General features: G+C 39.1%; 52 protein-coding genes and 1 pseudogene (1 of these 53 running past the window's edge). 15 read left to right on the top strand and 38 right to left on the bottom strand.

Annotated features, from left to right (window positions below):
- The 4 genes from ACFI4Z_RS16345 to rlmD all read right to left on the bottom strand — a co-directional run.
- A protein-coding gene (locus ACFI4Z_RS16345) for a CTP synthase (protein WP_099297276.1) crosses the window boundary here: on the bottom strand, positions 1 to 9 show its 5' end (the start). Its footprint begins 1,626 nt before the window's first position; only the first 9 of its 1,635 coding nucleotides appear in the window; the start codon lies at positions 7 to 9; the stop codon falls past the left edge of the window.
- A 161-nt stretch (positions 10 to 170) separates the two neighbouring features.
- On the bottom strand, positions 171 to 968 hold the full coding sequence (gene mazG, locus ACFI4Z_RS16340; protein WP_462671502.1) for a nucleoside triphosphate pyrophosphohydrolase: 798 nt from the start codon (positions 966 to 968) through the stop codon (positions 171 to 173).
- An 8-nt stretch (positions 969 to 976) separates the two neighbouring features.
- Positions 977 to 3,133 carry a GTP diphosphokinase gene (gene relA / locus ACFI4Z_RS16335; RefSeq protein ID WP_462671501.1) on the bottom strand — a complete coding sequence of 719 codons (2,157 nt, stop codon included), beginning with the start codon at positions 3,131 to 3,133 and terminating at the stop codon, positions 977 to 979.
- Between the two features lie 8 nt (positions 3,134 to 3,141).
- Complete coding sequence (gene rlmD, locus ACFI4Z_RS16330; RefSeq protein WP_462671500.1) at positions 3,142 to 4,467, bottom strand: 23S rRNA (uracil(1939)-C(5))-methyltransferase RlmD; 1,326 nt, start codon at positions 4,465 to 4,467, stop codon at positions 3,142 to 3,144.
- Between the two features lie 97 nt (positions 4,468 to 4,564).
- On the opposite strand from rlmD, the gene barA reads away from it, so the two are divergent.
- A complete protein-coding gene (barA, locus tag ACFI4Z_RS16325; RefSeq protein ID WP_462671499.1) occupies positions 4,565 to 7,330 on the top strand; it encodes a two-component sensor histidine kinase BarA in 2,766 nt (921 codons plus the stop codon).
- Positions 7,331 to 7,347: 17 nt separating this feature from the next.
- Here the strand turns inward: barA and ACFI4Z_RS16320 are convergent, their stop codons facing one another.
- Positions 7,348 to 8,319, bottom strand: coding sequence for a hypothetical protein (locus tag ACFI4Z_RS16320; RefSeq protein WP_462671498.1), 972 nt, complete (start codon positions 8,317 to 8,319; stop codon positions 7,348 to 7,350).
- A gap of 384 nt (positions 8,320 to 8,703) precedes the next feature.
- On the opposite strand from ACFI4Z_RS16320, the gene ACFI4Z_RS16315 reads away from it, so the two are divergent.
- On the top strand, positions 8,704 to 9,171 hold the full coding sequence (locus tag ACFI4Z_RS16315; protein ID WP_462671497.1) for a YcxB family protein: 468 nt from the start codon (positions 8,704 to 8,706) through the stop codon (positions 9,169 to 9,171).
- 26 nt (positions 9,172 to 9,197) lie between these two features.
- Here the strand turns inward: ACFI4Z_RS16315 and csrA are convergent, their stop codons facing one another.
- The 6 genes from csrA to ACFI4Z_RS16285 all read right to left on the bottom strand — a co-directional run bounded on the left by csrA (position 9,198) and on the right by ACFI4Z_RS16285 (position 15,274).
- The gene (gene csrA / locus ACFI4Z_RS16310) at positions 9,198 to 9,389 is read right to left on the bottom strand and encodes a carbon storage regulator CsrA (RefSeq protein ID WP_099296369.1); all 192 of its coding nucleotides are present in this window, start codon (positions 9,387 to 9,389) and stop codon (positions 9,198 to 9,200) included.
- An 83-nt stretch (positions 9,390 to 9,472) separates the two neighbouring features.
- Complete coding sequence (locus ACFI4Z_RS16305) at positions 9,473 to 10,696, bottom strand: aspartate kinase (RefSeq protein ID WP_462671496.1); 1,224 nt, start codon at positions 10,694 to 10,696, stop codon at positions 9,473 to 9,475.
- A 6-nt stretch (positions 10,697 to 10,702) separates the two neighbouring features.
- A complete protein-coding gene (gene alaS / locus ACFI4Z_RS16300; RefSeq protein WP_462671495.1) occupies positions 10,703 to 13,303 on the bottom strand; it encodes an alanine--tRNA ligase in 2,601 nt (866 codons plus the stop codon).
- A 19-nt stretch (positions 13,304 to 13,322) separates the two neighbouring features.
- The gene (locus ACFI4Z_RS16295) at positions 13,323 to 13,775 is read right to left on the bottom strand and encodes a regulatory protein RecX (protein ID WP_462671494.1); all 453 of its coding nucleotides are present in this window, start codon (positions 13,773 to 13,775) and stop codon (positions 13,323 to 13,325) included.
- Positions 13,776 to 13,783: 8 nt separating this feature from the next.
- On the bottom strand, positions 13,784 to 14,572 hold the full coding sequence (locus tag ACFI4Z_RS16290) for a BPSS1780 family membrane protein (protein ID WP_462671493.1): 789 nt from the start codon (positions 14,570 to 14,572) through the stop codon (positions 13,784 to 13,786).
- Positions 14,573 to 14,650: 78 nt separating this feature from the next.
- Positions 14,651 to 15,274 (bottom strand): GTP cyclohydrolase II, encoded by a 624-nt coding sequence (locus ACFI4Z_RS16285; RefSeq protein ID WP_099296373.1) that lies wholly within the window; start codon positions 15,272 to 15,274, stop codon positions 14,651 to 14,653.
- A gap of 495 nt (positions 15,275 to 15,769) precedes the next feature.
- Here ACFI4Z_RS16285 and ACFI4Z_RS16280 point away from each other — a divergent pair, with 495 nt between their 5' ends.
- Positions 15,770 to 16,849 carry an energy transducer TonB gene (locus tag ACFI4Z_RS16280; RefSeq protein ID WP_462671492.1) on the top strand — a complete coding sequence of 360 codons (1,080 nt, stop codon included), beginning with the start codon at positions 15,770 to 15,772 and terminating at the stop codon, positions 16,847 to 16,849.
- A 60-nt stretch (positions 16,850 to 16,909) separates the two neighbouring features.
- Here ACFI4Z_RS16280 and ACFI4Z_RS16275 read toward each other — a convergent pair whose 3' ends face one another.
- The 5 genes from ACFI4Z_RS16275 to ACFI4Z_RS16255 all read right to left on the bottom strand — a co-directional run bounded on the left by ACFI4Z_RS16275 (position 16,910) and on the right by ACFI4Z_RS16255 (position 18,903).
- Positions 16,910 to 17,338, bottom strand: a complete 429-nt coding sequence (locus ACFI4Z_RS16275) for a low molecular weight protein-tyrosine-phosphatase (protein WP_462671491.1) — start codon at positions 17,336 to 17,338, stop codon at positions 16,910 to 16,912.
- An 11-nt stretch (positions 17,339 to 17,349) separates the two neighbouring features.
- Positions 17,350 to 17,769, bottom strand: a complete 420-nt coding sequence (locus ACFI4Z_RS16270) for a tetratricopeptide repeat protein (RefSeq protein ID WP_462671490.1) — start codon at positions 17,767 to 17,769, stop codon at positions 17,350 to 17,352.
- 50 nt (positions 17,770 to 17,819) lie between these two features.
- Entirely contained in the window at positions 17,820 to 18,035 is a 216-nt protein-coding gene (locus ACFI4Z_RS16265; protein ID WP_462671489.1) for a TIGR02450 family Trp-rich protein, read from the bottom strand.
- A 113-nt stretch (positions 18,036 to 18,148) separates the two neighbouring features.
- Positions 18,149 to 18,484: a zinc ribbon domain-containing protein YjdM gene (locus ACFI4Z_RS16260; RefSeq protein WP_099296378.1), complete on the bottom strand. Its 336-nt coding sequence runs from the start codon at positions 18,482 to 18,484 to the stop codon at positions 18,149 to 18,151.
- 170 nt (positions 18,485 to 18,654) lie between these two features.
- Positions 18,655 to 18,903 carry a hypothetical protein gene (locus tag ACFI4Z_RS16255; protein WP_099296380.1) on the bottom strand — a complete coding sequence of 83 codons (249 nt, stop codon included), beginning with the start codon at positions 18,901 to 18,903 and terminating at the stop codon, positions 18,655 to 18,657.
- A gap of 188 nt (positions 18,904 to 19,091) precedes the next feature.
- On the opposite strand from ACFI4Z_RS16255, the gene ACFI4Z_RS16250 reads away from it, so the two are divergent.
- The 3 genes from ACFI4Z_RS16250 (at position 19,092) to ACFI4Z_RS16240 (ending at position 22,436) form a co-directional block, all read left to right on the top strand.
- Positions 19,092 to 20,240, top strand: coding sequence for a hypothetical protein (locus ACFI4Z_RS16250; protein WP_462671488.1), 1,149 nt, complete (start codon positions 19,092 to 19,094; stop codon positions 20,238 to 20,240).
- A 157-nt stretch (positions 20,241 to 20,397) separates the two neighbouring features.
- Positions 20,398 to 21,297 carry a LysR substrate-binding domain-containing protein gene (locus ACFI4Z_RS16245; protein ID WP_462671487.1) on the top strand — a complete coding sequence of 300 codons (900 nt, stop codon included), beginning with the start codon at positions 20,398 to 20,400 and terminating at the stop codon, positions 21,295 to 21,297.
- A gap of 665 nt (positions 21,298 to 21,962) precedes the next feature.
- Positions 21,963 to 22,436 (top strand): YqhA family protein, encoded by a 474-nt coding sequence (locus tag ACFI4Z_RS16240; protein WP_462671486.1) that lies wholly within the window; start codon positions 21,963 to 21,965, stop codon positions 22,434 to 22,436.
- A 9-nt stretch (positions 22,437 to 22,445) separates the two neighbouring features.
- Here ACFI4Z_RS16240 and ACFI4Z_RS16235 read toward each other — a convergent pair whose 3' ends face one another.
- Together ACFI4Z_RS16235 and ACFI4Z_RS16230 are read right to left on the bottom strand one after the other, a co-directional pair.
- Entirely contained in the window at positions 22,446 to 23,900 is a 1,455-nt protein-coding gene (locus tag ACFI4Z_RS16235; RefSeq protein WP_462671485.1) for a methyl-accepting chemotaxis protein, read from the bottom strand.
- Positions 23,901 to 23,914: 14 nt separating this feature from the next.
- Positions 23,915 to 24,088, bottom strand: a complete 174-nt coding sequence (locus ACFI4Z_RS16230) for a hypothetical protein (RefSeq protein ID WP_462671484.1) — start codon at positions 24,086 to 24,088, stop codon at positions 23,915 to 23,917.
- 347 nt (positions 24,089 to 24,435) lie between these two features.
- Between ACFI4Z_RS16230 and ACFI4Z_RS16225 the strand changes: the two genes are divergently transcribed.
- The 3 genes from ACFI4Z_RS16225 (at position 24,436) to ACFI4Z_RS16215 (ending at position 29,260) form a co-directional block, all read left to right on the top strand.
- Positions 24,436 to 24,975 carry a heme NO-binding domain-containing protein gene (locus ACFI4Z_RS16225; RefSeq protein WP_462671483.1) on the top strand — a complete coding sequence of 180 codons (540 nt, stop codon included), beginning with the start codon at positions 24,436 to 24,438 and terminating at the stop codon, positions 24,973 to 24,975.
- Position 24,976: 1 nt separating this feature from the next.
- Positions 24,977 to 26,698, top strand: coding sequence for a response regulator (locus ACFI4Z_RS16220; RefSeq protein ID WP_462671482.1), 1,722 nt, complete (start codon positions 24,977 to 24,979; stop codon positions 26,696 to 26,698).
- A gap of 378 nt (positions 26,699 to 27,076) precedes the next feature.
- Positions 27,077 to 29,260 (top strand): GAF domain-containing hybrid sensor histidine kinase/response regulator, encoded by a 2,184-nt coding sequence (locus ACFI4Z_RS16215; RefSeq protein WP_462671481.1) that lies wholly within the window; start codon positions 27,077 to 27,079, stop codon positions 29,258 to 29,260.
- A gap of 109 nt (positions 29,261 to 29,369) precedes the next feature.
- On the opposite strand, the gene ACFI4Z_RS16210 is transcribed toward ACFI4Z_RS16215, so the two are convergent.
- From ACFI4Z_RS16210 to ACFI4Z_RS16195, 4 genes are all read right to left on the bottom strand, one after another.
- The gene (locus ACFI4Z_RS16210; RefSeq protein WP_462671480.1) at positions 29,370 to 30,113 is read right to left on the bottom strand and encodes a hypothetical protein; all 744 of its coding nucleotides are present in this window, start codon (positions 30,111 to 30,113) and stop codon (positions 29,370 to 29,372) included.
- Positions 30,114 to 30,674: 561 nt separating this feature from the next.
- Complete coding sequence (locus ACFI4Z_RS16205) at positions 30,675 to 31,169, bottom strand: hypothetical protein (protein WP_462671479.1); 495 nt, start codon at positions 31,167 to 31,169, stop codon at positions 30,675 to 30,677.
- A gap of 201 nt (positions 31,170 to 31,370) precedes the next feature.
- Positions 31,371 to 32,357, bottom strand: coding sequence for a DNA topoisomerase IB (locus ACFI4Z_RS16200; protein WP_462671478.1), 987 nt, complete (start codon positions 32,355 to 32,357; stop codon positions 31,371 to 31,373).
- An 89-nt stretch (positions 32,358 to 32,446) separates the two neighbouring features.
- On the bottom strand, positions 32,447 to 34,513 hold the full coding sequence (locus ACFI4Z_RS16195; RefSeq protein WP_462671477.1) for a catalase: 2,067 nt from the start codon (positions 34,511 to 34,513) through the stop codon (positions 32,447 to 32,449).
- A gap of 521 nt (positions 34,514 to 35,034) precedes the next feature.
- On the opposite strand from ACFI4Z_RS16195, the gene ACFI4Z_RS16190 reads away from it, so the two are divergent.
- Complete coding sequence (locus ACFI4Z_RS16190) at positions 35,035 to 37,626, top strand: cellulose-binding domain-containing protein (RefSeq protein ID WP_462671476.1); 2,592 nt, start codon at positions 35,035 to 35,037, stop codon at positions 37,624 to 37,626.
- 150 nt (positions 37,627 to 37,776) lie between these two features.
- Here the strand turns inward: ACFI4Z_RS16190 and ACFI4Z_RS16185 are convergent, their stop codons facing one another.
- Positions 37,777 to 39,204 carry a serine hydrolase domain-containing protein gene (locus ACFI4Z_RS16185; RefSeq protein ID WP_462671475.1) on the bottom strand — a complete coding sequence of 476 codons (1,428 nt, stop codon included), beginning with the start codon at positions 39,202 to 39,204 and terminating at the stop codon, positions 37,777 to 37,779.
- Positions 39,205 to 39,334: 130 nt separating this feature from the next.
- Between ACFI4Z_RS16185 and ACFI4Z_RS16180 the strand changes: the two genes are divergently transcribed.
- A complete protein-coding gene (locus ACFI4Z_RS16180) occupies positions 39,335 to 41,425 on the top strand; it encodes a winged helix-turn-helix domain-containing protein (RefSeq protein WP_462671520.1) in 2,091 nt (696 codons plus the stop codon).
- Positions 41,426 to 41,438: 13 nt separating this feature from the next.
- Here ACFI4Z_RS16180 and ACFI4Z_RS16175 read toward each other — a convergent pair whose 3' ends face one another.
- From ACFI4Z_RS16175 to ACFI4Z_RS16160, 4 genes are all read right to left on the bottom strand, one after another.
- Positions 41,439 to 41,999, bottom strand: a complete 561-nt coding sequence (locus ACFI4Z_RS16175) for a DUF1206 domain-containing protein (protein ID WP_462671474.1) — start codon at positions 41,997 to 41,999, stop codon at positions 41,439 to 41,441.
- A gap of 59 nt (positions 42,000 to 42,058) precedes the next feature.
- Complete coding sequence (locus ACFI4Z_RS16170; RefSeq protein WP_462671473.1) at positions 42,059 to 42,241, bottom strand: hypothetical protein; 183 nt, start codon at positions 42,239 to 42,241, stop codon at positions 42,059 to 42,061.
- A gap of 333 nt (positions 42,242 to 42,574) precedes the next feature.
- A complete protein-coding gene (locus ACFI4Z_RS16165; protein WP_462671472.1) occupies positions 42,575 to 43,459 on the bottom strand; it encodes a tetratricopeptide repeat protein in 885 nt (294 codons plus the stop codon).
- Positions 43,456 to 44,193 (bottom strand): hypothetical protein, encoded by a 738-nt coding sequence (locus ACFI4Z_RS16160; RefSeq protein WP_462671471.1) that lies wholly within the window; start codon positions 44,191 to 44,193, stop codon positions 43,456 to 43,458. The genes ACFI4Z_RS16165 and ACFI4Z_RS16160 overlap by 4 nt, the downstream gene beginning before the upstream one ends.
- A 207-nt stretch (positions 44,194 to 44,400) precedes the next feature.
- Between ACFI4Z_RS16160 and ACFI4Z_RS16155 the strand changes: the two genes are divergently transcribed.
- Positions 44,401 to 45,570: a MerR family transcriptional regulator gene (locus ACFI4Z_RS16155; protein WP_462671470.1), complete on the top strand. Its 1,170-nt coding sequence runs from the start codon at positions 44,401 to 44,403 to the stop codon at positions 45,568 to 45,570.
- 61 nt (positions 45,571 to 45,631) lie between these two features.
- On the opposite strand, the gene ACFI4Z_RS16150 is transcribed toward ACFI4Z_RS16155, so the two are convergent.
- Together ACFI4Z_RS16150 and ACFI4Z_RS16145 are read right to left on the bottom strand one after the other, a co-directional pair.
- Positions 45,632 to 46,288: a response regulator gene (locus tag ACFI4Z_RS16150; RefSeq protein ID WP_462671469.1), complete on the bottom strand. Its 657-nt coding sequence runs from the start codon at positions 46,286 to 46,288 to the stop codon at positions 45,632 to 45,634.
- Positions 46,285 to 47,424, bottom strand: a complete 1,140-nt coding sequence (locus tag ACFI4Z_RS16145) for a sensor histidine kinase (protein ID WP_462671468.1) — start codon at positions 47,422 to 47,424, stop codon at positions 46,285 to 46,287. Before ACFI4Z_RS16145 ends, ACFI4Z_RS16150 begins: the two co-directional genes overlap by 4 nt.
- Positions 47,425 to 47,708: 284 nt before the next feature.
- On the opposite strand from ACFI4Z_RS16145, the gene ACFI4Z_RS16140 reads away from it, so the two are divergent.
- Positions 47,709 to 48,017: a hypothetical protein gene (locus tag ACFI4Z_RS16140; protein WP_462671467.1), complete on the top strand. Its 309-nt coding sequence runs from the start codon at positions 47,709 to 47,711 to the stop codon at positions 48,015 to 48,017.
- A gap of 7 nt (positions 48,018 to 48,024) precedes the next feature.
- Here the strand turns inward: ACFI4Z_RS16140 and ACFI4Z_RS16135 are convergent, their stop codons facing one another.
- Together ACFI4Z_RS16135 and ACFI4Z_RS16130 are read right to left on the bottom strand one after the other, a co-directional pair.
- Complete coding sequence (locus ACFI4Z_RS16135) at positions 48,025 to 48,609, bottom strand: acyl carrier protein phosphodiesterase (protein ID WP_462671466.1); 585 nt, start codon at positions 48,607 to 48,609, stop codon at positions 48,025 to 48,027.
- Between the two features lie 45 nt (positions 48,610 to 48,654).
- Entirely contained in the window at positions 48,655 to 49,794 is a 1,140-nt protein-coding gene (locus ACFI4Z_RS16130; protein ID WP_462671465.1) for a helix-turn-helix domain-containing protein, read from the bottom strand.
- A 222-nt stretch (positions 49,795 to 50,016) separates the two neighbouring features.
- Between ACFI4Z_RS16130 and ACFI4Z_RS16125 the strand changes: the two genes are divergently transcribed.
- Positions 50,017 to 50,823 (top strand): DUF2306 domain-containing protein, encoded by an 807-nt coding sequence (locus tag ACFI4Z_RS16125; RefSeq protein WP_462671464.1) that lies wholly within the window; start codon positions 50,017 to 50,019, stop codon positions 50,821 to 50,823.
- Positions 50,824 to 50,882: 59 nt separating this feature from the next.
- Here ACFI4Z_RS16125 and ACFI4Z_RS16120 read toward each other — a convergent pair whose 3' ends face one another.
- The 4 genes from ACFI4Z_RS16120 to ACFI4Z_RS16105 form a co-directional block, all read right to left on the bottom strand.
- Entirely contained in the window at positions 50,883 to 51,902 is a 1,020-nt protein-coding gene (locus ACFI4Z_RS16120) for a metal-dependent hydrolase (protein WP_462671463.1), read from the bottom strand.
- Positions 51,903 to 52,041: 139 nt separating this feature from the next.
- Entirely contained in the window at positions 52,042 to 52,734 is a 693-nt protein-coding gene (locus ACFI4Z_RS16115) for a tetratricopeptide repeat protein (RefSeq protein WP_462671462.1), read from the bottom strand.
- A gap of 273 nt (positions 52,735 to 53,007) precedes the next feature.
- Positions 53,008 to 54,243: a kynureninase gene (kynU, locus tag ACFI4Z_RS16110; protein ID WP_462671461.1), complete on the bottom strand. Its 1,236-nt coding sequence runs from the start codon at positions 54,241 to 54,243 to the stop codon at positions 53,008 to 53,010.
- The gene (locus tag ACFI4Z_RS16105; RefSeq protein ID WP_462671460.1) at positions 54,240 to 55,079 is read right to left on the bottom strand and encodes an alpha/beta hydrolase family protein; all 840 of its coding nucleotides are present in this window, start codon (positions 55,077 to 55,079) and stop codon (positions 54,240 to 54,242) included. The genes kynU and ACFI4Z_RS16105 overlap by 4 nt, the downstream gene beginning before the upstream one ends.
- A 405-nt stretch (positions 55,080 to 55,484) precedes the next feature.
- On the opposite strand from ACFI4Z_RS16105, the gene ACFI4Z_RS16100 reads away from it, so the two are divergent.
- Positions 55,485 to 55,904: a hypothetical protein gene (locus tag ACFI4Z_RS16100; protein ID WP_462671459.1), complete on the top strand. Its 420-nt coding sequence runs from the start codon at positions 55,485 to 55,487 to the stop codon at positions 55,902 to 55,904.
- Position 55,905: 1 nt separating this feature from the next.
- Here ACFI4Z_RS16100 and ACFI4Z_RS16095 read toward each other — a convergent pair.
- The 3 genes and pseudogenes from ACFI4Z_RS16095 to ACFI4Z_RS16085 form a co-directional block, all read right to left on the bottom strand.
- A pseudogene (locus ACFI4Z_RS16095) lies at positions 55,906 to 56,229 on the bottom strand (TonB-dependent receptor domain-containing protein); the annotation flags it as partial.
- A gap of 24 nt (positions 56,230 to 56,253) precedes the next feature.
- A complete protein-coding gene (locus ACFI4Z_RS16090) occupies positions 56,254 to 56,421 on the bottom strand; it encodes a hypothetical protein (protein ID WP_462671458.1) in 168 nt (55 codons plus the stop codon).
- 58 nt (positions 56,422 to 56,479) lie between these two features.
- A complete protein-coding gene (locus ACFI4Z_RS16085; RefSeq protein ID WP_462671457.1) occupies positions 56,480 to 57,454 on the bottom strand; it encodes a transposase in 975 nt (324 codons plus the stop codon).
- Positions 57,455 to 57,671: the final 217 nt, after the last annotated feature.

Below are 57,671 nucleotides of genomic sequence, written 5' to 3'. Positions count from 1 at the left end.
TGTACTCATGCGAACCCTAGAATATCAGGAATTAAAAGGAATATAATACCCAAACAAGTGATTTTGGAATATGTTCAAGACGGGGCGAAATTATAGCAAAAGCCTCTCTATCAATCCAGTGAAAGTTAGCAATTCTCTGCACAAAAAACACACTCCAAAACGCTCACTATCTAAGGCTGCTTTTTAATCGCCTCCCACGCAGCATCCATTTCTTCAAGGCTTGCGGTGTCAAGCGACTGTCCTTTAGCCTGTAAATAAGCCTGCACCTTTTGAAATCTTGATGAAAATTTATCATTTGCGCTGCGTAATAACTGTTCAGGATCACGTTTTATATGACGTGCAACATTAACGGTCGCAAATAACAAATCGCCCACCTCTTCAGCAGTATGCTCTGAGTAAGGGTCAACCGCGAGTGCTTCTTTTACTTCATCAACTTCCTCAGCCACTTTATCCAGCGCACCATGATAAGTGGGCCAGTCAAAACCTAGCCCAGCGACACGTTGCTGAATCTTTTTTGCTTTACTTAATGCTGGTAAGTTAACAGGTATATCTTGCCACAGCGAAGTGGTTTCACCCGTGTTTTTATCTTTGCGTTCTTGTGCTTTAATTTGCTGCCACTGCTGCGCAACTTGGGTGTCAGTTAACGCATGCTGATCTGCAAACACATGAGGGTGGCGTCTGATAAGTTTGTTATTTAAAACACTTACAACATCTTCAAAATCAAATAGGGCTTGTTCCTTTGCCAATTGCGCATAGAAAACAACCTGAAAAAGTAAATCGCCTAACTCTGCTTTTAGCTCTGTGTAATCACCACGCTCAATACAATCGGCCACTTCATACGCTTCTTCTAACGTATGCGGCACGATCGAGTTAAAATCTTGCTTTAAGTCCCAAGGACATCCGCTTTGTGGATCGCGCAGCTTAGCCATAATTGCTAATAATTCAGATAATGAGTTTTGCTTTTCCATAAACCCCTCTAGTGGCTTCGCTTTGCTTGGTGAACGCCTTCAATCTGATCCAACTTTGAAAGCAAACGATTGGTACTAGACAAGTCGTGTACCTCAACTTGCATTGTAAATTTAGCCAGTTGCCTGTCTTCGAGTGTTTCCATATTCATGTTCAACACGTTTACTTTTTCATTAGCAAGCACTGAACTAATATCACGAATTAACCCTGCGCGATCTGTGGCTTCAATTTTAATACTTAACGCGTATGAACCATTAATTTCATCTGACCAACTAACTGCTATTACGCGTTCTGGGTGCTTATTTTTTAAATTTGTAAATGAGTCACAATCATCTCGATGTACGGCAATACCCCGGCCTTGTGTGATATAGCCAATAATTTGCTCACCAGGAACTGGGCGACAACATTTAGCTACATGGCTCATTAAACTGCCCACACCATCAACCACAATGCCGTTTTTATCACCGCTCATTTTAGTCGGATTTTTAAAGCGGATAACAGGCTCTTCGTCTGTGCGGTCAGTAATTGAATTGAGTAATTGATTTAATCGTACATCACCGGCACCAATCGCAACTAATAAGTCATCCAGCTCTTTAAAATTATAGCGCGCGATTGCAGGCTCGAGCTCTTTATAGGTAAGCTCTAACTTTTGCAGTGCTGTGTCTATGATCTCTTTACCTGCGCTTAGATTTTTATCACGATCGAGTTGCTTAAACCAATGATGGATCTTTGCGCGCGCTCGTGATGATTTAATATAACCCAATGCGGGGTTTAACCAATCACGACTCGGGTTGGGTTGCTTTTGGGTGAGAATTTCTACTTGATCGCCCGTACTCAATTGATGAGTAAACGGCACAATTTTGCCAAATACTTTAGCACCAATGCAGCGGTGACCTACATTTGAATGAATGTAGTAAGCAAAATCCAGTGGTGTTGCTCCCAGTGGTAAGTCAAAAATATCACCGCGCGGGGTAAAGATATAAACGCGGTCTTCTACCACTTGGTTTTTCAGTTCATCCGCTAGATCACTGCCATCAACCACTTCTTCTTGCCATTGCAGTAGTTTACGTAACCAACTAATTTTTTGCTCATAACCTGAACCACGGCTAGGGAGCGCACCTTCTTTATACATCCAGTGAGCGGCAACACCCAGCTCTGCATCTTGATGCATTGCATGAGTACGAATTTGGATTTCAACGGTTTTTCCCTCCGGGCCAAACACCACCGTATGAATAGACTGATAGCCATTTTGTTTTGGTGTGGCTACGTAATCGTCAAACTCTTTGTTTAGATGCCGCCAATTAGTATGCACAATACCGAGTGCGCCATAGCAATCTTGTAGCTCATCAACCACAATCCGCATGGCACGAATATCAAAAAGTTGATCGAATTCGTAATTTTTTTGCGCCATTTTTTTGTAGATGCTGTAAATGTGTTTTGGTCGACCATAAACCTCGGCTTTAATACCAACTTCAGCAAGCTTTGTTTTTACTTGTTCAACCATATCAGCCATATACGCCTCACGGCCAAGGCGCTTATCGTCTAATTGCTTAGCAATACTTTTATACAAGTCGGGGTGCAGGTAACGAAAAGAAAGGTCTTCTAGCTCCCACTTTAATTGGCCTATCCCCAAACGATTAGCTAGCGGGGCAAAGATATCGGCAGTTTCTTTAGCTGCTATCACACGCTCTTCTTCATTGGCATTTTTTAGCTCGCGTAGATGACATACCTGTTCGGCAAGCTTAATCACTACTGCACGCACATCCTCAACCATGGCTAATAACATGCGGCGAATATTATCGACTTGCACGGTGCCATTGCCTTGGTGAGCTAAGGTACTAATCGTCGCCATTTGCGAAACACCCGTAAGCAACACGCCAACATGACTACCCATTACCTCTGTTACTTTTTCAATGCACACTAAATCGTCTAGAAAATAGGGAGTAATGTAAGCCGTTGCTAACGTTTCAGAGTCCAGATTCATTTCCACCAATATTTCAACCATTTCCATGGCCATCATCTGTTGGTGTTGATCAGGAAGAGCCGCGCATAAAGAGTTGGCTTTGATCAGTAACTCGCGCTTATCTTTGGTTAACGCGAGTAATTCAAGTCGCGTTTTAAAATCTGCTGACTTATCCTGCTGATGTGATTGCCGTGTAGCTACCATGTTGCGCTCTATCTCCTTTGAAATAATGCCATTGTTTCAATATGCCCTGTGTGGGGAAACATATTCATTAGCCCTATTTTTTCAAGTGAAAACCCCGCTTGCGAGATAATTGCACTGTCACGGGCTAAAGTAACAGGGTCGCAAGAGACGTATAAAATCGTTTTAAATTGCTTAAGCGGCAGTTGTTCCAAAATAGCCATAGCACCAGTTCGAGAAGGGTCTAATAATAAAACATCTAATGCTTTACTAAACCAAGGTGCTTGCTCTATTGATTTAGTTAAATCAAAGCAATGAAATTGCGCATTCGCTATTTGGTTAGTTTGCGCATTTTGACGAGCCATTGCAACCGCCGATGACACTCCTTCAACACCAATTACATTTTTTGCACATTTAGCCACCACCAAGGAGAAATTACCAATCCCGCAGAACAGATCAAGTATTTGTTCGTCCCCATTTAAATCAAGCCAGTCAACAGCTTGAGTTAACATAGCTTGGTTAACTTTAGCATTAACTTGAATAAAATTACCTAAGCCAAATTCAAATTTTAAATGCTGTTCAGGTAGTTGATAAAATGGCATTGCTAGATGGTCATGCTCAATTACATCACTTTGGTCTTGAAAAATAATTTGCCACTGCAAGCTCGCACCAAGTTCAATTATTATTTGTTTTAGTGGTTCCTTTATCATTTTAGTATGGCGCAAAATGACAAAATTTTGCTCATCTGCTTGGCATAATTGAATGTGACTAACGCTACGAAGCTCATTATATTTATTCAGTAAGGTGTCAAAGAAGCTGAAGACATCATCATAAACGTGGCTTAGAACGGGGCATTTATTGACACTAATAATTTGTTTAGAGCCCTTTGCTCTATAACCTACACGCATTTTTTTTGCGTTTTTGTCGTACATTACGGCTAAGCGCGCACTACGGCGGTAATGCTTTGGCTCACTTAATAATGGCGGCTGCCATGCCATATTTTCTAGTTTTGCAAACTTAGCGAACAGCTGACTTACTGCAACCTGTTTCTCAACCAGTTGCTGATCCAACCGCAAATGCTGTAATTGACACCCTCCACATTGCTCGTAATGCTCACAAAAAGGGGCAACTCTGGCATCACTTTGATGCTCCACTTTGATTGTTTTTGCTGCGCAGTGGCGAGATTTATCCTCTGTCAATTTTGCCTTTACGACTTCGTTGCTCAAAGCGCCACTAACAAAGCATACTTTATTATTATACTTAGCAATGCCTCGCCCTTGATGGTCCATGCCAGTGATGGTTAATGAAACAGGCTGCCCTGAGAGGGTCTTTTTTTTTACTTGGAAAAACTGTGCCATCGGGCAACACCTTAAATATTGATTGTATCGGCAAGATTGATTACTCGCCTATAAGTATATACTCTTAGTTAACTAATAATGATAACTACATTAACTTATGACTAAACTTGGTTTGCGCGACTCAGTTTTAGCGCTGACATTAATTCCCACAGTTCTAATTGGACTACTACTTGGTGGCTATTTTACAATAAATCGTTACTTTGAGCTTGATAAAATATTATATCAGCAAGGCTCAATGATTTCGGAGCCATTATCGATTGCAATAGAGCAGCCTTTACTAGCAAAAAATAAACAGCAACTTAATCGACTAATTAGTCATGCTCACAATAAACACTCGCCAGCGATAAAAACCATTGCAATTTTTGACGCAAACAAACAACTCATTCTGACCAGCAATTACCACAGCGACTTTGATGAGCAAATAGATGAGTCTCAATTACGAGCTGATAATAAAACGAAACAGCAAGAAAGCGATGGATTCATCCTATTTTACACACCCATTGTCAACCTCTCAACGCCCGAGGCTCGCTGGAGTGATTCAGCGTTTCAAACTACTTTAGGCACAATTGTTGTTCAACTTAATAAAGACCCGGCAATTATCGGACAACAAAGAGCACTGTTAATCAGCGGAATTGTAATTATATTTGCACTATTGCTTGCCGCTATTTTGGCGATTCGTTTAAGTAGGATGTTCATAACACCACTTAATAAGCTAGTTATTGCCAGTGACAGGTTAATCGAAGGCAAACGAGATACTGGCCTAAACACACCAATGATGGGTGAATTTGAGCAACTTCGCCTAGGCTTAAACACCATTTCTGATACCATGGTGGTGCAAAGAGACGAAATGCAAAAGCACATTGACCAAGCCACCAGTGATTTGCGCGAATCGTTAGAAATGTATGAAACACAAAATATTCAACTTAATATTGCGAAAACAGATGCTCAGGACGCTAACCGTGTAAAGTCAGACTTTTTAGCAAAAATGAGCCATGAATTACGCACTCCACTCAATGGTGTTATTGGATTTACACGGCAACTACATAAAACGCCTTTAAATAAACACCAAAAAGACTACCTCGATACTATTGAACTCTCCGCCAATAGTTTGATGACAATCATTAGTGATATTTTAGACTTTTCTAAGCTTGAAGCGGGTGCTATGGAGCTGGAGTCAATCCAATTTCAGTTACGCGACAACATCAATGAAGTACTTACATTACTTGCACCAAGTGCCGACGAGAAACAACTAGAACTTTCCATTTATATAAATTCACAAGTCCCTGACAATATTACTGGCGATCCAACTCGCTTTAAGCAAGTACTTATTAACCTCATAAGCAACGCAATTAAGTTTACTGAAAAAGGTGCCATCAAAATTGATGTTGGCCATCGCCTTTTAGACGAAGAGCGCACTTCAATTCTCGTGTCAGTGACTGATACTGGTGTTGGTATCCCAATGGACAAACAAGATGCACTGTTCACACCATTTGGGCAGGCAGATTCAAGTATTACCCGTAAATTTGGAGGAACAGGACTTGGCCTGATTATTACAAAACACATTGTTGAAGCCATGGGTGGACGTATTACTCTTAACTCAGCACCCGGGCATGGTACGTGTTTCACGTTTAATGGTGTATTTAGCCTTCCTAGCCATAATGTTACAAATGACTTACCAAGTAAATCGCTTGCCAATAAGCGCATATTGTACCTAGAGCCACATGAACACACTCATTATGCAGTCTCATCTTTATTAAAAGATTGGCAAACTCAAGTAACCGGCTGCTTTGATGAAGAAAGCTTTTTCGACGAAATCAAAAAAGATTTTAATTACGATATTTGTATCATTGGCCATGTTGCCGCAGTCGATGAAATGCAGCGTTTAAAAAGCTATATAAAAGCGGCGCGTGAATCCACCGATTACTTATACCTGATGTTAAATACTGTATCGCATAGCATGCGTGAATCTTACATAGGTAGCGGTGCAGATGCGTGTTTAAGTAAACCTCTTAATCATCGCAAACTGTGTGAAGTGCTAGCGGCTCCTTATCGCCTTGATCACCCCGTACACAATATTGAACAAAGTGACGACAAGCTTTTACCATTAAAGGTGCTGGTTGTAGATGATAACGACGCCAATTTAAAGTTAATTTACACATTACTAGAAGAAAAAATAGAGCTCATCGATACAGCTCACAATGGCTCGCAAGCATACAGCCTGAGCAAAAGTCATAAATACGATATAATATTTATGGATATCCAAATGCCGATTATGGATGGCATCACGGCCTGTAAACTTATTCGCGAATCATCTCTTAACGAAGATACGCCAATCATTGCCGTAACGGCACATGCCCTTGCAGGTGAGAAAGAGCAGCTAATAAAAGATGGCTTTAAAGGTTATTTAACCAAACCTATCGATGAAGATATGCTAAAACAGAGCATTAGCGAATATAGCCCTAAATCACCAATTATACGGGATAAAAACCGCCAAGAGCATATTGTGTCAGAGCCTCCCTTCACCAGCAATTCACTTGATTGGACTCTCGCGCTGCAACGAGCCGGAGGAAAGCACGAACTCGCTTTAGAAATGTTAAACATGCTCTTACTTAGTGTTCCAGAAACATTACGCTTACTCGATGAGGCTATTCATAATCAAGACTGTGAGCACGTACTCAGTATTATTCATAAGTTCCATGGCGCATGTTGCTATACAGGTGTTCCAAAGCTTAAGAAGCTTGCTGAAGGACTTGAAACCGCTTTAAAAGGTGATTGTGATTTAAGTTATATTGAACCTGAACTCTTTGAGCTACATGATGAACTTGAAAACTTAATAACTGATGCAGGTATGGCTCAACAATAGAGCCATACCAAAAACGCTTAATGACATATCTGCGTTAATGCTTTTGCTGATTTTAGACTGCTTATTTTCCAAGGCTGTTTTTGTGCAGTTAAATCAATTGAAACCCTTGCGATATCATTAAACAAGTAGTCTCCTGGCGCATTCAATCGAGTTAAGTATTTACTTAACTTCTGCTGGCAAAAAGGCCCTGTGTCACCATGTATTACCAATACGGGCTTGGCAACGGACTGTGCAAACGCAGCAAGTGCTTCTCGGTACACTTTAAATCCATCACACTGTTTCACAACCGTTTTGCTGCAGGCTGGTTGCGCCGTACCATGAGTATAAATATCGGCTTGAAATCCAATAACATATGCTTTCACTAATGGGTCTGCGCGCGACAACCACTCGAGGTTTAATTCATCCCGTTGCTGAGCAGCCTGATTCGCCAACGCTTTATCTGTTTTTAATACTTGCCGACGGCCGTTATGAGTCCCTGCGATATGTAAGGTAATAAATTCAACCCCTGCTATTTGCCAACGTGCATTCTCGACCATGGCCTGCTGTGTTTTATATTTTGCTAACCTACTTGCTTGTTTTAGGTAGTCCAGCGTGTACATAAGGCGTTTAATAAATGCTAAACGTTCAAGTTCATCAAAACGAGGGGTTAAACTATTACGGTCACAGTCAGTCCACTCATTATCGCCTGGGGTATATATAAATGGCTTATTTGTCAGCCCTCTGAGTAGCTTTTTATTACTCATTAGAAGCTCATTTGTACAAGGCTCTGACCCTGCTTTTATATCGCCTAGATGCATCAGAAATGAATGGGGTGTCTGCAGTATTTTTTTGGCTAAAATACCGTTTTTGTTCAGGCTCACCTTATCCACTGAAGTGTAAGGCATATCAGCAATAACTAAAAAATCAGTATCGGTTGCAGAGTTTAGCGGTTCGCTCACCAAGTCTGGGCTGTTAGATAATACCTGCAGTAAAGTTAACATTAGAAACATATTCATTCCAAAAGGCTAAAGCTATGTTTCAGTTAACCACTTTATAAACATAATTAAAAGAAACGGCTTTTTCTATTATACCCAAACCACCTCAAGATGCAGAATTCAGCGTTTCACAGGGGCTTAATATCAAGGCGTTACTTTGCAATAATGGCTATCCCTTTTAAGAAGGAACAACGATGAGAGTAAGTTTCTGTGAAGCGCCCAATGGGTTGGCTTAAAAGCGATTTATACTGCGTTATCGATTTTAACAATAGAACCACTATTATTTGCAATCAATGCCTTGCCTAAATCGCTTTTAATTCCAACTGAAACTCGAATCTTGAGGTGATTCGGGTATAGTCTTGTTAAAATACATTAACAGTTAAAATTTATAGCCTAATTATGCAATTTAATACTAGCTACACACTTGATAAGCCTTACTTTTATGAATGTTTCGATGAGTCACTTCCCTACAGTACACAAGCCAAGCCTAAATATGCCTTTTTAGTACTTTTGATCAGTTTAGGATTTATTTCTATTTATGCCTTAGAGCAACATTATCTTGGTAACTTTATGATTATGGCGGCCGTTGTTGAGTGCATTGCCTTTTACTATCGCAGGCCATGGTGGGTAACACGTCAAATGCTGAGCCGTGCATCAGGTTCAAAAGCCACATTAACAATTGATAAGGATGGTTTTAGTAGCGAAAACCCGCATAAAAGCTATCAAATTACATGGCAGCAAATTGATGATGTTATTTTTACACCTCGTGGTATTTTACTAAAAAATAAAAAAGGCATGCAGTATATATCTAACAGCGTCCTCAGTGATGAAGCTATCGATTACATAAAAAAAAGAGCCGCTAAATAGCGGCTCTTTTATGTTAAATAAATTAATTAAACATTACCCGGACTAGGGTTAGACTTTTCAGCTTGAATACGCATGTAAATTTCTTCACGATGAACTGAAACGTCTTTAGGTGCATTAACACCGATACGTACCTGATTTCCTTTAACACCTAGTACAGTGACAGTTACTTCGTCACCAATCATTAGGGTTTCACCTACTCGACGAGTTAGTATTAGCATTCTCTTGCTCCCATGTTCCAATAAATTAAAAGATTCCGCTTTCGTATCTTAAAGAAAATAAACCTTAAAAGTAAGTAAAAACTCTAAATCGATTCACTTTCTGTCAAAAAAACTTTATGTAATGCACGAACAGCTAGCTCTAAATATTTTTCTGCAATCAAAACTGATATTTTAATCTCAGATGTTGATACAAGTTGCACCGTTATATTCTCTTGAGCTAATGCATCAAAAAATAAACTTGCCACACCTGAATGTGACTTCATACCAACACCAACTGCTGATACTTTAGCAACTGAACTGTTCCCAGTAATATCGGTACTACTAATAATATGGCGGTTATTTCGCAATACTTCAAGCGCTTGTTCAAAATCATTGGTGTGCACCGTAAAAGCATAGTCTACTTTATCAACGTTATGATTAACTTGATTAATCATATCTACTTCAATGCCACTCTCAGCGAAAAGTTTCAAAATGGCCGCCAAGTGATGAGTACCACTTGGTACCCCATCTATACGAACCAAACTCTCGTCACGATTAAAAGCGATACCTGAGACTACGGATTTTTTCATATCGGTTTCTTCAAAGCTGATCAAGGTGCCTTGATCTGGGTTAAAACTGGATAAAACACGAATAGGTAGATTATATTTGCCAGCCGCCTCTACACAACGAATATGCAATACTTTAGCGCCTAAACTTGCCATCTCAAGCATTTCTTCAAAAGTGACATGGCTCATTCGCCGCGCTTTAGGCTCTATTCGAGGATCTGTGGTATAAACACCATCAACATCAGTATAGATTTGGCACTCATCTGCACCAATTGCACCAGCGACTTCCACGGCAGATGTGTCTGTTCCGCCTCTTCCTAAAGTAGTGATATTTCCCTCTATGTCTCGCCCTTGAAAACCAGCAATTATAGCGATGCGGTTATGTTCAAGCTCGTGCTTTAAACGAGTGGCTGCGACATCAGTAATACGCGCTTTACCAAACATATTATCGGTTTGAATATTAACTTGGTCGGCAAGTAAACTCACCGCTGAATGACCCCGTTTTATAATAGCCATAGCAAGCAAAGCGATAGAAACTTGCTCACCTGTAGTGACTAAAACATCAAGTTCACGGCTGCTCGGGCGAGCATCGATTTGTTTTGCAAGATTGATAAGGCGATTAGTCTCTCCAGACATTGCAGAGAGCACCACCACCACTTGATGACCTTGTTGCTTGGTTTTCACAACAAGGTCGGCGACGGCTTCAATACGCTCAATAGAGCCTACCGAAGTGCCACCGAACTTTTGAACTATAAGCGCCACTTAAACTTATGCGCGCTCAGTAAGCCAAGCTGTCACGCTGTCTAAGGCTGTGCTTAAGTTCTCTGGTTGTGAGCCACCAGCTTGCGCCATATCAGGGCGACCGCCACCTTTACCACCCACTTGTGAAGCCATATGGTTTACCAGCTCACCTGCTTTAACTTTACCAGTTAGGTCTTTAGTAACACCCGCAATCAGACTGACTTTAGCACCATCTGCAACACCAAGGGCAATAACACCTGAGCCAATCTTGTTTTTCAGGTCATCAACCATGCCACGTAAGGCTTTAGATTCAGTCCCTTCTACATTGGCAACAAGCAGTTTAACGCCATTAACTTCAACAACAGAATCAAGTAGCGATGCGCCAGCAGCACTGGCTAGTTTATCGTTAAGCTGTGCAATTTGCTTTTCAAGACCTTTCGACTTTTCAAGTAAAGCAGTTACTTTTTCAAGCACTGATGCACTGTCGCCTTTAACAAGCGCAGCTACGTCGTTTAAGTGTTGTTCTTGTTCGCTAACGTAAGCAATCGCGTCAGCACCGGTTACCGCTTCAATACGGCGAACACCCGCAGCTATACCACTCTCTGATACAATTTTAAACAAACCTATGTCACCAGCACGCTTAACGTGAGTACCACCACATAGCTCAATTGAGTAATCGCCAATAGTGACTACGCGTACTTCGTCATCGTATTTTTCACCAAATAGAGCCATTGCGCCTTTTTCTTTAGCGTCATCAATGGCCATAAGCTCAGTATTTAACGCAAAGTTACGGCGTATTTCATCGTTAACTACGCGTTCTATTTCACGAAGCTCATCTTTTGTTACGGCTTCAAAGTGCGAGAAATCAAAACGTAAACGCTCAGGGTCAACTAAAGAGCCTTTTTGCGATACATGATCACCCAACAATTGGCGTAATGCTTCATGCAAAATATGTGTAGCTGTATGGTTCTTTTTAACACGCTCACGACGCGCGTCATCAATAGTGGCTTCTACCTTATCGTTAACACCTACACGGCCAATAACAGTACCGTGATGGGCAAACGCATTACCTAGCTTTGTGGTATTGGTAACAGCAAACTCACCACCTGCTACTTTTAATGTGCCTGTGTCGCCAATCTGGCCGCCTGACTCTGCATAGAACGGTGTACGATCAAGTATAACAATACCCTGTTGACCATCTTCGAGTACTGAAACAGACTCACCTTGGGCAAACATTTCAATCACAGTGCCACTGTATTGAGTCGCATCGTATCCTTTAAAGTCAGTGTGTTTATCAGATTTTAATTGTTGATTATAATCTGCACCAAACTTACCTGCTTGCTGTGCAGTTTTACGCTGCACATCCATGCACTCTTGGAAACCTTGCTCATCAATCGTCATAAAACGTTCGCGGGCAACGTCAGCGGTTAAATCGGCAGGGAAACCATAGGTATCATAAAGTTTGAATACTAATTCACCCGGGATCACATCGCCACTCAAGTTCGCTAAGCTATCTTCTAAAATAGCTAAGCCACGCTCAAGCGTTTTACCAAACTGTTCTTCTTCAATACGTAATACTTTTTCAATAATTTCTTGTTGCTTAGCAAGCTCAGGGTACGCCTGACCCATTTGCTCAATCAGTGCCGCAACAAGCTTATAGAAGAATGCTCCTTGAGCACCTAATTTATTACCATGGCGCACAGCACGACGAATAATACGGCGCAGTACATAACCACGGCCTTCATTTGATGGCATTACACCGTCTGAGATTAAAAATGCACATGAACGAATATGATCAGCTACTACGCGCAGTGACTTATCGTCCATATCTTGCGCATTGGTTACTACCGCTGCTGCTTTGATTAAACCCTGGAATAAATCGATTTCGTAGTTTGAGTGCACACCTTGCAAAATAGCGGCTATACGCTCAAGTCCCATACCGGTATCAACAGACTGCTTTGGTAGTGGCTCCATAGTGCCGTCGCTTTGACGGTTATATTGCATAAATACCAAGTTCCAAATCTCGATGAAACGGTCACCATCTTCTTCAGGTGAACCTGGAGGCCCACCCCAAATTTCTTCACCATGGTCATAAAATATTTCAGAACACGGGCCACACGGACCTGTATCACCCATTGACCAGAAGTTATCAGCAGTATCAATACGAATGATACGCTCGCTTGGTAAGCCAATATCTTTTGACCAGTAATCAAACGCTTCTTCATCTGTGTGATAAATAGTAACAAGCAGCTTTTCTTTTGGAAGCTTCACTATTTCAGTTAAGAACTGCCACGCAAACTTAATCGCATCTTGTTTAAAGTAGTCACCAAAGCTAAAGTTACCTAGCATTTCAAAAAACGTATGGTGACGCGCCGTATAGCCTACATTTTCTAAATCGTTATGCTTACCGCCAGCACGAACACAGCGTTGCGAGCTGGTTGCACGGTTGTAAGGACGGCTTTCTGCGCCTAAAAATACATCTTTAAATTGCACCATACCGGCATTATTAAATAATAACGTCGCATCATTACCCGGGATCAGCGAGCTAGATGGAACAATTTGGTGTTGTTTAGCGGCAAAAAAGTCTAAAAACTGTTGCCTGATCTGTGCGGTAGTCATGTGCTGCATTTGAAAGTCTCACCCATTTTTACTGTGCTTGCATTGCAAAATCTATTTGTTCGTAACTGAACCCTCGATACATCAAATAGCGTGTACGCTTGGCTTTTTCTTTGTAATCGAAATCGTTCTGTGCATTTGAATACTTTTTTAAATACGCTTCCTGCGCTAGTTGAAACCAGTCTATCTCCATTGTTTCAACAATTGTAATGAGCAAGGCTCTATCAATTCCCTTAGCCATGGCTTCGCTTTGTATACGCTTTAGGCCATGCTTTTTAGCAATATGGCGACGCACAAACCCTTCAACATAACGCTGCTCATTTATAAAATTGTGCTCTTCACACCAATCTAATAAAGCCTCGATAAATTCAGGCGTCGCCTCTTTTTGCTGTAATTTCTTTGTTAATTCACGCCGTGAATACTCTTGTCGTGCGAGTAACCAAAGTACGTAATTTTTCAGCTTTTTTTTAAGCGTGTCATCCATCTGCGTCATTAAGCGTCAAAACGCCCGGTATCATTAGACTGCGCAGGCTCTGTTGGTTCGCTTTGCGTTGGTGGTACCACAGGCATAAAAATAGCTTGGTATGATACAAAAAAGCTAATGTAGCAAATTGGCATTAAAACCAACAGCGGTATAAAAGTTAAAAACGCAGATATAACAATAAATACGGCACAAATAGCACCATAAACACTTAATGCAGCAACATTATGGTAGAACACCATTAGCGAGCTTTTTAACACTTCAAGAATACGTTTTTGCTGATTAAAGTAAACCAAGGGTACGGCATAGGCAAACGCAGTAAGGTAGAACGAAATAGCGATTAAAAACAACGCTATATTGGCCATAGAAATACTGTCAATCACTTGCTGTAATGCAACATTAGGGTCAACATTCGGATCGCTCATAATAGCAACCGCTTCTGCAAATAGGCCATTAGCAAGTAATGCCATTAGTACTCCAGCTGCCATTTGATACAGCGCTAAACGCAGGAGTCCAAGGCGGTTACCTTTAGCTGAGAAAGGCTTGAGTATATCCGCCAACATAATTTTGCCGCCTTGCTGTTTGGTCAACACAGCTTGATAAAAGCCCGCGGTTAAAAATGGGGTTGCCAGTGCAGCAATGATTTGTAAGAAAGGCAAAAATAGCGATAACAACCCAACTATGCCGATAAATAAATGCATAAATATAAAAGTAAGCGGCTGGGTTTTAAAAATAAGCCAACCGGCTTTGAACCACTTAACACCAGCATCAGCTTTAAATACTCGTAACTCGATTGACATACATGCTCTTAATTTAAAAACAAAACACGCCGAGTATAACTCGGCGCTGGATGGGATTACAGAGGTGAGGCCGCAAAACTACGGTTTTTTAATCTTCTTTATGTCTAACATGTGCGCGCCATGCTTTATTTTTGTTTCTAAGTAAGACTTATTGCCTGCTACACCCGCTTTGATATGAGCGTGAGTGCCAATAACGGCGTCAACTTCAATACCGGCATCTTTTAAAGCATTTAGCTTTTTCGGGTTATTGGTCATTAATTTAACATGGGCCAATCCCATTGCCTCAAGCATTAAAACAGCATCAGAAAAATCACGTAAATCATCTGCAAAGCCCAAATGATTATTTGCTTCGTATGTGTTCATACCTTGGGACTGCAGTACATAAGCATCAATTTTATTATACAAGCCTATGCCTCGGCCCTCTTGGCGTAAATAAAGTAAAATCCCTCCTTGATTGTGCATCATCTCAATACACTCGTTGAGTTGCTCACCACAATCACACCGCGATGAATGAAACACATCACCGGTTAAACACTCTGAATGCATGCGAATAAGCGGCACTTTTTGCTCACTATCAGCGCGATTAAACACCAAAGCTACATGCTCTTGCCCATCATTTAAGCCGCTGAACGAAATTATTTCTGCGGGGATATCACTGTTTTTTCCAACGTTAAGCTGGACTCTAGCTCTTACTTGCGCCACGACAAATCCAAATATAAAAGTAAATGCGATACATTAAATGTGATATTATCACAAAAAAAGACACGGATGTATGATCACCGCATGAAGTGAAGACTATATTGAGGCTATCACTTACAATTCAAGCATTATACCCAAGCCACCTCAAGATGCGAGTTTCAGTTGGAATTAAAAGCGATTTAGACAAGGCATTGATTGCAAGGAATAGTGGTTCTATTGTTAAAATCAATAACGCAGTATAAATCACTTTTAAACCAACCCGTTGGGCGTTTCACAGGCACTTACTCTCATCGTTGTTCCTTCTTAAAAGGGACTGCCATTGTTGCAAAGTAACGCCTTGATATTAAGCCCCTGTGAAACGCTGAATTCTGCATTTTGAGGTGGTTTGGGTATATACCCAAGTTAAAAGCCGCAGTTAACATTTAATATTACTGTTCTTAAATGACACGTGCGTACCTATTTGGTAGTATTCACTAACACAAAGTAATAAGGATTATTATGAAGGTATCAACTTTAGTGCTGTGTCTCGGTCTAGCTTATAGCAACTATGCAGTGGCAAATGAAACTTTAAACGCTGATTTTAAAACCGCCTACCAAAATTATTTAACAGCCCAGCAAGGAGGCGAAAATGCCTACCTTTTTGCTAAACAAGCCTACACTTTAGGAAAACAGCTATACGGTCCTACATCGGATAATACAGCAAATCTTGCAACTAATTTTGCAAATGCACTTAAAAACAAAAGCAAAGAGTCAAAAGTTGAGCGTTATGATTTGTTTAAAAGTGCTTATAGCATATTAGCCAAAAACCATCCTGAGAATAGTTTAATCTTGGTCGATTCGCTCACAGGTATGGCCAATAGCGCATCAACAGCCTCTCATGCAGTGGATTTGTATGACCAAGTAATCGACCTTGCAAAGCATAACAACCAGTTTAAGTTAGCAGCTGACTTGCAGCTAACTGCAGCCAAAGATTTTGCCTATTCACACTTTGGCAGAAAACATTTAACAGCACGCAAATACTTAAAGCAAGCGGATGAATATTACACACAAAATTTACCTGAAAATTCTGTAGAACGAGTTAAAGCTGATTTTCTAGTTGCCGCTTTTGCACAAGGAAAAAAGCAATATAACAAAGCGATTAAACGTTTAAACCGCATTGTAAACGTATTTGATAATGCGCTGAGCTTTGATCATCAAGCAGAGCTCAGTGCGCATTCTAAGCTCGTTCACCTTTATGAACTAAAAGGTCAAAGTGAAGAAGCTACTAAGCACTGCATCGCGATTGCTAAAATGGTGCCATGGAAAGAAAATCAAGAGCAAACCCCGCTCTATCGAGAAAACCCTGATTATCCTTTGAGTAAAGTTAAACAAGGACGCAGCGGCTATGTGCAAATGGAATTTGATGTAACGCCAACTGGATTTGTAGAAAACATCAGCGTATTAAAATCTGTTGGTGGAGTTGCGTTTGAAAAAGAAGCCTTAAAAGCCATAGAAAAGTGGCGCTATGCACCTAAATTTGAAGACGGTCGTGCTGTACTGGCCAAAACCAAAGTGCAACTTGATTTTAAAATACGTTAAATACCTTATTAATCAAAAATAGCCCTGTTAAGGGCTATTTTATAAAGTATCGAGAATAGCCTAGCTCGCCCCTTCAATTAAATCAAGTACGTGCTCAAAGCCATTTTCTCCCCCGTAATAAGGGTCTGGAATTTCGTCGGTCACTGAATTACCGTAACTTAAAAACAAGGCTAATTTATACTGTAAATGTGATGGGCAAAGCGCGGTTAAATCAGCCAAGTTCGATTTATCTGCCGCCAGTATTAAATCAAAATAGTCAAAGTCGTGAAGACTAACTTTGCGCGACTTCATACCTTTAAAGCTATAACCGCGCTTTAATCCTGCAGCCTGTGAACGCTTATCTGGTGGATTACCTGCGTGGTAGCCAATTGTGCCAGCCGAATCGACCTCTACAGATACCTTACGCTCTGCCACTTTTGCCTTTAAAACGGCTTCTGCAGTGGGTGAGCGACAAATATTACCTAAACACACCACCAACACTTTTTTCATTGCCTCTTCCTTTAGCCTTTTAAATCAGTTAGTAAGCCGTCAATTTCCGCTTTTAGTTCTTTATCTGCAATTTTGTTCGCACTCACCTTAGCTTCTTCAAGCGCTTTAATCGCCTGCGGTTGTTGACCTAATTCAACATGCATAGTTGCTAATGAATAGCCTATTGATGACATGTAATCTTTCGCATTAATAGCTGATGCTTTCGCCAATGCTTTTTCGTATAGCGTAATTGCATCACTAAATTCGTCAGTAAAGTCAGCTAACGTTTCCCATTGTACAGGGTGATCTTTATCTGTGTTTTCGTTTTCAATACACAGGGCTTTAAGCTCATCGTAAAGCGCATCAAATTTCTTTTGATCTTTTCTTTGTGCAGCATGAACAAGATCACCTGCAAGATTTAGTACACGTTTATACAGCTTGGTATTCATCATTTTAAAGACCTTCTTTTATAGAGGTGAAATAATAGCACACGCGCCGGTTTTTATTTCCACCCTTGGAGCCAAACGTCTTGCTCTTTAAGCTGTCGCCAATCAATTAATTGAGCTCGTTTTGACATTACAGCCTCTATTTCACAATGAATTAGCACACCCTCTTCATCAAATTCAATGTCGGTAATTATAAAGTGCTTTTCTTTATTGCTAGGTGATACTGCTGTCCACTTACTGCGTAATAACTTGCGAGGGTTTATTTGGTTCATTGGCATGCCTTTGGTAGTAAATTAAGTTTATACGCTTATTACCCTATTCAAGTTTTATACTCGTATAACCAATTTTTATACAACAAAACTCTAATTACACGGCGTCTGCCTTATCAAGCTTTTTTTACAAACTTAGCAGTTACCATCATTTCACCGACGCCATCCACTTTACAGTCAAGCTCATGATCTTTTGTGTCTTTAATCCAGCGGATAACGGCTTTAGTACCAATTTTAATTACCTGAGAGCTGCCTTTTATTTTCAAGTCTTTAACCACCGTCACTTTGTCACCCTCAGCTAACAGTGTTCCATTGGCGTCTTTAACTTTAACAGCATCATCGTCGTCATTTTGTGTGGGATCCCATTCAAACGCACATTCAGGACAAATTAATAGAGTTTGATCTTCATAAACATAATCAGATTGGCATTTAGGACAAGAAGGTAGAGACATATTTAGCACGCATAAATAAATTTTGCTTATGGTAATAGCTCATCATGTGTTTGTCTATTGAGGTGCTTATACGATATATAAATAGACACTAAATGAACAACTTTCTATGAATCCTGTAATCCACTGAGTCGGTTTAGCGCACTATATATAAACACCTTTTAATAATGCGACTAATGGGGCTTTTTAGAACCGCCACGCACTAGATCTTTACCGTTTTCATATACTTCTTGCGTAACCCAACGGCCTAACAATAATTTATGCTCATCATCAAGCACAGCAATAAATGGGCGTTTATTACTGTTGTGGGTTGCTAATGCCAAGCCTGAAACATTCTTTAAGCCTAAGCCACCGCTTTCAACTAAACGGATAAATGCGTCGAGCTCTTCAAGGGTGTCAATGACATCGTTATCGTTAATCATACTGTTTACTCTTTAACAAATTAATGATCATAGAATACCAGTTATAGAATATTTGATAAATGAGCGTTGCTTACTATTAAACTAATTAGATGCGGTTTTGTTAATAATCGATTTTATTTGCGCTAACCTTTTATCCATAGGATAGTAACTCTCGGCCTACAAATAAGCTGTAACTAAATAGGATACTCATGAAAAACGTTTTACTTGCTACCAGCATAATCGCTTCATCGTTTAATGCCCTTGCAACGAACCTAACAACAGAAGAGTTGCGAATTAAAACAGCCACAGCGGCTATGCCAAATGTGGTTACTGCGTTTTCTGACAACGTGGCTTCGCTAAAAAAATCATGGCAAAGTGTCGGTAGTTATCAGCAAGCAACCGATTTAATTAATGACTACGCAAAGCAGCTCTGGCGCCATGCTAAAACACAAATAACTCAAACAAATAGCTATGACGATCGCCAATTGTATTGGGCACGTTTACTTTCAAGTAAAGTTATCCGCTCTAATAAACCTGATTTTGCCATAACAGATGCAGAGCGTTTAGCACTTCTAACGATGCTCGAAAACGGTAGCCGTGGCCGCACAGATCTTGCCTATACAAAAAACACAGATAAAAAAATCTTACTTACAGGCTTTGATCCATTTCTACTCGATAAACACATTAATCAAAGTAACCCATCAGGTGTTGCAGCCCTATTATTAGACGGCCAAGTGATTAAATATAAAGGTATAACAGCTGAGATAAATACGGTTATGGTTCCGGTACGTTACGCCGACTTTGACCAAGGTATTATTGAACAATTACTTGCGCCTTATTACGCACTAAATAATGTGGATATGATTGTTACGGTTAGCATGGGCGGTAAAGAATTTGACCTAGAGCGCTTCCCGGGAAAACGCCGAAGCGTAACAGCGCCAGATAACGTAAACATTGTTTATGGTGGAACAGCCTCTGCCCCTAAGATTTCCAGCTTGAATGACCGACCTCTTCCAGGTGATGAATTTGTTGAGTTTAGCTTACCTGTTACACAAATGCTTAAAGCCGAAGGTGCATTCAAAATAAATGATAACCATAAAGTAGTCACTCTTGAGAAAGCCTTTGAGCCTAAGTCTTTAAAAGAGCTTGAAGGCGCAATCGCGGTGAAAGGAGGCGGCGGCGGTTATTTATCTAACGAAATTTCATACCGAAGTATTCGCCTACGCAATGAACTAAATTCAGATATTCCAACAGGGCATATCCACACACCCCGCATTGCGCAGTTTGAGCCTAAAACTGAAGCTAAAATAGTGAAACAAATTCAGTCAATGCTTGAGCATAGCCTAACTGCTTTATAATACATTCAGTGCCACTTTTCTCCTAAAATATTAAGTGGTACTGTAACCTCCCCCTTTAGCTCCAATACACTTTACAACAAACAAAAAACATTGAATTTTATTCACCTATTCATGCTTTTAATTTATGCTTAATTAAAAGATTTTCGGCCTATTATCAATGAAACATAAATACCCTCCCCTTCACCTTCTCAGTATTTTTGAAGCTGCTGCAAGGTTAGAAAGCTTTAAAGCCGCCAGTGAGGAGCTTTATATAACTCCTTCAGCAGTCAGTCACCAAATTAAAGCCTTGGAATCACATTTAGGTTTTGATTTATTTCAACGCAAAAGCCGAGGCGTCGCGGTAAATAATGCTGGCAAAATATATCTACAATATATTCAAAAAGGCTTAGGTCAATTTGAGCAAGGCACAAAAAAACTACAACAACGCTTCGCATCACCTTCTCTTAAAATTTCATGTTTTACAACCTTAGCCAGCAATATGCTCATCCCTCAACTCGGTGCATTCCAAGAGGCTCACCCTGACATTGAGATAAGAGTCGAAATCGGAAACAAAGTATCTGATTTACAATATGAAGATATTGATTTAGCCATTAGGTTAGGTGATGGCAACTGGCCAAACAGCATTGTTCATAAGTTGACTGACATTCAAATCTCAGCGGTATGCTCACCTAGCTTTGCAAATGAACACAAGCCACATTTACTTAAAGATATAAGCCGTTTACCATTAATTGACTTTACCTATGTCGACGATGCCTGGTCATACTGGGCAAAATATGTAGGGTTAAATCTAAAAGATAGTAAACGCTCACTGAGTTTCAACGATTACGACTCGGCAATCAATGCCGCCGCACAGGGACTGGGGATGGCATTAGCGATGTTCCCAATTGAGAATATTCCATTAAGCAGAGGAGTCATTGTGACCCCGTTTCAAAATACCATGCCTTACGCTAAGTCATTATACGCTGTATACCGCCCTGAAGATGCAGAACGTCACGATATCAAATGTTTTCTTAATTGGTTAAAAAAGTCTGACCTCATCACCAGCCAGGGTGAATAGCATTCACTCTTAGCGTGAATATTATCCTTTTGTCAGACTTTTCATTTGTTTCTAAAATGAGCGCAATCAGAAGCAAATGGAATGATCAATCATGCTCACCAGAGTCATACTTTTCACTTATCGAGTGATAGCAATTAACGTTATCTTATCGCCTATAGCATTTAACGTGGTAATACGCGGCGATGTGGTGCCTTCTTTGGTTTACATCCCATTACTATCTTTGGCATTACTATTAGCTTGCATGTACTTGGATAGTAAGTTGGAGCAGATATTAATAGCCAAATAAAGTAATACACCTAAATATTTATAAGAGCCTGAAAGCGCAATCGGTGTGAAGAGAGAAGCGGCTACTTCTAAAACGAAATTTTATATCGCAGCGTTCATCTACGTAAAGAGTTGAATTCAGACATTCCAACCGGGCATATCCACATCCCACGTATTGCGCAGTTTGAGCCTAAAACTTAAGCTAAAATAGTTAAAAAATTCAAGCAATGCTAGAAATGAGTTTAACTGCATTATAGCGCTATACCTTAAGCGGCAACTATAATAAGAAAGAGGAAAGGCGCCCCCTTTCCCTTTTAAATATAAACCGAAAAAATCGAGTAAGGTCGCCAATTTACTGTATGCTTACTAACAGTATTGTTATGATTTTAAAGTGAGCAACCATGGAACGTATTTTTCAAAACAGCCGTTTTCTTGTTCTTATTGCTGTACTAACTGCTGCCATTTCTGCATTTCTTGTCTACATTTCGTGTATCAATATTGTGTTTCACCTTGTCAAAGCAACAATTTTTAATTTACCTGACTCCGCAAAAGGTGGCAAAGAGCTTATTGTAGAGCTCTTAAAGGTTTTAGACTTATTGCTTATCGGTATTACACTTCAAGTAATAACGATTAGTTTATACCGCTTGTTTATCACGCCAAATAGGCCGCAAAAAAGCCAGTTTCTTGCCGCTTTTAATATTGAAGACTTTCATGACCTAAAAATCACTTTAGTACAAGTCACATCCGTTGTGCTAGTTATTCTATTTTTAGAACATGCTGTAGAATTTGGCGGCACAATTGAGACGCTTTATTTAGGTATCGCCGTATCGGTGATTGTAGCCGCCTCTACATTTGCTTGGCGATCGATGAAATAAATAGGGCAGTTACACCTTAAAAAAGCCAACTTCTTTTTTAAGTGATGTTGATAAGTCACTCAAAACTTTAGTTGCCTTGTCATTTTTATTCATGGAATCGATAGTGTTTTCAGACATCGCTGCTACCTGCTCCATCGCTGTACTGAAATCGGTTACAACTTGAACCTGATCCGTCGCTGCACTTGACACTTGTTTAACAAGCTCCAACGAGTCTGTTGCTTGCATTTCAATATGTTTCAACAATTCTGTTGCTTGCATTATTTGTTTTTTACCATTTTCAACTTGAGGTTGGGTGGTCTCCATTGCAACTACGGATGCTGCAGTTTGGCTTTGTACATCATTAACCATCGACTCTATTTGTGACGTCGCCTCCCCTGTACGCTTTGCTAACTGCCTCACTTCATCCGCTACTACAGCGAAACCTCTGCCAGACTCTCCAGCTCGAGCCGCTTCAATTGCGGCATTCAGTGCGAGAAGATTCGTTTGTTCAGATATACCACTAATCACACTTGCAATGCCGCCGATTTGCTTGGTATTTTCATCTAACAACTTTATCTGGTTTACCGTTTGGTTAACCGTTGTAGCTATTTGCTCCATCTCTTGCGCCGCTGAATTTACTATTTTACGACCTTCCATAGCATTATTAGCTGTTTTTTCAGAGTTAATCTCCGTTTGAGCCGCAATATCAGCCACTCTATCAATGCTTGAACTCATATTTCCCAATTGAGAAATTGTTTCGATTGTTAACTGAGCTTGCTGTTGAGCACCGTTTAAAACCACTGTTGAGCCATCCGAAACCTCTTCAACTTTATCCTGAAGTTTATCTGAAGCATGAATAATATTTTTTGCAATACTAGTGAGTTTCGTACTCATTGTATCTAGCGAATCTAATATGCTATTTGAGTAAGGTGTTTTGAGACTTTTCGTTAAATCCCCCTCCGCCAAAACAGCAATAACTTCTTGCGCTTCATTTAGCTCTCCACCTAATGTCACTCGCAAACTGCGCTCAATTAAAAAGCCAACAGCAACAGAAAAATCTATCGCAATTGCACACAGAATCAACATAAAGTTTTGAAACGTACCCGCAACATTTCTCGCTTGGGGCGTTGCAATTTGGTTCTGCTCTTCTTGATAATCAATAAACTGATTTATGGTGTTAAGCCATTCAATAAAGGCAGGCCTTGCTTCATTAAGCACTTTCTGATCAACCTGTTGACCAGCTTTTTTCATGTTTATAATTGTTTCAACGATGGGAAGCGTTTTGGTTTGAATATCTTCAATACGTTGAAGAACATCGCGCTCTTTAGCGGTAAATGCGACACCTTGGCGTAACATCTGCGCCATTTGTGATTCTGATTCTGCATAAAAAGATTCTAAGCTGCGGATCTCCTTTTCATACTGTGATATTCGTGCAGTGCTATCTGCTATTGCAATATCGCGTATGGCAATAGCTCTATCATGCACACTGCCTCTAAAGTTTAGGCATAGCGCTGTTTTACAGAATTTAAATCCGTAATTTCTGCTAACGTTCTATCAATATAATTTACACGGTTTATTCCTTGTACTGTCAATAATACCAACAGTGCTAAAACAAGGCCAAAACCGATAGAAAGCCTAGCTTTAATAGATAAAGATGAAAAGAAGTTCAACATAAAAACCCACTAATTAAAACCTGATTAATAGCTCAAAGGCTATTTTGAATTAGACGTATTTTTCAAAAAAGTAAAAAATACATGTGACCTGCTTTTTTACGCTTTAAAACACTGCTCGATACTTACCTAAAAAAGGTAAGTTATTAAAAAAGAACAGTTTAAAGCTAAACTAACAAAAAAGAGTATAGAACAAACACAAGTTTAACATTTTTTAAATAATTGTTCCGCCAACGCGTTCGATTATTGCAAAAAAGCACCCATCAAAATAATTCCAACCAGATATACATAAATTGTATTTTTTACGATTCTATCTACACTTTAATTAATACAGTTCAAAGAGCATTTATATGAAAGGCATAGTCTTTACCGAGTTTCTAGAGATGGTCGAAAATGAATTTTCCTATGAAGTAGCCGATAAAATAATACAAGAAAACTCACTTTCTTCCGATGGCGCCTATACCAGCGTAGGTAATTACGACAATAAAGAACTTATAATGCTCGTAACCTCTTTAGGTAATCACACAGATACTCCAGTTGATGAACTAGTCCATGCCTATGGAAAATATTTGCTAAATAGATTTTTTGTCCTTTTCCCTCACTTTTTTGATGCTGCAACTAACACATTTGATTTTCTTGACACAATCGACCGCCATGTTCATATCGAAGTAAAAAAACTTTATAACGATACTGAGCTACCAAACTTTGAAACAATTCGCATAAGCCCAACAAAAATGCAGATGATTTATCGTTCAGGTAACCCATTTGCTTGTTTAGCAGAAGGATTAATTGAAGGAGCATGCGAGCACTTCAAAGAAGAAATAACTATCCAAAGCGATATAAAACCAGACTACCAAACTGCCACCTTCACATTAACAAAAGTGGCTTGATATGGATGAGGAGCTTTATAAAAGGCGCTTAGAAAGAGAACGTCGCGCTCGAAAAGAGGCTGAGTCTCTTTTGGAGCAAAAGTCATTTGAATTATATCAAGCGAATCAGACGCTCAAAAATGCAGCAGAAACACTCGAACAAGAAGTCACTGCTCGTACTAGTGCTTTAAATAAAGCAAAAGAAGAAGCCGATGCTGCCAATCGTGCAAAATCAATGTTTTTAGCGAATATGAGCCATGAGATACGCACGCCAATGAATGCTATAATTGGCATGGCTTATCTAGCATTAGATACAGATTTAAATGACAAACAATACGACTATGTCGAAAAAATTCAACAATCCGCTAAGTCATTGCTGGGCATCATCAACGACATTCTAGATTTTTCAAAAGTAGAAGCTAGTAAGCTTGAGCTCGAGAATGAAACCATAAACGTTAATGATTTTTTAGCTAATCTTGCTAATTTAGCCAGTAGTTTGATAGAAAAAAATAATATTGAAGTCAATTTTGAGATCGATGATGCCGTTCCCGATTTTATCATTGGCGACGCATTAAGACTTAATCAGGTTTTGCTCAATTTATTAAGTAATGCAATTAAGTTTTCTAATGGAAACAATGTAACACTTAAACTAACGGTGTTAGGTCAAAACAAAAACAGTATTGATATTAAATTTAAAGTTTTAGATCGTGGCATTGGTATGAGTAAAGAGCAAATAGAGTCTTTATTTAAACCTTTTTCACAAGCTGATATATCGACAACTAGAAAGTTTGGCGGAACCGGGTTAGGGCTTGTTATCAGCAAGAAGATTGTTGAGTTAATGGGAAGTGAAATACGTGTTGAAAGTCACATAAATAAAGGGAGTTGTTTTGGGTTTGATGTGTCTCTAGGTCAGCCATTAATACAAACTATAAGCACTCACCCTATTTATAAACACAAACGCGCACTTATTATTGAGCAGCTTAACGTGAGCGAAGCCATTCTTTACGACATGCTCAATAAATTAAATATCACCACAGATACAATAAGTTTTCACGATAAGAAACTCACAACGCCTAATATTTTAGATAACTACGATTTTATTTTTATTGACTGGCATATTCTCAACCAACCAGAAAATACAAGGCTCATAAAACTTAAATCACAACTGTCTATTAATATTAAAAAGCTCATAATCCTCACTTCATTTGAAAACAAACAAGTAAAAGATTGTCTTGTTAATTTTAACAAAAGTGCTGACGAACTGTTGTTAAAACCTATTATCAAAGGCAATTTAAACAAAACACTTGAGCATGTGATGGGCATGTCTAGAAAGAAAAGCAGTCAAGCTGATAACACCTGCTTAAAAGATCTTCTGGGTGCTAAAATTTTACTGGTGGAAGACAATCCATTAAACCAACAAGTGGCCTCACAAATACTGCGCAAAAATGGCTTTATAGTGGAAATTGCATGTGATGGTCTCGAGGCACTAAAAGCTATTCAAGCTGCTGATTACGACTGTATTTTGATGGATTGCCAAATGCCTAATATGGACGGTTACACTGCAGCAATTGAAATTAGAAAGCAGCCTAAATATGCTACTATCCCAATCATCGCGATGACTGCTAACACGATGGCAGCTGATTTAAATAAAGCAAAGCAGTCAGGTATGCAAGGCTACATAGCAAAACCAATCGAAGTAAAAAAAATGTTTGATGTAATTGCAGAGCAACTAGGAAGCAAATAGTAAAGCAGGTTTTTAAGCTTTTAATAAAGATCGGCTCTCATAGTCAAATACACATAATTGCTAAATTCAGGCTGCGTTATATGCCCACCTTCGGCAATTCTTTCCAATAATGTACGATACGTTGCCGCATCAGTTGCATTACCAGCGTAACCGTATAAGTCTAAGTCCTATAAATCGTTTAACAGCAGCAGTCCTTTTTCAATCACGCCAACTTTAAACTATACTCACTTTATTACTGGTAAAGACTCACATCTGCTAGTGACCAGCCGCGTATTTTATAAGTAAATAAAAAAGCAGCTTCCATTAAAAAATAGCTAATTAAGTGTTATTTCCATAGGATTACTAAATAGTTAAAACTGACAAACATAGAGCAATGTAATGATCAAAGCGCAAATACCCGAAGATGAAATTTCGAGGCTAAAAGACTTGTATGAATATGACATATTAGACACTGAAGCTGAAAAAGTATTTGATGACTTAACAAAACTTGCCGCTGATATTTGTGAAACTCCTATCTCGCTTATTAGTTTAGTTGATCCTACAAGGCAGTGGTTCAAGTCTAAATACGGTATTGAGGTGAATGAAACTGAACGAGATGTTGCTTTTTGTTCTCACGCCATTTTACAAAAACAAATTTTTGAAATCCAAAATACGCTTATAGATAAACGCTTTCATGACAACCCTCTTGTAACAAACGAACCAAATATTCGCTTTTATGCTGGAGCACCACTTTTAACGCCTAGAGGAAATGCTATTGGTACATTGTGTGTTATTAGTGACGAGCCAAAAAAACTAGATGAGAAACAGGTCAATGCCCTGACTATTTTGGGCAAAGAGGTTATTACCCAGCTCGAACTTAAACTACACATTAAAAAGTTAGCTAATGCTCTTAAGAGTCAACAAGCACAAAACCAAGAACTAATAAAACTTAAAGAAGAAGCCGATGTTGCCAGCCATTTAAAGAGTAAGTTTTTAGCAAATATGACTCATGAGCTGAGGACCCCACTGCATGGGATTTTAAATTTAGCAGAATTTGGACTCGCTGAAACAACACTATCGGATAAAGACAGCTCGCTAACTAATATATTAAATTCTGCGCGTTACTTATCGAACATAGTGAATGACATATTAGACTTTTCAAAAATTGAAGCTAATAAGCTAGAAATAGAACACATCAGTTTTGATCTTAGAGAAGTTGTTAATCATGTTGTTAAACCTCATTTGAAGCAGGCGACCAAAAAAGAAATAAAACTCAGTTTATTTATAGATCCCAAATCAGCCGCCACTTTACAAGGCGACCCTATCAGAATATCCCAAATTTTAAATAACTTATGCTCAAACGCCATTAAGTTTACCAAGCAAGGGAAAGTAGAGGTTAATGTCAATGTAAAAGAGGTCGCCAAAAACTCACAAACCATAGAGTTTGAAGTTATTGATACCGGGGTGGGTATTGACGAGTCAGTGCAAAATAATTTATTTAAAGAGTTTCACCAAGCAGATGTATCAACGTCTAGGCAATATGGTGGGACTGGCCTTGGCCTGACGATTTGTGTTCGCTTAAGTGAATTAATGAATGGCAAAATTCATTTTACAAGTACAAAAGGTAAAGGGTCTAGGTTCACTTATTTACAAACTTTTGATACTTCAAACTCTAGCAAAATCCAAAGCTCAAAAATGGCAGTGACCGACTTACAAGGCTGTCATGTTTTGGTTGCTGAAGATAATAAAGTGAATCAAATAATCGTTAGTAAAATGCTCAAAGCGCATAACGCCAATGTGATATTCACTGATAACGGCAAAGAATGCGTTGAGTATTTTAAAGCAAACCCTGTCGACCTGATCTTTATGGATATCCAAATGCCTGAAATGGATGGTATGCAGGCAACTAAAGCTATTAGAGCAACTCAAAATGGTCAATCTGTTCCAATCATCGCGATGACCGCAAATACGATGAAACAGGATATAGAGTACTATTTAGATATTGGTATGGATGGTTATTTAACCAAACCGTTTGATAAAACAAAGCTTAATCGCTTGTTGAACGTATACAACCCAAATAACCTTGATTTAAAAAATTTAGCCATAAAGATAAGCGACCCTAATACATCGCGAGATTGGAAACTAAAACAAATTTGCAAGGAGTTAAAAGCCCTCATCCCAAACTCAAACCGCGTAAGCCTTTGGTTATTTAATAAAGATTACAAAGCCATTAATTGTTTGATTTGCCTCGATGAAAACAATCAAATCATTTGTGATACATCGCTTACGGCCAATGACTTCCCTGAATACTTTAATTACATTTTAAGAAACCAAGTGCTTGATGCCTCCGATGCCAGAAACAACGAAATTACCAAGCAGTTTAATAAATCATACTTTAAACCGTTTGATATTTATTCATTACTAGATTACATCTATTTAATTGACAATAAGCCTCTAGGCGTTATTTGCTGCGAAAGTGTGGGATCACAAGTCATATGGAGTCAAGAAGATAAAGAATGTTTAGTTAAGATTGCTGATATTACAAACTTATTCTTATCTCAGCAGATAAAACAAGTTAAATAATACCCATTTAAAAAACCTTGTTGAGATCAAGAAACAGCTAAGCACATAGCAGCAATGATTAACCCCCCTAAATAATAGGGGGTTTAAAAAATTGATTTAATCAAAACAGTTATTGATAACTCAATACTTTTTGCTGCCATTTGCTGTCATGGTCAAGTGTAGTTACTAAGTCCTGCAAATGATGAAAAAGTAGCTCCTGATTTTTGGGCACTAATATTCGCCTATGGTATTTGTCATGGGGCTGGGCTGATAAGTGAAATACAGTTTCCTTAAGGGAGTCAGGCAAAGAATACTCATACATGGAGCGTCCAATAATTGCCGCATCAATTCGCTTCTTGGTTAACATAGCTAGTAATGCTTCTTCATCAACAGTATCGATTCGATGCACCAATCCTTGCGCAACAACTTCGTTGATACCAGCATAATAAAATCCACGAACTCCTCCTAATGTCTTCCCAGTTAAAGAGTCTGCCGATTGATATTCAAAAGGCGACGATTTTAAAGAAACAACTTCATCTCTATCATCAAACACTTTACTAGTCCAAAGGTACTTTTGCTCAGCGCTATCTTTAAACCACTTAGGGTTTACACCCAGTAAAATACCATTCATTTCACTACGTTCGAGCATCACCTCAATACGCTTTCTTGGCACGTATACTAAATTAAATGTGTATTTGCTACTAAGACGGTTTAAATGTTGAGTAAATTCAAAATATAAACCCGCTTTTGTATCAATATCGATAATTAATGGCGGTTGCAAATGATAAGCATACACCGTCACTTCTGCTTTACTTTGCTTAGCAAGCACTAAAGGGCTTAGTAATAAAAATAATAAAAACCAATACTTTGTCATATAGGCCTTATGTTAAGAAAAATGCGTGATTTAAGTTTTCACAACTCAAATATAGCTCATGGTTTACAGTTTATCTTTAAATGTATGATGTGCTCTGTAATGATTGGTAAAAATAAAATAGATATTAATACGTTATATAAGTGAATTTATCTTGCGCACCTGATCTAATTTAAAGGTGATTGATACAATCGTGAGGTATAACTTCTTACAGGCAAGTAATTAGAGACCACACTCACCGAAATGCTGATAGTGGCTTTGATTAATAATGAGTGACAAGTTTGAATAAGCTTATATCAAGACTGTATATAAAAATGATCAAATTCAGCATCATCTAACGCCTCCTAAGAAGCCTCTGTAATGGGTGGCAGTTTATGTAGTTTTGAAAAATATATGGCTCAACGTTTGTACCGATATAAATTAACTATTACATGGAAAAAAGCTATAAGCTTTTATTTAAGCGGGATTTTCACACACAAAACACAACCTAAAAGGGAGTGAAACACAGTTTCACTCCCACTAACTTAATAAGCTGAACTTAAGTTAATTATTTAAAATACTAATCTATGCTGAAGAAACATTGCTGGCGCCAGCATTATTGAGAATCTCTTCAATTGCGTTTTTGTTGTCACTGTCATATTTAACACCGATCAAAATTGAGCCTTTCTCAATAGCATCTTCATAGTACTTAATTTCATGCTCAGGGATAAACGCACCGATCGCTGCGCCTATTGTGCCACCTACAGCCGCACCAGCACCACCAGCGGCAAAAGCAGCCACTAAAGGACCAGCAACAACTAGACCTGCACCACCAGTAGCAACAGTACCTACCGCTGTTAAACCACCCACAACAGCAGCAAGAATACCACCTGATGCAGCACCTACAATTCCGCCTTCAGCAGCTTTTGTGCCTTCATCAACAGCAAAATCTTCCTTTGCATATGAGTCGTTTGCTACGATACTAATATCAGACTCACTGATACCTAATGCCTCAAGTCTATAAATCGCAAGTGTAGCCTGTGAAACATTATCAAATAACCCAGTAATAACAGTACTCATAATAACTCCTTTATTTGTTTAAGAAAGTACCCTTAAGACTAAGCAACATCCAGACCACAAATAAAACCATTAAAATCAACAGTTTAAAACCATGCAAATGCTCTGTTCTTTTATCTAAACGTAAAAATTGCCAAAAGTTGTAAAATGTTCACATTCATTTAAGTGGTTAGTTTAATTGAAATACTCGTTATTTTTTGCATATCATCCACATTGGTCTTCTAAAAACACCAGCAACCCACGTTCGTAACGACTTAAGTATTTGGTTTTACGGGGTAGTTTACCCAAGTTATTAAAGTCCTTTAGGGCCTCATTTTCTCCTTTACAGAGCTCAATCAACTTTGGATGAATATATGAATTACGAGCTATTGTCGGAGTATTCCCTAAATTGCTTGAAACGCTATCTAACATATCTTTAAGCGAGAGCTTGGCGTTTGACTTGTGCAAGGCTTCAAATGCCAAAACACTGGCCCGCCATGTTCTAAAATGCTTTGCACTAAACTGCTCGCCCATCACACTTTGAATAAATTCATTCACCTCCTTGGAGGTAACATCACAACACTCCCCTTCATCAATATATTGAAATAAGCTCTGTCCAGGCAAGTCTTGCAACTGCTGAATGATAGAGCTAAGCACCTTATCTGTTATGTTCACTTCTCTTTGTTTACCAGATTTTGCTTTATACTTTAAACGAATATTTTTACCCGTTAGTTTTGCATGCCGACTACGTAATGTCGTAGCACCAAAGCTATTGTTCTGTTTGGCATTTTTTTTAGAACCAACGCGCAGAGCTCCAAGGTCCATTAAACGCACAACAGCTGCGATTGTACGCTGGCAATCAAGCTCATTACCTTGCAAATATTCCGATAGTTTTGCCCTTAATAAAGGCAGTTTATTGCCAAATAAAACACATGCTTCAAACTTTTTAAGCTCTTGCTGCTCTCTAAACTCGGGATGATAAAAGTATTGCTTACGGCCTTTACTATCGTAGCCTGTAGCTAAGATATGGCCATTTTCCTCAGGACATAGCCATACATCTTTGTATGCGGGGGGAAACGCAAGACCATCTAACCGCTCTATTTCATCTTTATCGTGTATTTTCTTTCCTGCTGGATCGTAATAAATCCATTGTTTTGCATGCCTCTTACGAGTTATGCCCGGCAAGTTATCATCGACATAAATTAATTTCATTTTTAATCCTTTAAAAGCAATCTTTTCATATATTCATACGCTCCAATAAACAAAAAAGGCCAGTAAAACTGGCCTTTAACTAATTGGAATTATCTTTTCCAATATCTAAGTTGACGAATTGTCGCTATAAATTTATCTGATGATATTTTGCCTAAATCTAACCAACCATCATCACATTGTCCTTTTAAGCCTGAAGCGTCAATCAAAGAAGCAGCTTCACCAGTAAAGCCTATGTACTTCATATGCGCATGCGCATCGCTGACAAAATCTTTCGCTTCTGGAATTTCAGCCAATTGCTTAGCACCCGCTGGCGTAGTTAGCACAACCACTGCATCATATAACACAGAAGGACCACCCTTTATCACCTGATCTGCACCAACATGTTCTCCATCGCTGCTTTTGGCCCCCCCCACTTGAGCAGCAATCACTTCGTAATTCGCTCCTTCGCTTGCAAGGCTTTTTGTTAAATCAGCAAAAACTTTCGCATCAAACCCTTCACTCACTAATATGCCCAGCTTTCTACCCTTAAATGTATCAGGCGCATTCTTTAAAATACTCAATGCATCAGATAAAGGTAAGTCTTGGCGAGTTTCTCTTGCAGCTTCTGCTGGCTCTGGCATGTGTTGTAAGCCCAGCGCTTTACCAACCTGCTCAGCCAAATTGTCATCGATATTTAGTAAGTGGGATACCATACGTTCTCTAATATGCAAATGCTCCACTTTAGATAACTCAAAGACTAACGCATCTTGAATATGCGTTTGTTCAACGTCAGTTTGACTTAAGTAGAATTGGCGCGCTTGGCTATAGTGATCACTAAATGTCTCTGAACGATAGCGTAGTTTACTACCTTGTACTTCTGAATCTGAGCTTTTAAAGCCGTGAACCGGGCACTCTCTGGGGTTACTCTCATCGCCGCTCCAAGAGTTTGGCTCATAATTTACTCGACCTTTAGGGTTCTGCATTGCCATATGCCCGTCTTGTAAAAAGTGTCGCATTGGGCATTTAGGGGCATTAACAGGAATTTGAGTGAAATTAGGACCGCCTAAGCGCTTAGTTTGGGTATCTAGGTAAGAAAAATTACGTCCTTGCAATAATGGATCAGGCGTAAAGTCGAGGCCAGGCACTATATTCTGTGTGCAAAATGCAACTTGTTCAGTTTCTGCAAAAAAGTTATCAACGACCCTATTAAGCACCATTTTGCCGATGATTTTAACAGGCACTTGTTCTTCAGGTATCAGTTTTGTGGCATCAAAAACATCAAACTCGAATTCGTCGGCAAATTTTTGATCAAATACTTGCACACCTAATTCCCACTCAGGGTAATCACCTTGATTTATTGACTCCCACATATCACGGCGATGAAAATCAGGGTCGGCACCATTTAGTTTAAGTGCTTCATTCCACACAACTGATTGCATACCGCCTTTTGGCTTCCAATGAAACTTAACAAACGTTTCTTCGCCTTTGGCATTAATAAATTTAAAAGTATGTACCCCAAACCCTTCCATAAATCTAAGTGAGCGCGGAATAGTTCTATCTGACATTGCCCACATAACCATGTTCATTGACTCTGGCGATAAGCTCACAAAGTCCCAGAAGTTGTCATGGGCTGTTTGCGCTTGCGGGAAACCGCGATCAGGCTCTGCTTTTGCGCTGTGAATTAGATCAGGGAACTTCATAGCGTCTTGAATGAAAAACACTGGGATATTATTACCTACCAGATCCCAATTGCCCTCTTGCGTATAAAACTTAACGGCAAAACCTCGCACATCGCGTGCTAGATCAGGAGACCCCTTATTACCTGCGACTGTTGAAAAGCGTGCGAAAACAGGCGTTTTTTCACCTTTTCGCTGAAATACATCAGCAGAAGTTAAATCATCCAAAGCATCGTACGTTTCAAAATAGCCATGTGCACCATACCCTCTTGCGTGCACAACTCGTTCAGGAATTCGCTCGTGGTCAAAGTGAAACAGCTTTTCGCGTAATACGTGATCTTCTAATAACCCTGGACCACGCTTACCTGCTTTTAATGAATTTTGATTATCACTAATAGGGCAACCCTGGGCTGTCGTCATTATCGGGTGATCCTCATCAGCTTTTTGATGAAGTTCTCCTGCGTGACCTTTATTATTTGCATACTTAAATGACTCTGCCATAAATTTTCTTCCTTAAATGATTTGTTTTAATTGCTGTATTATTTATAAGTTTATAAGCGGCATTTAATAAGCAAAAACAAGACCATTTAAAAAGTCATATTTATCAGCAACTAAGAATATTCAGTTTCCATAACGGTACAATCAATGGCAAAAAGTTACACGCTGGATGTAAGCTTTTCTTTTTATAAAAAGTAAACTTATTTTAGAGTGGTCAAACCAAGTCATATTAAATTACTTTCACAATTATCTCAGTCGTATTGTCCTTATCAAAAAATAGGAACACTTCGTTGTAAATAAAATTTTTTTCCTTTTTAGGTAAAAAAATAAACACGTTGCTTGATATTAATCCTTAATTATCAACACTGTGATAAATAACAAACCTATATACTTATATTTTTAGTGTGAATTTTACCCAATACATCTTTGACAGCGCTGTCAGCGCCGTGTTAGATTTTAATTAAATGTTAATAAAACATTAACAAAGCATCGCATCACATTAACTAAAGGTAAGGAATGTAAAAATGAAAAGTATATCTATTGGGTTTAAGCCTAGTAAGACTTTTATTGCTGTATCACTCGCTTCTAGCGCCATATTTGCAAACAACGCGCTTGGCGCAAGTTGCGATAACATCAACACATATCCAAACTTTCCTCAGGTTGATTGGCAGGGCAACCCCAGCCATGCCAGTGGCGGTGATTTGATGCAACACGAAGGAAGTGCTTACAAAGCCAAATGGTATACAAGCTCAATTCCAGGAAGTGATAATACTTGGCAGTTTGAACACTCTTGTGGCAATGTGACTGACCCTACAGATCCAACTGATCCAACAATACCTACTGAACCATCCGATCCCAAGCTTGGCGTTTTATGTAAGGATTATACACTGTGGTCTCAAGGCGATGTAGCCAAGGCTGGTGATGTCTTCGTCAATGATGAATATATTGCTTACACCGCAAAATGGGAAACGTCTTCACGCCCTGGCAGCAATGACACCTGGAATTGGAAAGTAAACTGCGATGGCACTGAGCAAGGCACCGCACCATTACTTTCATTACCTAATGCAAGCGATCCGGTTAATTTAGAAATGCCAGGCTGGCCAAGTGACTTTGTGGTTGCAAGCCCCTCTTCCGCAGCCCCAGCCCTGAGTACAGCAAGCGTTATTAATAGCGCTGATTTAACCGATATCACTAAATTAACCAATGACTTTGTGGCACTTATTCAACTGGCAGCACAAGCAGGCACTTCATCCGTTATTTTACAAAGCAATGTGCTCAATAACATTACCCAAGATAAAGGCGTATCATTAGGTGCTATTAGTGTTAAACAGGCGTTAACTGATGCACTTGCAACGACAAATTCCAGCAGTATTAATGTAGCTGACATTGAGGCTTTAAGTGATGACGCTGCAGGCTGGGCACAAGCTCAAAACTTGATTATGAGTAGTTTAGCGCCCAATGCTACATTTGGTTGGTCATTAAGTATTGGTAACTTTGCCTATGATACACATTCAGGTAAACGCTCTGTTTGGGACGCGGCTTCAAAAGCAACAGCCGATCTTCTCGATACCCTTTCACTTTACAAAGGCACTACAAAAGCTGACTTTATTGCCTTTACTAAATCAAGCAGCTCTGCAAGCTTAACCAACGATCAATGGCATAACGCCCTTGAGTACGTAAAACAAGTAACCGATTTTGTACAAGCTCCAGCGCTACTTTCATCAGTACCAACAGCGCAAGCGACAACTTACTTTATGGGCAATACTCTAGGCGAAAGCAATATTCGTAAAGCGGCACACAACAATATTTTTGCTGTTATTTTTGATGCAGATAGCGCAGATCTAAGTAGTAAAATAACTCGCTATCAAGGCAATGAAGTACCGCTTTATTATACTGGCACACCGTCAAATGTGACTGCATTGACCAGTATCGAATCACTAAACAATGACTTATCTGGCGTTGAAGCAACGATGGATAGTGAAGTATTTTTATACGAAACGCCTAATTCAACTTGGGTTCCTTCCACTATTTATAAATGGGCTGACTTTTTAACTGGCTTAAACTCAATGCATAACGTGGGTGTCGCTGGCGAGAAGTTTTGGCTAATAGATGAAAGCGTAAATGACGCCACCAATGCCATGTACGCTAAAGTTGCGATTGCGGCATTTTTATCACAAAGTATGCAAGAAACTATACGGTTTGATGCCTGTGATGAAAACAACTGGTCTGAAGTAAAATACGGTGCAGCAGTTGACTACCCAATGACCGCCAGCTGTGGTCAGTTAGGGCAAAAATATGCTGATTACGGTGTTCACCCAGTATCAGGAAAAGATCATCCTTATTCTTGCCCACGCAATGACAAAATGGAACAAACAGCAACCACTCACGCTAAATGGTATGGTGCCCCAGCCCCTATTTTTGTTGCCCCCGATGCCGTACTTGAAGAACAAGGGTTATTAGTTAACGGCAAAGTAGGACGCTGGACCAACGCAGGCCACTGTAATACCGTACCAACTGCAATTGATACTTCAAAACAAGTTTACGAACGTGATGAATGTAAGCAATACGTAGGTCAAAAAGCCGGTAGCTTTATTTGGGATGGCAGTGATGAGAGTGTGCAAGGCTGTGGTTGGTGGGGCCGTGGTGTAATTCAAACCACAGGACGCCAAAACTTCGGTACACTAAATCACTTTGTTGGTCGCTCGCATGTTGACCCTGATACCATTGGCACAATTGTAGACGGTGTTACTGTTGCAGCCGCTCCAGATAGCCCGCTCTATGCAGATTTAGATTTATGTTCAAACCCAGGTCTTGTATGTAGCTCTGAGGAACATAAAGAGATTAAATGGATTGCCGGTCTATTCTTTTGGGTAAACTCAGTACAAGCTTACAATAATGAAGGTGGTCCTTATGCCGATTGGAACTATTATACCGAGCTTAAAAAGTATGTTGATGGTGGCCTTCAGGGAACGGCGCTTGTTGATGCGGTATCAGGCATAGTAAACCGTGGTTGCCCAGACGATCATTGCCCTGTAAGTGGCGAAGTACACGCGATTGAAGAACGCCGCGCTAACTTTAAACTGGTACTACAAAAACTAGGGTTAAATCCACTGTAGTAAAACGCCAAAGTAATACAGTTATGTATTAAAAATATGCCTGTTGATGACCTATCAGCAGGCATATTTGTATCTACTGTTATTGCTATAATAGCATTGCCTCATACAAACTTATATAATTGTAATCATCGTATTGAGCTGAGAGTACCACTAAAGCTGTTTCACTAGGCTATTAGCTGCAATTACTATTGGCTCAGCCGCATCGGGACTATTGCCTAAAACAGCGAGTATATAGCCCTTATCACGATAAATATTAAGCTGTGCACTCATGCCTAAATGCGCGCCATTATGCCCTATAATTTGATTACCCTTATCGCCTCTGACCGAAAAGCCATAACCATAATTAGGTGAATGAAGCTCTGGTTTTGCAGACGTAGCTTGAGAAGTTAACTCAGCATTTAACAACTGATGATTAATTAATGAAAGCGCAAATCTATGCAAATCACCAACAGTTGAGTACCCGTCACCAGCAGGACCGCCTTTGACTGCTTGCTTCATCAAATTCTCTGTAATGGCATTAGTTTCAAACGAATACCAATAATTTCTTGCCGTATTTTTAATTGGCACATCTAAATCAAAACTGCCACTATCAGTCATACCCGCTTTCTGATAAATGTGCTGTTGAATAAAAGCGTAATAATCTTGCTTTGAAACAGACTCAATAACATGGCCCAGCATGCGCATGCCGGTACTACTGTATTGCCACTGACTACCAGGCTTAAAATTTAATGGGATATTTTTATATAAGAGCAGTGAATCTTGCAATGAACGGATTTGTGATTGCTTAGCTTCAAAACCGGCAATGTCACCCAAACCTGAGGTATGCGTTAATAATTGCTCTATGGTGATAGAATCAAAGTCGCCTACTCCAAAATAATCTCTATCCATGTATTGAGTAAGCTTATCATCAAGCGAGAGTTTATTAGCTTCAATCAATTGCATAATCCCCACACTGGTGAACATTTTATTCATAGAGCCAATTTGAAATTTAGTCGTAAGGTTATTTTTTACATCATAACGCCTAGATGCTAAACCGTAGGCTTTAGTGAATAACACCTTATCATCTTTCGCAAATAACACCGTTCCCGAAAACACCCCGTTTTTAGCCAGCTTTTCTGTTAAATTCTGAATCACTTGAGTGACTTTTAATTCAGTTACACTTTCATCAGCTAGTTCAAATGTTTCATTCAGCGATAGATACCAATTAGTTACTTTGTGATGTTGATCAAATGAAATGACTGAATCATAACTCAGCCCTGTCGCGTTAGAATGAACATGACTAGTCACCCTAAGAATTTGCCCTTGCTGATTTTGTTTTATACTTTCTAATTTCAGTTCCTTGTGTAAGTTGGCCATATTCGTTATATAACCTATATAACGTTCACGACCAGTTCCTTGCCAACGGTTAAGGCTTTGCTGTGCAAAGTGATCATCAACGTATGTAGTGATAGTCTCAACATCATTGCTGTTAAATACAGTTAAGAACTCTTCAACTACTATTGAAGTATCTAATTGAGATTCATCAGGCTGCTTTGCAGCAACAGAGTAAGGTAATAACAGAAGTAATATTATTTGCATCAGTCGCATTTTAACGTGTTCCTTTTTTCATTATTTGTTTATCATAAAAACAGAATTAACTGGCTGACTTTGATAACGTCTAATTCACAGATAAGCGATGAATTAGTGCTTAAAAAACAATTAAGAAAACATTAAGGCGAAAATAATTAATAATAACAATGAATTAGATAAAAGCTTTAATACCCCGTTATTCTTTGATGTATTCTATATTAACGAGGCACGTGTAAACCCAACGTCAGGGGAAGTCTCTGCTCATGGTCGTACACAGCTGCTTGAACCTAAAGTGATGACAATGCTTATTGTATTGTGTGAACACGCAAACAGCATTATCTCGGCCGAAGAGCTATTCAAGCGAGTTTGGCCCCGCTCTATTTACAGCCCTAACTCGGTAAGACGTAATATTGCATTACTTCGAAAAGCATTGTGTGATGACGATAAAGAGTTAATAAAAACACACCCTAAACGTGGCTATAGTTTGCAAGCAATAATTTCTCCTCCAAGTAACCCAGCCAACGCCAAAGTTAATATAAAACCTAAAGTGAACAGCCATAAAGTAGCTCTCTATGTCACCTCTCTTTGTATCTTGAGCCTCTTAGTCATTACTTGGGCTACTTGGCAAAACACTCCAGCATCACAACTGACTGTAAATAATCTAAAGCCCATTACCGCAAGTAAAGCAATTGAGCATTACATGCGCGTGAGTCCAAATAATACTCACATGGCAATTATAAGAAGTGAGCCACACCAAGGCACAAATAAGCATATTTACATTAAGGATTTAAAGCGTAAAAAAACATGGAAAATCACGAAAGATGCACAAAACTACAGATACCTCGCATGGCGCAACGCCAATTCATTAGTCTATTCAACATCACACGATAGTACTATTGAGTTTGGGCAAATATTATTAGATACCGACTTTCAACCAACACAACAAACACAACTTATTAGGCGGAGTGACATTAGTTGGAATAGCCCATTTTTTATAGATAAAAAACAACAACTATTTTACCTCGCAAACATAAACGCCTCTGAACATAGCCGCAATGTAACGCTTTATCAGCATAATCTTATTTCAGGTGAGGTGCGCAAACTTCTCACTCCAAATGATACGTTTAAACCGTATAAAATTAGTTTATCACCAAAACAAAATAAACTTGCTGTCATTGGCTTTAATGCAGATTCAATTTCTGTGGTTAAAACTTATGACATTAAAACAACGCAACTTATGATGGTAAAAGCGCTTGATCATAATTGGTATTTTTTAACTTGGCAGCAAGACCAACAATCACTCTTGCTCAGTAATGGAAAAGATTTGTCTAAACTTGATGTTAGCGGTGACTGGCAACCTATTTCATACAATAATTATCATTTTGTGCAGTATATCCAAGCGGTTGCAGGCAAGCTGTACTTTCTAGAAAGGCGAGCTGATGAAGACTTATACCTTGCAAACAGAACTGACGTTTCAAATATAAAAACCATTTCAGATTCAAATAGTGTAGATACAAGCGCTGCTGTATCACCAGATGAAAAAATGGTTACCTATATATCCAGTAAAAACGGTATTCCACAATTACTTTTAAAAGAACTTGATTCAAATAATGAATCTATTATTTTTGACAATCACACACAGGAACTCGCAGTTGCGCCTCCTGTATGGCTCAGGAACACACACCTTATAAGTGCACTTAACAATCGCCCTTTTGTTATTAGCCTATTGGGTAATAATGTAAATATAAAATGGTTAGATAACCTACTCGGCATTCCACTCATAGCGCTAGAAAACGAAGATACATTTATGTATGTTGATAAATCAGCTCAAGGAGATTGGCTTTACACATACAACTTAACCACATCACAAACGCAACCACTGCATGAACAGCTAAATGCTCGCCAATTATTTAAAAATGAACAGCAACAGTTAATCGCAGCCTCAAACAATACAATTGAAAATATTAGTACCAAAACAAAACTAGTTACAGTACTAAGGGCAAAGCTTCGTGTATTTCCAAGCAAAGACGGTATTTACTATCGCAGTTTTAAAAACAACAAATATCAACTTGGGTTTTACGGCTATAAAAGTGAAGGAATAAAGCCTCAACAAAAGTTAGCTACACTTTGCGAGCAAATTTGTGACCAGCTACAGGCTGTTACCGAAAGTTATTATTTACTCTCAAATAAAACAACTCAGGCAGATATAGTGTCACTTGATATTCAGTAAAAAGTTTATTCTTTTACTGTTTTTTAGTCACTCTATAACGCCCTTCAAACCCGCAAAATACACCAAAGGCAAACATGCAAATACCTACAGCTGCTAATAGGTAAGGGCCAAAAGGCTTATTTAAAATAATCATCAACGCATCACTTAGCCCTCCCGCTTGAGAAGGGTCATGCTCTATAGCTGCTATCGTTATAAAGCCACCAATAATAACATACACAATAGATCTACCAGTGAAGCCTATTCGACCTGATAAATATATCGCTCGGCGTTGTTTATCAGATAACTGTGAACGGTCAAACTTAGCTATAAAATCTTGTTTTATGGCGTGTTTGAGTTGAATGCCAGCAAAAACAATAATAATTGCTCCAACCCCAGCAATCAGATACACACCAAACGGGTGTTGAAGCAATTTGGCAACTAAAGTATGGCTGCTTTGACTTTGATCAGTGCTATTGTAAAGCACGTTAAAAGCAGTATAAGCAACAGAGACATAAAGTAACGCCGGAATAAAATAAAAAATACGTGTAGTTAGCTTCATTGGTTTGTGTTTATCAAGGTCTTCGGGATTTAACAAAAACTGAACCAAGCGCCAAATGACTTAGCAAGCTAAGCCAACAAGCACCAAAAAAAGAATTATTGAGCCAAACATAGAGGAATCAATTTTTTCAAAAATATCTTTTTCGATATATTTTCTACACTACCTGCATACAATGCAGCATAGACAATCATGCCGCCAAGCAAACTGTATACAACACTTTTAGCGCAATAACCCGCACGTGCGATGTAAGTCACCATATTTTTATATTTATTACTCATTTTCAGCTCACTATGTAAAGTCACTCTAATGAATGAGCAATAAGCAAGCCAAAGGAAAGTTCTCTACTCCACTTACAATAAAGTCTCTTTTGAAGGATGTTTTCCTATTAAAAGCAATGCATTAAAAACTAAAAACCACCTTATCAGTTTAGAGCTCAGCTTTTTTTACTAACCATAGCAATCAAGCTAGAGCCTATTCTTGGTAAAAAAGAACGTAACTTTGCAGTTTTGACAAATAATCACCAACATGAAGTAGCAGAAAAATTGGCCATTCCTGTTGAGGTTAATAGCTAAAGAATAAGCATATTTTTCAAGCAGCTTCCGCACTACTCATTAAAATTTAAATGATGTTTGAGCTAATCGCTCAATTAATTGTTTATCCACAGTAGCACTGGCGAGCAAACGGTATTTATTAGCAGCATCAATATCATTAGCCAGCATGTATAACTGCGATAAACGATAATGAGCCCAACTCAAACTAGGGAGTGATTCATTTAATTCACTTTTACTATATTCAGTTAATGATTTTATACCTTGTTGAATATACTTTTTACTGAACACCGCATTACGGCCAATTTGATACAAAATACTAAGTCGTAAAGAGGCCCTTTTTTTACGATTCTCCAGAGCACTCATAAACTGCATATGTGCTTTATCAAACTGTTTAACATGCTGAAAAAGTAACCCTAGCTCATACGCAATAGCGGCTGTTTTTTTCGCACTCTGTTGATACTTCAATAGCTTTACTGTCAAAGCTGAATCATCGAGTGTGTGTTTATAAAAATCTAGCTCAGCTAATACGCCTTGTTCTTGATCGCGTAATTTAATTGCTTTTACTTGTTCAAAAGCAAGTACTTCACTGCCACCAGCAATTGCGGGTGCACCAAGGTAAAAGCTAATCAACCCCTTTTTATATGTAATATTTTCAGGCGCTAAAGCAACCGCTTTTTTCATACATTCAAGGGACTTTTGGGCGTAACTTAAAGCTTTAAAAAATGCTTCTCCTGCTTGCCTGCCCATGATTCTGCCACAATAAAAATGAGTTAAATGATTTTGTGGATACTCCTTTATTAACTCACTTATTAATACTTCAGCGGCATCTAAGTCACTATCAATCATCGCAATTGCTTGTGCATTTAATGTATCTACTTTCTCACTCGCGTTCACTGATGAACAAAATAGCGTCAATAAAAACATAACCCGCATCATATTTTTCATTGATTTAATCCTTTAGTTTCATTGCCATATTTGCGAGAAAGAGCAGTGATAAATATAACTCCCACCAACCCAGGTGCGACCCAAAACATAATTTGCATAAACCCTGTAGAAGTAAATATATGCCTACCACCAAATGCAATAAATGCAGTGTAGGCGGCAATGCCTGAGCCGATATACCCGGCCAAGTGCTCAACCAACCAATCGGTTTTTTTTATGTGTCGCTTAAAGGTAAAATGTAAATTAGTAATAGAAATAAACAACCCTAACGGGCCAAATACCAACATTAATATATGCCCTGTCGCAATACCAAACCATAAAATAAGCGCTCCACTCATTAACAAAGCAAACGTTATAAATAGCTGGAAAGGCCCTTTGATACTTTGCTGATCTACTTTTGCTTTTAGCACTAGTTTGCCATAGCGAACAGACACCAGGGTCAACAGCGATAAATGAAAAAGTAACAACGCAAAACGTACAATTCCCTCACGCATCATGGCCTTATCTTCGCTATTTACAAAAGCCTCAGGTTTTACCCACTCAGGAATGGCAATCGATAATAACGCCATCGCCATACCGGTGATAACCACCCCGTACATGGATAAGGTATACCAGTTACCAAACTTTTTATGCCGTGGTGAGCCTTTTTTACTATAAGCAGGAAACCAAAATAAAAATAAGGCGCACATTCCTACGCTAATATGCCCAGCCAACATAATCTTAAAAATAATGTCCATAATTTATAACCTCAAATAATGTGTTGGTTTGAAGTATCTAGAAATATGCCTTGTGATGAGAGTGCCAAAAGTCACTTTTTTGTTTGAGCACTTAAAAAGTAATAAACGGGCTATATTATTTGCGCAAAAATTGAACAGCCTAGCTTGACCTGTCTAACGCTTTATAGTTTACATTAACTATCGCATTTTAAATGTATGAGGTTTTATGTGTACCGTGTATCGGAGTTAGCGAAATTAGTTGGTTTATCTAGAACGGCTTTGCTTTATTACGAAAAGCTCAACTTAATATCAGCAAAGAGATTAGAAAATGGCTACCGAGTTTATAGCGAAAGAGATGCACAACAGGTGCGCCTAATCCAGCAGTTGCAAAAAGCGGGTTTCACCTTAGCTGAATGTAAACATTGCTTAGAAAGTAAGTTAGATAAGACAGTACTTAGGCTACGCTATAATGAGTTAAAAGATGAGATAAACCAGAAAGAACGTTCATTGGCTTTGTTATCTTCCCTTCTTGGTGATGATACAAGTAAACCATGGCACATAACGCTTTCTGAAATAGCACCAGATGCACATATAGACTGGTTAAAAATCCAAGGGTTTGATGAAAAACAAGCTCTAAGAGTCAATTGGTTATCAAAAGATATGAATGAACATGAAAAGTATATGCAAGACTTTATGGAAGTATTTGAAACACTCGAACTTTGGGGGCCTAGTAGTAAAGAAGATACTTCAAAAGCGTACTCGTTGCTAAAGAGTCATCCTGCACATATTTTAGAAATAGGGTGCGGCAAAGGTAATTCAACAATAACGCTTGCCAATTTATCGAAAGCAAAAATTATCGCAATAGATAATGAACAGTTAGCCTTAGCGCAATTGCAACTTAAAATTAAGCAGCACAACCTCAAAGATTCAGTGTCAACTCAATGTATGAGTATGACTGAATTGAATTTTGGCGCTGATAAATTTGATGTCATTTGGGCGGAAGCATCGGCCTATATTATGGGAGTTGAGAAGGCACTGGCCAATTGGCAGCCTTTATTAAAAACACACGGCTTTATTGTTTTTAGCGATTTAGTCTGGCTAACAGATAACCCAAGTCAAGATTCTATAGAACACTGGAAAAATGATTACCCAGACATTCAAACAATTAGCACTCGAAAGTCACAGATAGAGCAAGCAGGGTTTGAACTAAAACATACCTTTACTGTTTCTGAGCAAACTTGGCAAAGCTACTATCAGCCACTTGAAAAACGTGCAAATGAATTAGCATCAGAACGGGTAAACTCACAAGCAATCTCGGATATAAAAAACGAAGTAAATTTGTATAAATCGCGTCTTGGTGAGTTTGGTTATCAATTCTTTATTGCCCAAAAAAAATAGGCACTCGCTGCTTACTTATGTAAGCAGCTTAGTTGTCATTCAACGTTAGCAGCGCTTACTATTATTTTATAAATCCTACTTCTATAGCCTTTAACACCGCTCGAGTACGATCCCTAACACCTAATTTTGCGAGAATAGTTGAGACATAGTTTTTAACCGTTCCTTCAGATTTAAACACCGCAGCCGAAATTTCACGATTGCTACACCCAGCCGCCATAAACCGCAGTATTTCTAATTCTTTAGCGCTGAACTCAGGCAGGTCAACTACACTTTCAAATTGGCTATCACTTGTACTTAGCTGTTTTATTACACGCTCAGAAATCGCTGGCTGTATTAACGTTTCGCCCTTATGAACACACTCTATCGCATCTACCAGGGTCTCTAATGATACATCCTTAAGTAAATAACCCTTTGCGCCTGCTTGCAGCGCGCTAACCACGAGCTCATGGTCATTAAACGTTGTTAGCATAATCACTGGCGGCTGCGATTTATCAAGCTTAGTTTGGTTTAACGCTTGCAACGTATCAATTCCCGACATGGCAGGCATGCGTATATCCATCAGTACAACGTCAGGTTGTTTTTCTTGAATTAACGATATAGCTTGCTCACCATCAGACGCTTCAGCTACCACATCAATGGTTTCAGAGAGCATTAATAAACTTTTTATCCCTGAGCGAACCAACGTTTGATCATCAACAATCATTACTTTAATTTTCATTGTGGCTCCACCAGCGTGATCTGTGTTACGAAACCAGTTTTAGTATGTTTAAACTCCACACAGCCACCTAAATCGTTAACACGTTCTTCAATACCTTTGAGGCCGTGTCCTTTTTGCAAAGGCTCAATGGTTTTAGAGTGAGCATTATCAACAATCGTTAAATAAATAATATGCTCTGCATTTGCTATATCTATTGTCAGCTCAGTAGCATGACTATGTTTTAGCGTGTTAGTGATGCTCTCTTGCGTACAGCGAAGCAAGGCGTCAGCAACCCTAACATCATTAATCACGGCTTCATCCACAATATTAAGTTTAACTTTTAACTGCGGTACATTATTAATTAGTGCCTGTAAGGCTTGTTTAATTTCTATCGCTGATCTGTCTCGAATCTCTGAAACGGCCTCTCTCACATCGCTCAATAACAGTTTTGCCAAACTATGACATTGCTTAATATTTTCATGCACAGCTCCTTCAGACGTTCGTTGCGCTACTTGTAAATTAATCGTCAAAGCGGTTAAGTGATGCCCTAATAAGTCATGAATATTACGGGCAATGCGAATTCGCTCAGCTTGCTTGGTGGCCTCACTTAACAGCGTTTGTGTGGCTAATAACTCTCGGTTTAATGCCTCAGACTTCTCACGAGCAAGGCTTTCGTTTCGTGTGGTATTCATAACCACTAATGCAAATAAATTAAACGTCCAAAATAACAAACCGGTCAGCAGGCTGTCGTCTTTGCCCCAGTAAAAGGTAAAAATAAAAAAAAGCGGAACCAAACATAATAACGATAAGCATACAGCGTATCTCAAACGCATAAAGTAAGGCAGTTGGGCACACCAAATGGTGCTTAATATCGCAATGTAGGTATAGGGTACAACCGCCGCTACAATCAATAGTACACCATATTGAATAGCTAAAAGCCCTTGCTTGAGTCCTTCATTTAAGCGGGTTTTGTAGTTCGCGTTAGCTATCAAAAAGCAGCCGATAAACACTAAAAAACACAAGGTTACTATTATTAAGTCAGGTGCAGGATAATCATTTGACTTGACCATCAACCATACCGCTGAACCGCTCACCACAGCCCACGCAATAATCGCAGTAAAACTTTCTATAGAAATGAGGCGTTTTATTTCAGTCATTTAACTTAGTCCGTTAATAAATACATCTTCAGTGGCTTCTTAAACTTAGTCTACAGTAGGCATGCCTAAAATATTAAGCGCTTTTATAAAGAATCTGGTTTGGCTGGTATAAAAACAAACAGTGAGGCGTCACCAATCTATCGATGCCTTCATCTTCGTTGTGTTAATTAACCTAAAGTGGGAAATGCTGGGTTATTGAATATGTATGGTTGCTGCTTGCTTAAAAGCTTGAGTATAATACACCACTGCAAGCGTATTTAGCTTACCTAATTTGGAACACCACCATGAAAAAACTATCGAAAGCACAATTAAAACAACAAGCACTTGTACTTGATGTTGCTGATAAAATAGAAGCACAAGGGCGTGCTGATATACCGGGTATGCTGCAATGCTGGTTTGATGTGGAGTACCACTTATTTCCGGGTTCGTTACTTATGTGCTTTCAGTTTGAAGATGAACAGGCATTAGTCGCCGCTGAGCCAGACCTTTTAAAGTGGCAAAAACGTTTAAGTGGTGCAATGCTTAAAAAAGGCGTGATTTTAAAAGACATGCGCAAGCATTTAGTGTTTACCCTAAAAGGGCCTGATGATTGAATCAGGATTAGCCTTCAAGGCCCTGTTGCTTCACATGCTTAATCAACTCAGGGAAAAACGCTAAGAAAATAGCATCGAGTTCACTGTAATTACGGGTTATATCTTCTACCGCACCAGTGAAAGTGTTGGTAAAGCGAATACGTGCAGCAATATTATCAAGTGCCAGCCCCACACTATCAACAGTTTCGTATTCTTTAAACCAATCGTTTTCTATCATACTGGTTACTACGCGCTGCATTCGCGCTGGCATAACTGGTATACGTTTACCCAAAAGCCCATAGCTGGTTTGCTTAAAGTCAGTGAGTGGTTGCTGATTAAAAGTATGCCAATGTTGGATAAGAAAGTGATCGAACACAACATCAACAGCCACCCCAGCAAAGCGTCTACGTTTAGGAGCGAAATACTGCTTAGCTTCTTTAACTAAAGGATGTGCGTCTGTAAATTTGTCGACTAAATAATGATTATCTAGCGCATTTTTAACGGTTGCGGGTAACTGTGTCAATTGCCGTTGGCCACCAAAGTCTCCAAGTAAATTCCCAAAATGAGAGTCGGCTGTTGGTCTTGCTAAATAAAGATGAGCTAAATAATTCAAGGCAGTCCTACGATCTAATGCATGTCCCTAAGAATCAATAAGTATCTACTCAACCAGCTCTGCAAGGATCTGACTTTGATAGTCACTATTTTGTTTTCGATACTCATTGGGAATACTCCCTACTATACTTTTAAACACGCGATTAAACGTTGCGAGAGACGAAAAACCGCTCTCAAGTGCAATGCTCAAAATACTCCATTCTTTAGCTTGCTCACTTGCTAATAACACCTTTGCATAATTTACACGGTATTGATTAATAAACAAATTAAAATTAGCAACCTTATAATGATATCGGATAGCCCGGCTAATTTTATACTCAGACATATGAAGTGCTTGTGCAAAATCGGCAATTTTAAGATTTGCTTGTAAGAATAACTGCTGTTCGTTCATTAGTTTAGAAATGCCTGCCACCAACTCGGGTGGTATTTGATCTTGTTGATTACTATCACTGAGGGGGGTTACTTCATCATTATCAATACCAACTTCACTCTCATCATTATGAAGTTGCGTTTGCTTTGTTGAGCTACTTGCTTGAAGAGTCATAACTGTGTGCATTGCAAATACAATTAACAGCGCAGAAGAAGTGATAATTAGCGGGTTATATAGCTCGATTTGCGCAGGGCTAAATATAAATACAGGTAATATACTGGCATTAACAACCGCTAAAAAGTACGCACTTGCAAAAATCACTGATTGCAGTTTTTGAGCGTGTGTTTTGCTATTGAAACCTCTTATCGACTCCCAAAAAGAAAGCACTAAAATGCACGATGAAAGTAAATTTGTTATTTCATTCATGCCTTGTTTTAATCGCCACATTATATGACTGCTAGAAAGCGGTTGCGGGTCAAGGCTAACTAAATAGTGCCATGTTTGATTAAACATGATCAAAAGCGCGATAGTGCTAGCCACTGCCACATGCCTGCGTGAAATAGGGTTATGCTCACGAAATAAAGCCCGGGATATTAACCATGATGCATTACACGTTGCACAAGTAAACAAGCCAATAAAGTACTGATACTCACCCAAGTTTGGTGCACTAATTTTTTGCACCCCAACCATACACAGCGAGCCACAAAATATGACAAATAAATAATGAATAAGCTGCTTATCTTTTTTAAGTGCATGTAAAAGCATTAAGCTCATACAGACAAAAATTAGCAGAAAATAAGGAGACGTATTTTGCATTACAGTGCGCTTTTAACCTGACGTATATAATTGCCTATCCAACATAGTACAAAGTAACTTTCCAGTTAGCAAAAAGACTTTGTTAGGGAATGTGTCTGTAGCTGTTAATTAATTCTAAAACATATCATATATCATTACTCAAATTTCAAATTTGATAAGAAACCGCCCTTCAAGCCCTTTATATTTACGTTATTCGTTTTATGAAGAAAAAAGAAAATACACATGTATAAAATCAAACTTAACCCAAATTCACTGCTTAATAGCAGTAAAAAAATATGGTTTACGTGCTTACTTATGGCACAAACCTGTTTTGTTATTTACCTCACATTAGGGTACGGGCTTACGGGCGCCACTAGCGGAATGTCTGATTGGAATCGCCTAAATAGCACGGCTTATGTTGCTAACGATGCAACAGGAAACTTAATGTATGCGGCACATGTATTATTAGCCATCGTGATGATTATAGGCGGCAGCTTACAATTAATTCCTGCTATGCGAAAAAAACACCCTCGCTTTCATCGCTATAACGGTCGTATTTTTGTGTTGCTTGCCTGTACCATTTCATTGGCCGGCATATACCTGATACTAGCCAGAGGAACTGTTGGCAACACCTTGATGCATGGGTTAACTATACTTGGCGGATGCGTGGTTATTTTATCAAGTATATTAGCTGTAATAGCTGCCAGAAAACGTAATATTGGTCTTCACAAAATATGGGCAATTCGCTTATTCCTTGCAGCAAATGGCGTTTTATTTTTTCGCTTAATGATTTTTGCTTGGTTCTTAATGTTTGGAACTTTAGGAGTCGATACAACAACGTTTACTGGCCCAGCTGTGTTAACTGTAAGCATTTGCTCTTACGTGATCCCTTTATTTATTGCTGAGCTAGTAAGGTATGCTGAAGGTACAACGAATCAAATTATTAAAATCGCCACCGCAAGTATAATGGCATTGATATCCATTATTTTTCTAATGGGTTTATTTGGGATCGTATTCGCCGAATGGTTCCCGGCGATAGTTAACTTATAAACAGGCTACTCTTTTAAAAGGGAGCTTATCTGATAAAGGCCCAATCAAAAGCCACTTTATTAATCAGTGGCTTTAGCTGATAAATCAACACTGGGATCTGTAATACGCGAGAAAGTACCCCCTAGCTTATCTAGCGGAAGTCGGTTATTCAGTTTTTGAAAATTCCCTGCTGCCCATTGTTGGTTATTTTTCTGTGCAACTACGAACGAGAATACGTAATAGCCCTCTTGACCCATTCGTAAGTCACTAAGGATCACGCGCTCATCTTGTGTATAAACGCCATAAAGTCCTTTGGTAAAATTTTGCAATAGTGTGATGGGCTTGGCTTTATTAAGCTCATCAAGTACTGCGTTGTCACTAGGGTAAAAGTCTATATTAACATTTTCTGTTGTATCAAATACCGATGCATAAATCTCATAATGACCTTGCTCAGTTACAGCGACAGCCCGCCAAAGTAGCGTATTTAAAGCTGTAGGCGTGCTTTCATAATGGCTAAACTCAATTCTTTTATTGCCCAGCGCATGATGGATTTTATCGTCTATATGCCACTTAGCTACCATGCCCCAAGCTAAGTAAATTGAACTAAGTACCAGTGCACTTGTATTTACTCGCTGAGCAAACGGCTGTACGCGCGAAAAGCACAATAGAATAACCGATAATAAAAGCGGCAATGTATACATGGGATCAATAATAAAAATACTTGATATGCCAAACGGGTGAGTCGACAGCGGCCATAGCAACTGAGTACCGTATACTGTAAAACTATCAAGTAGTGAGTGAGTACTTAGCACTAAAAATAAAGCCACTGTCCAGCGTTTCATCGACACACACTGCGCCCAACTCATTTTCAATAGTAGCCACGCAAAGATTGGACTTACCAACAACTGTACGAAAAACGAATGACTAAAACTGCGGTGATATACAAAGTTCTCAATGTCACCGCCAAAGTTGATCAGCACATCCAAATCAGGCACAGTGCCAAATGCCGCTCCAACGAATAACGACTTTCGGCCGAGCTTATTACCCAGCACCGCATAAGCAACACCACTGCCTAAAACGATTTGTGTCAGTGAATCCAAAAAAATCTCCTTCGCTAATTTTGTATACCCTAACATTCTACTGTTTGATATTCATTTACGATCTTTAAAGATGCCTAGGCGCTTTGAATTATTGATAGAAAAGCGCCACTTATATCCATAAGTGGCGCGCAAAAAAACATTAATGCTGACTAAGTAATGTTTTCGCCCAACTGTAATCAGGGTTGATGCTAAGTGCAAGCTGCCAATCTTGCTTTGCTTGCGCTAAATCCCCAGATTGCATTTTAACTAGACCACGCCATGTATAGGTTTCTGCATACCCCCAATGATAATTTGAATTTGCATCTGATTCATAGGCAGTTAGTGCGTTATTAAACGCCTCTGTTGCCTCTGTAACACTGCCTCCAAATATAGCTGGCGTGTTTAGTTTTGAGATCCCTTGCACTAAGTGCGTACGCGGATTATTAGGTGACAGTGCCTTTGCATCTGCTAACATCGCGTTTGATTTTGAGCCATAAAACATACCTTTCATTGGCTGTAGTGCAATTTTATAACCATAAACCTGTGCTAATAATGTTTTTACCTCAGCATCGTTTGGTTGAGCCTCATCAAGGGCCTCAAGCAACGAAATTGCTTTATCATTCCACTTGATTGCTGGGTCAGATTCACCCGACAAGTTAGAGCTTAATGCCAAGCGATAATAAGCCAATGCTTGATCGTACCCTTGAACTTGCCCAGCAAAAGTTTTCAATTCAGTCAAATCTAACTTGCTTGCTGCACGCTCTATTTGATCAATTTCATACTGACCTGCAAAGGTGTTTGAACTTGCTAAAATTGTTAACGCGATACCGCATACTTTCATCATTGTTTTCATGTCGTTTCTCCGTTTAAGTGACACGATAATTATTGATGAAAGCAAACAGATTATTGAGGGGCATTTGTCATCAATACTCAATGACAAAAGTCACCAGCTGCAATACAGACTTTATTAAAAACGATGAGAAACAAGACATGTATAGCCAATGCAGAATAAAGCCATATAAGTAAAAAATAACTATCTAACGAGACTCAATCATTCAACGAGTTCTTCTTCAAGTATATGAGTACGGTAAGCCGAAGGGCTTTGCCCATTTAAAATAAATACATATTAGGTTACTTTACCCGCTTTGTTAAAACGTGGCTCGGTATACAATCTAGTTTGCACAACATTCGCTAATATATTGACCGCGTTCCATATATCTTCGAACGAGTTATAAAGAGGGGTGAAGCCAAAGCGTAAAATATTCGGCGCCCTAAAGTCTGCAATAACGCCTTTTTCAATGAGTGCTTGGCAAATTGCAAAGGCATCATTGTGGGCAAAAGCCAACTGACTGCCTCTTTGTGAAGAGTCTTCGGTTGAACACAGGTACAAATCAGCTAGGCATGACTGCGACCGTACCTGCTTAATAAAGACATCAGCCAAGGCGATAGACTTTTTTCTCACTTGCAAAATGCTCACATCTTGCCATACATCAAGCGCGGCATCTAATGCGCTCATTGCAAGTACACTAGGAGTACCGCATAAATACTGATTTATATCTTCTGCCCCCTGATACTGAGCATCAAATGCAAACGGTTTTACGTGCCCCATCCAACCACTTAGCGGCTGGTTAACAGTAGCTTGATGGCGCTTAGCCGCATATAGAAATGCCGGTGAACCAGGCCCTCCATTTAAATATTTGTATCCGCACCCCACTGCAAAATCGACGTTACATTTATCAAGTTCGACAGGAAGTGCCCCCGCGCTGTGGGCTAAATCCCAGATAACCAAAATACCTTTTTCGTGGGCGAGCTTAGTAAGCGCTGGCATATCTAATAGCTGCCCAGACCTAAAGTTAACTTGGGTTAACAACAGCACCGCCACGTCATCATTTAAGCTTTGTTCAATCTGGTGCTCGCTAACAAGTTTAAGTTGGCATAAGTCTTCGCCTAATAGTTCGCTCAACCCTTGCACCATATACAAATCAGTTGGAAAGTTATCTTCAGTGGACAGCACAACATTACGGCCAGAATTTAACGATAAGGCACTGCTTAATAATTTAAATAAGTTGATCGATATAGAATCACAACAAATTACTTGGCCAGCTGCCGCACCAATAATAGGGGCTATTTTCTCACCTACTTGAGTAGGTAAATCAATCCAATGGTGGTCATTCCAGCTTCGAATTAAATGTTCTCCCCATTGCTGACTGACTACTTCAGCCACACGAGATTTAACCACTTTAGGTAAAGCACCTAATGAATTGCCATCTAGATATATGGTATTAGCGGGCAACGCAAATTCGGCGCGTTTATGAGCAAGCGGATCGGATCTATCTAGCGCAGTAATATCATCAAAATTCATTTATCGATTCCATTTAATTTTTCAAGCAAAATTTTAAACGCGTGAGAACCTGGGTGTACCCAATCAAAGTGCCCTGCATTTTCTAACGTGACCACTGAACGATTAAGTTGCCCTAAGTTGTGTGCTGGGACAATGGTATCTTTGCCACCCTGAAGAATAAAGCTATTAATATGCAACGGTTGTTCACTCGGGTTTGCTTGCGTATACGCAACGGGCTTATCACTTGGCATACCCTGCATAAAATCTTTTGTCACCTTTTGGCAGCTGTTTTCACCGTGTGCATAGGCTTTTATATCAGTAATGGGCGCAAGACCAATTACACCTTTAAGATTTTCCATTTGCCCGCCCGCAAGTAGTGCCAAATGACCACCAGCTGAGTGCCCCACAACAACAGTATTACTCAAATTAAACTCACCATCGTTGTAGGTGCTTGAAGTTTTAATACCGTTTTTTATATCATCAAAGGTAACGGGCCAACCGCCGATACTCTCGCCTGTTCGGCGATACTCTATAGACCATACATTAAAACCTGCTTGCGCTAAGCCAGTGCTCAATGCATAGGTATGTTTAATATCATAAGCACTAAGCCAACAACCACCATGTAGTAATACCACCAAAGGTTTATTCTTATCTTGAGCGTTGCTAGCACGCCACAATAATGCATATTGCGAGTCATGTGTGCCGTAAGATACTTTTTCTTCAGCATTTACAAACCCAAGCGATGCCACTTTGGAGTATGCGACATTGTTCTCAACCATGGGAAAATCGACCATATTCTGCATTGCGCAGCCAGCTGCACACAAGGCACTAAACAATAAAACAATCGCATTTTTCACTATAAACCGTCCTTTTTAAACCTTAATAAAGCTAAACGACAACGTTGGGTTATGTTCACACCATTGAGTTAATGATTGATAGATACCTTACTTGTATGAGCGATGCGAGTGCGTATACCCAAAAGCATTACTAAGTTAATCATGACACTATAAAGGAGTAAAGAAAGAAACGTTCAAGCGATTGGCTTGAATTATAACCCCCACGATACCCTGCAAACTGACTTTACGTTTAAAGCCTTAAGCTCGATTACAATTGTATTTTACTAATTCAGTAACCAGTCAGTCCGTTTTTGCTACTACTGTGAATAATTTTTCGATGCAGCATGAGTATTCAACCCCTTGCTTAGTTTTAACTTCTTAAATGCATCCTTCTTACAATTAGCATGTAGAGGCTTCTAACACGTTATGACAACGACCGCTTTAAGTAAATCAGAGCAAGCTGCACTGCAACTTGCTCTGATTAACAGTAAACTCATAAACAGTGATACCGTAAAAACTGATAGCCCAGTAATCAGTGAGCAACATGCCTATAGCCATATTGCTGTGATGCTGCACCGCTGCAATTTACACGAAATAAAATGGCCGTATTTTTTAAAAATGGCACTCAATACAGCAACCGAACAATGCCAATGGTTATCAAGCGAACTTATAAGATGCCAGCAAGAGTACACTGACCAATCGAGTGAGGCTCAGATCATTGAACAACATGCATTTTTAGTGGTATTTTTAGCGAAGAACTCGCCTACATTGACGCTTTACTTGGAACAGAAGCACAGCCTGAGTAAAGTGATGGGACAAGCATCTTTAAGCCTGCCCCAAGGGTAAGTTAAAAGTTATATTTTAAGCTCAGTTTATAATTGACTGGCTCACCTGGTTGAGTCCAAATCGCAGAGTAAGAATTTGAGTAATATTCTTTATCCAGCACGTTATTAATGTTCAGTTGTACCATCACATCTTCATTAACGTTGTAAGTTGCGAACAGGTTCACCAGTGTATACGAAGGTAAGTAATACGTAGGGTCTATGGTTTCACCTAAGCGTTCCCCCTCATACTGAACAGCTATACCAACGCTTGCATTTAAATCGATTAAATCATTTAATTCTCTTTTAATACGTGCATTTGCACTGTGTTTAGGAATATTAAGTAAAGGGCTGCCTTTTGGTAATTTTACCCACTAATCTGTATTAACCGTGTCGTTTGCTGTTTTTGCATCGGTGTAGGTATAGGCCAAATCAAATGAGGTGTGCTCTGTAATATAACCGTGTAAATCAAACTCAACGCCTTCGCTAGTTACCTCACCTAACGCCGTCGACACGCCTGCTTGCAAATCTGTGGTCAACATATTGCTTTTTTCGGCGCTAAATGCAGCAAATAGCAGCAAATAGCAGGAGCAAATAGGGTCAAATCTTGACTTCACACATCAAGCAATCTCGAAGTTTTTCGTATTGTAATTTAACCTTCTTATCTTCAACCATTAATGCATTTAACCTACTCACAGCTTTGGATATAGCTGAATAATGCTGAACATAAAAGATACCTGCTAATGCCTGCAAATTTAATCCCGTTAAATCTTGACATAATTTAATAGCAAACCAACGGGGTAAGTTTTTCTCTTTTCGCCCCTTTTTAACCATTACTATGTCAACAACATCAACACTTAAATGTTTTGCTACGTAAGCAATTACATCATCTGCTGAATGCTTTTTACTAACAAACTTTCTTTCGCTATTTGATGTTGCAATATAGTCCTTTATGTTTTCAATAAAGCCCTCACAACCAAGCACCGACAATAATTTTTTAGCACCATAAAAAGTACTTATTTCTTTGTTGTTTTCAAATTCCACAAACTGCTTATAAGCTGCATATTGACGCTTTTTACCTTGCAGTGAAAATATAAAATCTCGAACGAGCCATTTAGGCGTCGCTCCCCTTTTAATGAACGCTGAATAGCTAGACCATTTATACTTAGCCAGATCATCTACCAGCGGGGTGCTCGTTTCAATTGGGTTACGATGAATATACCGACTAACATGCAATAAGTAGTTATCAGCATCCACCAACACCGCTTTGTAGCGCCCTCTAAACAGCGCGCCATCTGTATTATGTGTTCTGTTAAAGTATTGGGTATAAAGGCCATTAATATGCTTCATGGCTCTGCCTAAATTTGCATCAGGGGTTTTAATTAGCAGGTGGTAATGATTGGTCATTAAACAATAAGAATGCACTTCAATATTAAAGCGAAGGCTTGCTTGCTCAATGCAATATAAAAAATACGTAAAGTCGTCATCGCTCAAAAAGGTATTTTCACGCCCTCTTCCACGATTCATGACATGATAAAACGCATTCTCATACTCTATTCGCAATGGCCTAGACATAGCAATTAACTCAATAAGCAGTAAACTATAAATCTAGACCTTTGGTGTCTGAAGTCAAGATTTGACCCTTCTAATTTCATACTCTATTCGCAGCGGCCTAGACATAATGATAAAATCAATGAGCAATAAACTATAAATCTAGACCATTGATGTATGAAGTCAAGATTTGATAATCATATAGAAAGCTCCTCGAGTTTTTCGATACAGTTGTGTTGTT

The sequence above is a fragment of the Pseudoalteromonas sp. RWi3 genome, from assembly GCF_054960735.1.
Note: the sequence above shows the minus strand (reverse complement) of the source record. Positions and strands in the feature narration are given on the sequence as shown.

Coding starts and splice junctions, on each gene's coding strand:
- csrA (WP_099296369.1), bottom strand. CDS start 9,389: ATGCTAATACTAACTCGTCGAGTAGGTGAAACCCTAATGATTGGTGAC.
- ACFI4Z_RS16115 (WP_462671462.1), bottom strand. CDS start 52,734: ATGAAAACAATGATGAAAGTATGCGGTATCGCGTTAACAATTTTAGCA.
- ACFI4Z_RS16125 (WP_462671464.1), top strand. CDS start 50,017: ATGTATAAAATCAAACTTAACCCAAATTCACTGCTTAATAGCAGTAAA.
- barA (WP_462671499.1), top strand. CDS start 4,565: ATGACTAAACTTGGTTTGCGCGACTCAGTTTTAGCGCTGACATTAATT.
- ACFI4Z_RS16255 (WP_099296380.1), bottom strand. CDS start 18,903: ATGATTAACGATAACGATGTCATTGACACCCTTGAAGAGCTCGACGCA.
- ACFI4Z_RS16280 (WP_462671492.1), top strand. CDS start 15,770: ATGAAGGTATCAACTTTAGTGCTGTGTCTCGGTCTAGCTTATAGCAAC.
- ACFI4Z_RS16200 (WP_462671478.1), bottom strand. CDS start 32,357: ATGAAATTAATTTATGTCGATGATAACTTGCCGGGCATAACTCGTAAG.
- ACFI4Z_RS16150 (WP_462671469.1), bottom strand. CDS start 46,288: ATGAAAATTAAAGTAATGATTGTTGATGATCAAACGTTGGTTCGCTCA.
- alaS (WP_462671495.1), bottom strand. CDS start 13,303: ATGCAGCACATGACTACCGCACAGATCAGGCAACAGTTTTTAGACTTT.
- ACFI4Z_RS16315 (WP_462671497.1), top strand. CDS start 8,704: ATGCAATTTAATACTAGCTACACACTTGATAAGCCTTACTTTTATGAA.
- ACFI4Z_RS16275 (WP_462671491.1), bottom strand. CDS start 17,338: ATGAAAAAAGTGTTGGTGGTGTGTTTAGGTAATATTTGTCGCTCACCC.
- ACFI4Z_RS16185 (WP_462671475.1), bottom strand. CDS start 39,204: ATGCAAATAATATTACTTCTGTTATTACCTTACTCTGTTGCTGCAAAG.
- ACFI4Z_RS16270 (WP_462671490.1), bottom strand. CDS start 17,769: ATGATGAATACCAAGCTGTATAAACGTGTACTAAATCTTGCAGGTGAT.
- mazG (WP_462671502.1), bottom strand. CDS start 968: ATGGAAAAGCAAAACTCATTATCTGAATTATTAGCAATTATGGCTAAG.
- ACFI4Z_RS16205 (WP_462671479.1), bottom strand. CDS start 31,169: ATGAGTACTGTTATTACTGGGTTATTTGATAATGTTTCACAGGCTACA.
- ACFI4Z_RS16245 (WP_462671487.1), top strand. CDS start 20,398: ATGAAACATAAATACCCTCCCCTTCACCTTCTCAGTATTTTTGAAGCT.
- ACFI4Z_RS16165 (WP_462671472.1), bottom strand. CDS start 43,459: ATGAAAAATATGATGCGGGTTATGTTTTTATTGACGCTATTTTGTTCA.
- kynU (WP_462671461.1), bottom strand. CDS start 54,243: ATGAATTTTGATGATATTACTGCGCTAGATAGATCCGATCCGCTTGCT.
- ACFI4Z_RS16170 (WP_462671473.1), bottom strand. CDS start 42,241: ATGAGTAATAAATATAAAAATATGGTGACTTACATCGCACGTGCGGGT.
- ACFI4Z_RS16230 (WP_462671484.1), bottom strand. CDS start 24,088: ATGTTGAACTTCTTTTCATCTTTATCTATTAAAGCTAGGCTTTCTATC.
- ACFI4Z_RS16290 (WP_462671493.1), bottom strand. CDS start 14,572: ATGTCAATCGAGTTACGAGTATTTAAAGCTGATGCTGGTGTTAAGTGG.
- rlmD (WP_462671500.1), bottom strand. CDS start 4,467: ATGGCACAGTTTTTCCAAGTAAAAAAAAAGACCCTCTCAGGGCAGCCT.
- ACFI4Z_RS16140 (WP_462671467.1), top strand. CDS start 47,709: ATGAAAAAACTATCGAAAGCACAATTAAAACAACAAGCACTTGTACTT.
- ACFI4Z_RS16085 (WP_462671457.1), bottom strand. CDS start 57,454: ATGTCTAGGCCATTGCGAATAGAGTATGAGAATGCGTTTTATCATGTC.
- ACFI4Z_RS16090 (WP_462671458.1), bottom strand. CDS start 56,421: ATGTTGACCACAGATTTGCAAGCAGGCGTGTCGACGGCGTTAGGTGAG.
- relA (WP_462671501.1), bottom strand. CDS start 3,133: ATGGTAGCTACACGGCAATCACATCAGCAGGATAAGTCAGCAGATTTT.
- ACFI4Z_RS16215 (WP_462671481.1), top strand. CDS start 27,077: ATGATCAAAGCGCAAATACCCGAAGATGAAATTTCGAGGCTAAAAGAC.
- ACFI4Z_RS16265 (WP_462671489.1), bottom strand. CDS start 18,035: ATGAACCAAATAAACCCTCGCAAGTTATTACGCAGTAAGTGGACAGCA.
- ACFI4Z_RS16260 (WP_099296378.1), bottom strand. CDS start 18,484: ATGTCTCTACCTTCTTGTCCTAAATGCCAATCTGATTATGTTTATGAA.
- ACFI4Z_RS16195 (WP_462671477.1), bottom strand. CDS start 34,513: ATGGCAGAGTCATTTAAGTATGCAAATAATAAAGGTCACGCAGGAGAA.
- ACFI4Z_RS16160 (WP_462671471.1), bottom strand. CDS start 44,193: ATGGACATTATTTTTAAGATTATGTTGGCTGGGCATATTAGCGTAGGA.
- ACFI4Z_RS16130 (WP_462671465.1), bottom strand. CDS start 49,794: ATGCAAAATACGTCTCCTTATTTTCTGCTAATTTTTGTCTGTATGAGC.
- ACFI4Z_RS16320 (WP_462671498.1), bottom strand. CDS start 8,319: ATGTTTCTAATGTTAACTTTACTGCAGGTATTATCTAACAGCCCAGAC.
- ACFI4Z_RS16240 (WP_462671486.1), top strand. CDS start 21,963: ATGGAACGTATTTTTCAAAACAGCCGTTTTCTTGTTCTTATTGCTGTA.
- ACFI4Z_RS16250 (WP_462671488.1), top strand. CDS start 19,092: ATGAAAAACGTTTTACTTGCTACCAGCATAATCGCTTCATCGTTTAAT.
- ACFI4Z_RS16295 (WP_462671494.1), bottom strand. CDS start 13,775: ATGGATGACACGCTTAAAAAAAAGCTGAAAAATTACGTACTTTGGTTA.
- ACFI4Z_RS16190 (WP_462671476.1), top strand. CDS start 35,035: ATGAAAAGTATATCTATTGGGTTTAAGCCTAGTAAGACTTTTATTGCT.
- ACFI4Z_RS16100 (WP_462671459.1), top strand. CDS start 55,485: ATGACAACGACCGCTTTAAGTAAATCAGAGCAAGCTGCACTGCAACTT.
- ACFI4Z_RS16145 (WP_462671468.1), bottom strand. CDS start 47,424: ATGACTGAAATAAAACGCCTCATTTCTATAGAAAGTTTTACTGCGATT.
- ACFI4Z_RS16225 (WP_462671483.1), top strand. CDS start 24,436: ATGAAAGGCATAGTCTTTACCGAGTTTCTAGAGATGGTCGAAAATGAA.
- ACFI4Z_RS16210 (WP_462671480.1), bottom strand. CDS start 30,113: ATGACAAAGTATTGGTTTTTATTATTTTTATTACTAAGCCCTTTAGTG.
- ACFI4Z_RS16220 (WP_462671482.1), top strand. CDS start 24,977: ATGGATGAGGAGCTTTATAAAAGGCGCTTAGAAAGAGAACGTCGCGCT.